Annotated in this window: 48 protein-coding genes and 1 pseudogene (1 of these 49 running past the window's edge); 29 read left to right on the top strand and 20 right to left on the bottom strand. The window is 69.0% G+C overall.

Features of this window, described 5'->3' with window-relative positions; translation table 11 throughout:
- The 3 genes from ACFXN1_RS23200 to ACFXN1_RS23210 form a co-directional block, all read right to left on the bottom strand.
- A partial coding sequence (locus ACFXN1_RS23200; RefSeq protein ID WP_379463667.1) for an amino acid adenylation domain-containing protein occupies positions 1 to 10839 on the bottom strand: 10839 nt, incomplete at its 3' end.
- Between the two features lie 37 nt (positions 10840 to 10876).
- Entirely contained in the window at positions 10877 to 11284 is a 408-nt protein-coding gene (locus ACFXN1_RS23205) for an AMP-binding protein (protein ID WP_379402451.1), read from the bottom strand.
- Between the two features lie 147 nt (positions 11285 to 11431).
- Positions 11432 to 12295 carry a helix-turn-helix transcriptional regulator gene (locus ACFXN1_RS23210; protein ID WP_364623926.1) on the bottom strand — a complete coding sequence of 288 codons (864 nt, stop codon included), beginning with the start codon at positions 12293 to 12295 and terminating at the stop codon, positions 11432 to 11434.
- Positions 12296 to 12557: 262 nt separating this feature from the next.
- Between ACFXN1_RS23210 and ACFXN1_RS23215 the strand changes: the two genes are divergently transcribed.
- Both ACFXN1_RS23215 and ACFXN1_RS23220 read left to right on the top strand, forming a co-directional pair.
- Positions 12558 to 12917, top strand: a complete 360-nt coding sequence (locus ACFXN1_RS23215) for a DUF4254 domain-containing protein (RefSeq protein WP_040859778.1) — start codon at positions 12558 to 12560, stop codon at positions 12915 to 12917.
- 321 nt (positions 12918 to 13238) lie between these two features.
- Entirely contained in the window at positions 13239 to 13601 is a 363-nt protein-coding gene (locus ACFXN1_RS23220; RefSeq protein ID WP_379441352.1) for a hypothetical protein, read from the top strand.
- A 132-nt stretch (positions 13602 to 13733) separates the two neighbouring features.
- Here ACFXN1_RS23220 and ACFXN1_RS23225 read toward each other — a convergent pair whose 3' ends face one another.
- On the bottom strand, positions 13734 to 14369 hold the full coding sequence (locus tag ACFXN1_RS23225; protein WP_379441351.1) for a LysE family translocator: 636 nt from the start codon (positions 14367 to 14369) through the stop codon (positions 13734 to 13736).
- A gap of 277 nt (positions 14370 to 14646) precedes the next feature.
- Here ACFXN1_RS23225 and ACFXN1_RS23230 point away from each other — a divergent pair, with 277 nt between their 5' ends.
- Positions 14647 to 15129: a hypothetical protein gene (locus tag ACFXN1_RS23230; RefSeq protein WP_379402454.1), complete on the top strand. Its 483-nt coding sequence runs from the start codon at positions 14647 to 14649 to the stop codon at positions 15127 to 15129.
- Positions 15126 to 15479, top strand: coding sequence for a hypothetical protein (locus tag ACFXN1_RS23235; RefSeq protein ID WP_379402455.1), 354 nt, complete (start codon positions 15126 to 15128; stop codon positions 15477 to 15479). The genes ACFXN1_RS23230 and ACFXN1_RS23235 overlap by 4 nt, the downstream gene beginning before the upstream one ends.
- 12 nt (positions 15480 to 15491) lie before the next feature.
- On the opposite strand, the gene ACFXN1_RS23240 is transcribed toward ACFXN1_RS23235, so the two are convergent.
- From ACFXN1_RS23240 to ACFXN1_RS23275, 8 genes are all read right to left on the bottom strand, one after another.
- Positions 15492 to 17189 carry a hypothetical protein gene (locus ACFXN1_RS23240; RefSeq protein WP_379441350.1) on the bottom strand — a complete coding sequence of 566 codons (1698 nt, stop codon included), beginning with the start codon at positions 17187 to 17189 and terminating at the stop codon, positions 15492 to 15494.
- 173 nt (positions 17190 to 17362) lie between these two features.
- Positions 17363 to 18160 (bottom strand): ABC transporter permease subunit, encoded by a 798-nt coding sequence (locus ACFXN1_RS23245; RefSeq protein ID WP_379441349.1) that lies wholly within the window; start codon positions 18158 to 18160, stop codon positions 17363 to 17365.
- 3 nt (positions 18161 to 18163) lie between these two features.
- Positions 18164 to 19057 (bottom strand): 2-aminoethylphosphonate ABC transporter permease subunit, encoded by an 894-nt coding sequence (locus ACFXN1_RS23250; RefSeq protein ID WP_379441348.1) that lies wholly within the window; start codon positions 19055 to 19057, stop codon positions 18164 to 18166.
- Positions 19054 to 19227: a hypothetical protein gene (locus ACFXN1_RS23255; protein WP_379441347.1), complete on the bottom strand. Its 174-nt coding sequence runs from the start codon at positions 19225 to 19227 to the stop codon at positions 19054 to 19056. Before ACFXN1_RS23255 ends, ACFXN1_RS23250 begins: the two co-directional genes overlap by 4 nt.
- Positions 19224 to 20405 (bottom strand): ABC transporter ATP-binding protein, encoded by a 1182-nt coding sequence (locus tag ACFXN1_RS23260; protein ID WP_379441346.1) that lies wholly within the window; start codon positions 20403 to 20405, stop codon positions 19224 to 19226. The genes ACFXN1_RS23255 and ACFXN1_RS23260 overlap by 4 nt, the downstream gene beginning before the upstream one ends.
- A gap of 41 nt (positions 20406 to 20446) precedes the next feature.
- Positions 20447 to 21511 (bottom strand): 2-aminoethylphosphonate ABC transporter substrate-binding protein, encoded by a 1065-nt coding sequence (locus tag ACFXN1_RS23265; RefSeq protein ID WP_379441345.1) that lies wholly within the window; start codon positions 21509 to 21511, stop codon positions 20447 to 20449.
- Positions 21512 to 21621: 110 nt separating this feature from the next.
- Positions 21622 to 22308 carry a phosphonatase-like hydrolase gene (locus ACFXN1_RS23270; protein ID WP_379441344.1) on the bottom strand — a complete coding sequence of 229 codons (687 nt, stop codon included), beginning with the start codon at positions 22306 to 22308 and terminating at the stop codon, positions 21622 to 21624.
- 25 nt (positions 22309 to 22333) lie between these two features.
- Positions 22334 to 23449 carry a TIGR03364 family FAD-dependent oxidoreductase gene (locus tag ACFXN1_RS23275; RefSeq protein ID WP_379441343.1) on the bottom strand — a complete coding sequence of 372 codons (1116 nt, stop codon included), beginning with the start codon at positions 23447 to 23449 and terminating at the stop codon, positions 22334 to 22336.
- Between the two features lie 160 nt (positions 23450 to 23609).
- On the opposite strand from ACFXN1_RS23275, the gene ACFXN1_RS23280 reads away from it, so the two are divergent.
- Positions 23610 to 24341 (top strand): GntR family transcriptional regulator, encoded by a 732-nt coding sequence (locus ACFXN1_RS23280; protein ID WP_379386890.1) that lies wholly within the window; start codon positions 23610 to 23612, stop codon positions 24339 to 24341.
- 6 nt (positions 24342 to 24347) lie between these two features.
- Here ACFXN1_RS23280 and ACFXN1_RS23285 read toward each other — a convergent pair whose 3' ends face one another.
- Entirely contained in the window at positions 24348 to 25361 is a 1014-nt protein-coding gene (locus tag ACFXN1_RS23285; RefSeq protein WP_379402467.1) for an LLM class flavin-dependent oxidoreductase, read from the bottom strand.
- Positions 25362 to 25489: 128 nt separating this feature from the next.
- Between ACFXN1_RS23285 and map the strand changes: the two genes are divergently transcribed.
- From map to ACFXN1_RS23305, 4 genes are all read left to right on the top strand, one after another.
- The gene (gene map / locus ACFXN1_RS23290) at positions 25490 to 26353 is read left to right on the top strand and encodes a type I methionyl aminopeptidase (RefSeq protein WP_379441342.1); all 864 of its coding nucleotides are present in this window, start codon (positions 25490 to 25492) and stop codon (positions 26351 to 26353) included.
- Positions 26354 to 26361: 8 nt separating this feature from the next.
- Positions 26362 to 26703 carry a hypothetical protein gene (locus tag ACFXN1_RS23295; protein WP_379441341.1) on the top strand — a complete coding sequence of 114 codons (342 nt, stop codon included), beginning with the start codon at positions 26362 to 26364 and terminating at the stop codon, positions 26701 to 26703.
- Positions 26700 to 28241 carry a cobyric acid synthase gene (locus ACFXN1_RS23300; RefSeq protein ID WP_379441340.1) on the top strand — a complete coding sequence of 514 codons (1542 nt, stop codon included), beginning with the start codon at positions 26700 to 26702 and terminating at the stop codon, positions 28239 to 28241. Before ACFXN1_RS23295 ends, ACFXN1_RS23300 begins: the two co-directional genes overlap by 4 nt.
- Before the next feature lie 66 nt (positions 28242 to 28307).
- Positions 28308 to 28871: an alpha/beta fold hydrolase gene (locus ACFXN1_RS23305; protein ID WP_379441339.1), complete on the top strand. Its 564-nt coding sequence runs from the start codon at positions 28308 to 28310 to the stop codon at positions 28869 to 28871.
- Here ACFXN1_RS23305 and ACFXN1_RS23310 read toward each other — a convergent pair.
- Entirely contained in the window at positions 28851 to 29789 is a 939-nt protein-coding gene (locus tag ACFXN1_RS23310; RefSeq protein ID WP_379402521.1) for an alpha/beta hydrolase, read from the bottom strand. The two genes, ACFXN1_RS23305 and ACFXN1_RS23310, sit on opposite strands and share 21 nt — an antisense overlap.
- 263 nt (positions 29790 to 30052) lie before the next feature.
- On the opposite strand from ACFXN1_RS23310, the gene mqo reads away from it, so the two are divergent.
- The 7 genes from mqo to ACFXN1_RS23345 all read left to right on the top strand — a co-directional run bounded on the left by mqo (position 30053) and on the right by ACFXN1_RS23345 (position 38423).
- Entirely contained in the window at positions 30053 to 31585 is a 1533-nt protein-coding gene (gene mqo, locus ACFXN1_RS23315) for a malate dehydrogenase (quinone) (protein WP_379441337.1), read from the top strand.
- An 18-nt stretch (positions 31586 to 31603) separates the two neighbouring features.
- Positions 31604 to 32053: a GNAT family N-acetyltransferase gene (locus tag ACFXN1_RS23320; protein WP_354837578.1), complete on the top strand. Its 450-nt coding sequence runs from the start codon at positions 31604 to 31606 to the stop codon at positions 32051 to 32053.
- A 140-nt stretch (positions 32054 to 32193) separates the two neighbouring features.
- Positions 32194 to 34350, top strand: a complete 2157-nt coding sequence (locus ACFXN1_RS23325) for a magnesium chelatase subunit D family protein (RefSeq protein ID WP_379441336.1) — start codon at positions 32194 to 32196, stop codon at positions 34348 to 34350.
- 191 nt (positions 34351 to 34541) lie between these two features.
- On the top strand, positions 34542 to 35162 hold the full coding sequence (gene cobO / locus ACFXN1_RS23330) for a cob(I)yrinic acid a,c-diamide adenosyltransferase (protein ID WP_379441334.1): 621 nt from the start codon (positions 34542 to 34544) through the stop codon (positions 35160 to 35162).
- Positions 35156 to 36541: a cobyrinate a,c-diamide synthase gene (locus ACFXN1_RS23335; RefSeq protein ID WP_379441333.1), complete on the top strand. Its 1386-nt coding sequence runs from the start codon at positions 35156 to 35158 to the stop codon at positions 36539 to 36541. Before cobO ends, ACFXN1_RS23335 begins: the two co-directional genes overlap by 7 nt.
- On the top strand, positions 36528 to 36896 hold the full coding sequence (locus tag ACFXN1_RS23340; protein ID WP_379441332.1) for a cobalamin biosynthesis protein: 369 nt from the start codon (positions 36528 to 36530) through the stop codon (positions 36894 to 36896). The genes ACFXN1_RS23335 and ACFXN1_RS23340 overlap by 14 nt, the downstream gene beginning before the upstream one ends.
- Positions 36897 to 36971: 75 nt before the next feature.
- Positions 36972 to 38423 (top strand): DUF222 domain-containing protein, encoded by a 1452-nt coding sequence (locus ACFXN1_RS23345; protein ID WP_379463668.1) that lies wholly within the window; start codon positions 36972 to 36974, stop codon positions 38421 to 38423.
- A gap of 65 nt (positions 38424 to 38488) precedes the next feature.
- On the opposite strand, the pseudogene ACFXN1_RS23350 reads toward ACFXN1_RS23345, so the two are convergent.
- From ACFXN1_RS23350 to ACFXN1_RS23360, 3 genes and pseudogenes are all read right to left on the bottom strand, one after another.
- Positions 38489 to 38846 (bottom strand): annotated as a pseudogene (locus ACFXN1_RS23350) (transposase); the annotation flags it as partial.
- A gap of 332 nt (positions 38847 to 39178) precedes the next feature.
- Positions 39179 to 40072, bottom strand: a complete 894-nt coding sequence (locus ACFXN1_RS23355; RefSeq protein WP_379463669.1) for an amidohydrolase family protein — start codon at positions 40070 to 40072, stop codon at positions 39179 to 39181.
- An 81-nt stretch (positions 40073 to 40153) separates the two neighbouring features.
- Complete coding sequence (locus ACFXN1_RS23360; protein WP_379446605.1) at positions 40154 to 40864, bottom strand: GntR family transcriptional regulator; 711 nt, start codon at positions 40862 to 40864, stop codon at positions 40154 to 40156.
- 923 nt (positions 40865 to 41787) lie between these two features.
- On the opposite strand from ACFXN1_RS23360, the gene ACFXN1_RS23365 reads away from it, so the two are divergent.
- The 5 genes from ACFXN1_RS23365 to ACFXN1_RS23385 all read left to right on the top strand — a co-directional run bounded on the left by ACFXN1_RS23365 (position 41788) and on the right by ACFXN1_RS23385 (position 45017).
- Positions 41788 to 42009, top strand: coding sequence for an amidohydrolase family protein (locus tag ACFXN1_RS23365; protein ID WP_379446604.1), 222 nt, complete (start codon positions 41788 to 41790; stop codon positions 42007 to 42009).
- Positions 42010 to 42078: 69 nt separating this feature from the next.
- Positions 42079 to 42924: an ABC transporter ATP-binding protein gene (locus tag ACFXN1_RS23370; protein WP_379463670.1), complete on the top strand. Its 846-nt coding sequence runs from the start codon at positions 42079 to 42081 to the stop codon at positions 42922 to 42924.
- Positions 42921 to 43838, top strand: a complete 918-nt coding sequence (locus tag ACFXN1_RS23375; protein ID WP_379446262.1) for an ABC transporter permease — start codon at positions 42921 to 42923, stop codon at positions 43836 to 43838. The genes ACFXN1_RS23370 and ACFXN1_RS23375 overlap by 4 nt, the downstream gene beginning before the upstream one ends.
- A 46-nt stretch (positions 43839 to 43884) precedes the next feature.
- Entirely contained in the window at positions 43885 to 44139 is a 255-nt protein-coding gene (locus tag ACFXN1_RS23380) for a hypothetical protein (RefSeq protein ID WP_379446261.1), read from the top strand.
- Positions 44136 to 45017, top strand: coding sequence for an ABC transporter substrate-binding protein (locus ACFXN1_RS23385; protein ID WP_379446260.1), 882 nt, complete (start codon positions 44136 to 44138; stop codon positions 45015 to 45017). The genes ACFXN1_RS23380 and ACFXN1_RS23385 overlap by 4 nt, the downstream gene beginning before the upstream one ends.
- Before the next feature lie 46 nt (positions 45018 to 45063).
- Here the strand turns inward: ACFXN1_RS23385 and ACFXN1_RS23390 are convergent, their stop codons facing one another.
- Positions 45064 to 45633 (bottom strand): DivIVA domain-containing protein, encoded by a 570-nt coding sequence (locus ACFXN1_RS23390; protein ID WP_379463671.1) that lies wholly within the window; start codon positions 45631 to 45633, stop codon positions 45064 to 45066.
- An 86-nt stretch (positions 45634 to 45719) separates the two neighbouring features.
- Positions 45720 to 46385, bottom strand: coding sequence for a TetR/AcrR family transcriptional regulator (locus ACFXN1_RS23395; RefSeq protein ID WP_379446258.1), 666 nt, complete (start codon positions 46383 to 46385; stop codon positions 45720 to 45722).
- A 57-nt stretch (positions 46386 to 46442) separates the two neighbouring features.
- Between ACFXN1_RS23395 and ACFXN1_RS23400 the strand changes: the two genes are divergently transcribed.
- The 7 genes from ACFXN1_RS23400 to ACFXN1_RS23430 all read left to right on the top strand — a co-directional run bounded on the left by ACFXN1_RS23400 (position 46443) and on the right by ACFXN1_RS23430 (position 55523).
- Positions 46443 to 47936, top strand: a complete 1494-nt coding sequence (locus ACFXN1_RS23400) for a flavin-containing monooxygenase (RefSeq protein WP_379446257.1) — start codon at positions 46443 to 46445, stop codon at positions 47934 to 47936.
- Positions 47937 to 48118: 182 nt separating this feature from the next.
- Entirely contained in the window at positions 48119 to 48493 is a 375-nt protein-coding gene (gene yajC / locus ACFXN1_RS23405) for a preprotein translocase subunit YajC (protein ID WP_379446256.1), read from the top strand.
- A gap of 102 nt (positions 48494 to 48595) precedes the next feature.
- The gene (gene secD / locus ACFXN1_RS23410) at positions 48596 to 50296 is read left to right on the top strand and encodes a protein translocase subunit SecD (RefSeq protein WP_379395099.1); all 1701 of its coding nucleotides are present in this window, start codon (positions 48596 to 48598) and stop codon (positions 50294 to 50296) included.
- Positions 50297 to 50298: 2 nt separating this feature from the next.
- Positions 50299 to 51528, top strand: a complete 1230-nt coding sequence (gene secF, locus ACFXN1_RS23415) for a protein translocase subunit SecF (RefSeq protein ID WP_379395097.1) — start codon at positions 50299 to 50301, stop codon at positions 51526 to 51528.
- A gap of 17 nt (positions 51529 to 51545) precedes the next feature.
- The gene (locus ACFXN1_RS23420; protein ID WP_379443111.1) at positions 51546 to 53264 is read left to right on the top strand and encodes an ABC transporter substrate-binding protein; all 1719 of its coding nucleotides are present in this window, start codon (positions 51546 to 51548) and stop codon (positions 53262 to 53264) included.
- Between the two features lie 37 nt (positions 53265 to 53301).
- The gene (locus tag ACFXN1_RS23425) at positions 53302 to 53874 is read left to right on the top strand and encodes an adenine phosphoribosyltransferase (protein ID WP_379395093.1); all 573 of its coding nucleotides are present in this window, start codon (positions 53302 to 53304) and stop codon (positions 53872 to 53874) included.
- 434 nt (positions 53875 to 54308) lie between these two features.
- Positions 54309 to 55523 (top strand): PucR family transcriptional regulator, encoded by a 1215-nt coding sequence (locus ACFXN1_RS23430; protein WP_379443109.1) that lies wholly within the window; start codon positions 54309 to 54311, stop codon positions 55521 to 55523.
- Here ACFXN1_RS23430 and ACFXN1_RS23435 read toward each other — a convergent pair.
- Complete coding sequence (locus ACFXN1_RS23435) at positions 55520 to 55807, bottom strand: hypothetical protein (protein WP_379395089.1); 288 nt, start codon at positions 55805 to 55807, stop codon at positions 55520 to 55522. The two genes, ACFXN1_RS23430 and ACFXN1_RS23435, sit on opposite strands and share 4 nt — an antisense overlap.
- A gap of 138 nt (positions 55808 to 55945) precedes the next feature.
- Here ACFXN1_RS23435 and ACFXN1_RS23440 point away from each other — a divergent pair, with 138 nt between their 5' ends.
- Positions 55946 to 57671, top strand: partial view of a peptidoglycan DD-metalloendopeptidase family protein gene (locus tag ACFXN1_RS23440; RefSeq protein ID WP_379443108.1) — the 5' portion only. 254 nt of this gene lie beyond the right edge of the window; the window shows 1726 of its 1980 coding nt (coding positions 1–1726); its start codon is at positions 55946 to 55948; its stop codon lies off the right edge, out of view.

Below are 57671 nucleotides of genomic sequence, written 5' to 3' on the forward strand. Positions count from 1 at the left end.
GGAGACCAGCTGGATGGCGAGAATGCTGTCGCCGCCGAGGGCGAAGAACGAGTCGTGCACGCCGACCCGGTCGCGGCCGAGCAGTTCGGCGACGAGCTCGGCGAGCACGGTTTCCAGCTCGGTGCTCGGTGCCCGGTATTCGGTCGCGGCCTCGAACACCGGCGCCGGCAGCGCCTTGCGGTCGAGCTTGCCGACGGCATTGAGCGGGATGGCGTCGAGCACGACGAACGCGGTCGGCACCATATAGCCGGGCAGCCGGTCGGCGGCGTGGGCGCGCACGGCGGCCAGGTCGACCTCGCGCCCCGGCTCCGGCAGCAGATACGCCGCGAGCGCGGTGGCGCCGCCGGGTCCGGGAACGCCCAGGGTGACGGCGAATTCGACGCCCTCGGCGGCGGACAGCGCGGCATCGATCTCGCCGAGTTCGATGCGCTGGCCGCGCACCTTGACCTGGAAGTCGGTGCGGCCCAGGTATTCCAGGCGCGGTTCGTCGAGGTAGCCGGTCCAGCGCACCAGATCGCCGGTGCGGTAGAGCCGTTCACCGGGCCGCCCGTACGGGTCGGCGACGAAGCGGGCCGCGGTGAGACCCGGGCGCGCGTGATAGCCGCGCGCCAGGGCCGGTCCGGCCAGGTACAGCTCCCCGGCCACACCCATCGGCACCGGGCGCAGGCGGTCGTCGAGGACGAGGGTGCCCGCACCGCGGATCGGAGTGCCGATGGTGACCGGTTGCCCGGCGGTCAGGGGTTCGGAAGCCGTTGCCCAGATGGTGAATTCGGTGGGCCCGTAGAGGTTGATCAGCGTGCGCCCGCTCGACCACCGGGCCACCAGGTCCGGGCCGATGGCCTCGCCCGCCACGGCCAGCACCCGCACGCTGGACACCGCCTCCGGGTCCAGGGTCGCCAGCGCCGAGGGCGTGATCACCAGGTGTGTGACACCCTGCGCTGCAATGAGATCCGACAGCGCCTCGCCGCCGAACACCTCGGGCGGGGCGACCACGGCGGTGCCGCCGGACCCGAAGGCCATGAGCGCCTCGAAAGCCGAGGCGTCGAAACTCGGTGAGGCGACCTGGAGTACGCGGCAGTGCTCACCGAGGCCCAGCAGTTCCCGCTGGGCCCGCACGAGGTCGGCGATGCCGCGATGCGAGACGGAGACACCCTTGGGTGTGCCGGTGGACCCGGAGGTGTAGATGAGCCATGCGGGCTGATCCGGGTACGTGGCCATGGCGCGGATCCGGCTCTGCCCCACTGCGATCCGCACGCTGGAGGCGGCGGGATCGTCGAGTACCAGCCAGCCGACGGTGTCGGGCAGCAGCGGCCGGTGTGCGCTCGTGGTGAGCCCGAGCAACGCACGCGAGTCGGCCAGCATGTGATCGATGCGGTCCAGGGGGTGACGCGGGTCGATGGGCAGGAAGGCCGCCCCGGCCTTGGCGCAGGCCCAGATCGCGGTGATCAGCTCGACGCCACGCGAGAGAGCCAGCGCCACAATCGTTTCCGATCCGGCTCCGGCGGCCGAGAGCTGCATGGCCAGCCGCTGGGAGGCGGTGTCCAGCTCGCGATAGGACACCGCGCGCCCGTCGGCGATGATGGCCGGGCACAGGCGGTGGGCGGTGGCGGCGGCCCGGAAAACCTGGGCGAGTGTGGTGATCCGCTGGTGCCGCGGGCCGCGCAGCGGCACCAGCGCGGTCCGTTCGGCGGCGTCGAGCAGGTCGATATCCGACAGCCGGACCCCGGGGTCGGCGGTGACGGCGGTGAGGATCCGCTGCCACCGGGTCACCAGCCGCGCGGCGCTGGCCTCGTCGAACAGGTCGGTGGCGAAAGTGAGTGTGCCGTCGAGTCCGGCTGCCTCGGTGCCGGGCAGCGGGGTGCGCAGATCGAAGGTCAGGTCGAACTGCGAGGCGTCCCGCTCGATGGGCTCGACCGCCACCCGCAGCCCGGGGAATTCGACCGTCGGCGGCTGGAAGTTCTGCAGCGACAACGACACCTGGAACAGCGGATGCTGGGCCGTCGACCGCGGCGGGTCCAGGACCTGCACCAGCCGCTCGAACGGCACCTCCGCGTGCGCGAAAGCGTCCAGATCGGTGGCCCGCACCTGTGCCAGGAACTCCCGGAACCCGGTGGCGGGATCCACGGGTGTGCGCAGGGCGAGCGTATTCACGAACATGCCGACCAGGTCGTCGAGGGCCGCCTCCCCGCGCCCGGCCACCGCGGTCCCGATCAGAATGTCGGGCGTGCCGGACAGCCGCGACAGCAGCACCGCCAGCGTCGCATGCAACACCATGAACAGGCTGGTGTCGGTCACGGCCGCCAATTCGGTGAGCGCAGTGTGCAATCCGGCGTCGAGCCGGAACTCCAGATCCGTGCTCCGCAGGCTCTGCACCGCCGGTCGCGGCCGGTCGGTCGGCAGCTCCAGCACGTCGGGCGTCGCCGCCAGCCGTTCCTTCCAGTACCGAATCTGCTGCGCGGCACGCGATTCCGGATCCGCGTCGTCGCCCAGTAGTTCCCGCTGCCAGATCGAATAGTCGGCGTACTGCACCCGCAACGGCGGCCGCTCGGCCTCCGCGCCGCCACTGCGCGCGAGATACGCCGTCACCAGGTCGGTGGCCAGCGGTGCCATGGAGGCCCCGTCCGCACTGATGTGGTGCACCACCAGCACCACCACGTGCACCTCGGCCGGGCCGATCAGCCGGAGCACGCGGACCCGCAGCGGGGCTTCGCGGGTGAGATCGAAGCCCGCCCCGGTGCTTTCGGCAATGGCCACGCGCAGATCCGGGCCGTCGTTCGTCTCGGCGAAGCTGATCTGCGGCGCGGCCGCTTCGGCGCTGAGCACCACTTGGCGGGGGCCGTCGGCGTCGGCGGGGTAGATGGTGCGCAGCGATTCGTGACGGGCGACCACGTCGGCGACCGCCGCGCGCAAGGCCGCCATATCCAGCTCGCCGGTCAGGCGCAGGGCCGCGGTGATGTTGTAGGCGGCGGAGCCGGGGTCCAGGCGGTTGAGGACCCACATCCGTTGTTGTGCCGGGGACAACGGGATTCGGTCCGGGCGGATGCGCGGGGCCAGTGCCGGCAGCCCGGGAGTCTCGGTGCCGGGGACGATGCGGGACGACAGTTGCGCGACGGTGGGCGCGTCGAAGAGGTCGCGCAGGGCGATGGTCGCGCCGAGGGCGGCGTTCACCCGGGCCACCACGCGGGTGGCGGTGAGCGAGTTGCCGCCGAGGTCGAAGAAGGAGCGGTCGATGCTGACGCGCTCGGCGTCGAGGACGTCGGCGAAGACCTGGGCGACGGCCGTTTCGACGGCCGTGCGCGGGGCCAGGTAGCGCTGGTCGAGGGTCGCGAAATCCGGTGCGGGCAGCGCATTCCGGTCGAGCTTGCCGACCGGGGTGAGCGGCACATCGTCGAGTGCGATCAGGTAGCTCGGCACCATGTAGCCCGGCAGCGCGGCGGCGACGCGGGTGCGCAGCAGTTCGGTGTCGAGGGCGTGCCCGGCCGCGGCGACCACGTAGGAGACCAGCACCGTCTGCCCGCCCGGGCCGGGGCAGCCCAGGGTGGCGGCGTAGTCGACCTGCTCGTCGGCGGCCAGCACCGCGTCGATCTCGCCGAGTTCGATGCGCAGGCCGCGGATCTTGACCTGGAAGTCGCTGCGGCCCAGGTACTCCAGCTCCAGCTGTGCGCCGTCGGGTGTCTTGACCTCCACCCAGCGCACCATGTCGCCGGTGCGGTACATGCGCGCGCCGGGCGCGGTGTACGGGTTGGCGACGAAACGGGCGGCGGTGAGCCCGAATCGGTTGAAGTAGCCGCGCGCCAGTGCGGGCCCGGCCAGATACAGCTCCCCGGTCACCCCGATGGGCACCGGCCGCAGCCAGCCGTCGAGCACCAGGGCGGCCGCGCCGCGAATGGGCGCGCCGATGGTGATCGGTTCGCCCGCCAGCAACTCACCCGGCCCGGTGGCCCACACGCTGAATTCGGTGGGGCCGTACAGGTTCACCAGGCGCCGCCCGGCGGACCAGGCGGCCACCAGTTCGGGTCCGGCCGCCTCACCGGCCACCGAGAGGCAGCCGAGTTCGTCGAGTCCCGCCGGATTCATGGTGGCCAGTACCGACGGCGTGATGACCGCGTGTGTCACCCCTTCGGTGCGCAGCAGTTCCTCGAGTGCGCTGCCGCCGTACACATCCGGCGGCGAGATGACCAGCCGCCCGCCCGCGCCGTGCGCCATGAGCAGTTCGTGCACCGAGGCGTCGAAGCTGGGGGAGGCCACCTGCAGGGTGCTGGAGGTCTCGTCCAGGTCCAGCAGACTCTGTTGCGAGGCAACGAGGTTGGCGAGTCCGCGATGGCTCAGCAGCACCGCCTTGGGCTTGCCGGTCGAGCCGGAGGTGTAGATGAGGTAGGCGGTCTGGGCCAGGTTGATCGGCCCGCCGCGCTCGGCGTCGGTGATGTGCGCGTCGGACACCGTCATGACCCGGCGGATGGTGTTGAGGTCGTCGAGCAGCAGCCAGTCGATGCTGCCGGGCAGGGTCTCGCCGACCGCGCACACCGTCACCCCGATGGGCGCGCGGGAGTCGCTCAGGATGTGCTCGATGCGCTCGACCGGATAGCTGGGGTCCAGCGGCAGGAACGCCGCCCCGGTCTTGGCCAGCGCCCACACCGCCACCACGGATTCCACCGACCGGGTCAGGGCCAGCACCACGAAGCTCTCGCGGCCGACCCCGCGCCGCAACAGGACTCGCGCGAAGCGGTTGGACCAGGCGTCGAGGTCGCGGTAGGTCATGCTGAGGGCGCCGGAGCTGAGGGCGATGCCGTCCGGATTGACACGCGCGCCCGCGGCCAGGATGTCGGGCAGGGTGCGCAGGGGGGTGGGCGGGCCGCCGCGGACGGGCAGCAGCTGGGTGCGTTCGATCGGATCGCAGTGCTGCAGTTGCGCGGTGCGGCGCTCGGGATGGTCGGCGATCTGGTCGAGCAGCAGTACGAACCGGTCGAGCAGCCGGCGCGCGGCGGCCTCGGGCAGTTCGTCCGCCATGAATTTGACGGTGATGGTGAGGCTTTCGCTGCCGTCGGCGGCGCGCTGCGGGATCACCATGAGGTTCAGCGGGTACGGGGTGGCGTCGGTGCCGGACACGTCGAGGATTCGCATGCCCGCGATATCCAGTGCGCGCGAGAGGGTTTCGCGGTCGATGGGATAGGACTCGAAGACGGTGAGGGTGTCGAACAGCTCCGGCAGCCCGACCGCCCGGTGGATGGCGGCCAGCCCGACGTGCTGGTGGTCCAGCAGCCGCGCCTGCTCGGCCTGCACCCGGGCCAGCAGATCACCCACGCGCTCACCGGGATCCAGCCGCACCCGCACCGGCAGGGTGTTGATGAACAGCCCCACCATCTCCTCGACCCCGGCCAGCTGCGGCGGCCGCCCGGAGACGGTGCCGCCGAACACCACGTCGGTGCGGCCGGTGAGCATGGTCAGCAGCAGCGCCCACGCGGCCTGCACGGCGGTGTTCACCGTGGCCCCGGCGGTGCGCACGGTGTCGGTGAGGCGTTCCAGTCGCGCCGCGGTGAATTCGGCCGAGACCATGCCGGATTCGGTCGAGGTGATGCCCGCGAGGGTGGGCACCGCGCGGGTCGGGGCGTCGACCCCGGCCAGCGCCTCGGTCCAGGCCGCCAGGGACGCGGCGTCGTCCTGCTGATCGAGCCAGGCCAGGAATTCGCGATACGAGTGCGCGGGAGCCTGCGCGATCTCGTGCCCGGTGACCGCGGCCAGGTATCCGGCCAGCAGCTCGCGCACCACCAGCGGCGTGGACCAGCCGTCCAGGGCCAGATGGTGATTGGTCATGAGCAGCGTGTACGCCTCGGGTTCGGTGCGTACCAGGCTGAAGCGCAGCAGCGGCGGCCGGGCGAGGTCGAAGCGGGTGCCCGCGTCCACGGCGATCAGCCGGGCCAGTTCCCGCTGCCGTTCGGCCGGTTCCTCGATGGTGGTGAGATCGATGTCCTGCCAGGGGATCTCGGCCTCGCCGAGCACCAGCTGCCGGGGGCCGTCGGCGGTCTCGGCATAGGCCACCCGCAGCACCTCGTGCCGGGCCGTCAGCGCCGCCGCGGCCGTACGCAGCCGCCCGGCATCGACCCGGCCGGCCAGCGACAGCCGGGTCTGGACGGTGTACCCGTCGGCGGTGTCGGTGTCGTAGCGGGCGTGGAAGAGCAGGCCGTACTGCAGCGGCGACAGCGGCCAGACCTCGGTGAGGTCCGGGTACTCCCGCTCCCAGGCGTCGATCTGCGCCTGTTCCACCGTGACCAGCGGGAAGTCCGAGGGCGTGTGCCCGCCGGCTCCGGCGTGCCGGGCATGGGTCACCAGCGCGGTGACCGCCCGTCCCCACAGCCGTGCGAACTCCCGCACCTGCCCGGACGTGAGCAGCCGTGAGGCGTAGGCCCAGGTCACCTCGAGGCCGGCGGCGGTGTGGAAGGCATTGATGTCGACGACCGCCGCCAGCGGTGCGCGATCGTCCTGGGTGGCGGCGAATCTGACCGGCACCCACGGGGTTTCCGCGCCGCCCGGATGCTCCACCCCCGCGCCCGTGCGGCCGAGATAGTTGAAACTGATCTGCGGCGTGGGCGAATCGTCGAGTCGGTTGGGTCCCGAACCGAGGTAGCGCAGCATGCCGAAGCCCACGCCCTTGTCGGGAATCGCCCGCAGCTGCTCCTTCACCGCCTTCAGTGCCGCGCCCGCCGCGGGCCCGCCCCGGAAGGCGTCGTCGAGGTCGAGGTCGCCGAGGTCGAGCGCCACCGGGAACACGCTGGTGAACCAGCCGATGGTGCGTGAGATGTCCGCACCCGGCAGCACCGATTCCTCGCGCCCGTGGCCCTCCACGGTGAGCAGCGTCCGGTGGGTGCGCCGCCAGCGGCTCGCCGCCAGCGCCAGCGCGGTGAGCAGGGCGTCGTCGAGTCCGCAGTGGAAGCGCGCCGGAATGAGTTCCTGTGCGGCCGTGGCGGTATCGCTGTCGATGACGGTCCGCAGCTGCCCCATGGTGGCCACGGTGTCGAGTTCCGGATCGAGGGCCCGGGTGCCCAGCCGCGGGTCCGGTGTGGTGAGGATCCGCCGCCATTGCGGGATCTCGGCCGCGCGTGCCGGGGTCTGCTCGACCTGCCCGTGCGCCCAGCGCCGGAACGAGGTCCCCACCGGCGCGAGCGGTCCGCCCGCCCAGGCGGTGGCCAGATCCGGCAGCAGGATGCGCCAGGACACACCGTCGGTGACCAGGTGGTGCAGCACCACCCACAGCAGTGGCGGGGCGTCCTCACGGTCGATGAGCACGAAGCGGGCCACGATCCCGGCGGCGGGATCCAGCAGGTCGGCCGCGCGCTGCAGTTCGTCCTCGCCGTCGCTGTCGGGTGCGGCGGTCACGGTTTCGATGAGGGCCCCGGCCTCGATCGTGCCGGGCGCGCCGACCCGCCACTCCCACGGGCCGCTGCCGTTCGCGGGCCGGTGGGTGAGGGTGCTGCGCAGCAGGTCGTGCCGGTCGAGCAGGGCCTGCACCGCGACCGTGAGACGGGATCGGTCGGCTTCGCCGGAGGCGAAAGTGTCTTCAGCGCCGGAGGCGGAAATGTCTTCAGCGCGGGGGAGCGGAATCAGCACGGCCTGAGCGAATCTGGGCCAGGTCTCGCCCTGCTCGAGCATGGCGTGCACGATCGGAGTGAGCGGCACCGGGCCCACCGCGCCGCCGGGCAGTTCCTGGACCACCGGGGCGGTCACCTCGGTGGCGACGACGGCCAGCGCCGCGACGGTCTTGTGCTCGAACACGTCCCGGGCCCGCAGCCCGAGTCCGGCCGCCTTGGCGCGCGCCACCAGCTGGATGGCCACGATGCTGTCGCCGCCGAGGGCGAAGAAATTGTCGTCCGCCGCAACCGATTCCACCCCGAGCACCGCGGCGAAGACCTCCGCGAGCGCACGTTCCCGCTCGGTGGCGGGCGCGCGACCGGCGCGGGGGCCGGATCCGAAATCGGGTCTGGGCAGCGCGCGGCGGTCCACCTTGCCCGCCGGGGTGAGCGGCAGCGAGTGCAGCACCATCACGACCGACGGCACCATGTGCGCCGGAAGCGACTGGGCCACCGTGGCTTTCACCTCCTCCGGCGCCACCACCGAATCGGCCGCCAGCACGTACGACACCAGCGCGGTCGCACCGCCGGGCGTGGCCGCGCCCACCGTGACCGCCATCTCGACCCCCGGATACCGCGCCACCGCGGCGTCCACCTCGCCGAGTTCGATACGGAAGCCGCGCACTTTCACCTGGGTGTCGCCGCGGCCCAGGTACTCCAGTTCCCAGCGACCGCCGCGCCGGCGCCACCGCACCAGGTCGCCGGTGCGGTACATGCGCGTGCCCGAGGCGAACGGGCTGGCCACGAAACGCTCGGCGCTCAGGCCGATGCGCTGATGGTAGCCGCGGGCCAGACCAGGCCCGCACAAATACAGTTCACCCGTCACGCCCGGCGGCACCGGACGCAGCCACGGATCGAGGACGACCGCCCCCATGCCCCGCGAGGGCGCGCCGATCGTAATGGGATCGCCGGGGGCCAGCGGGGCGCTCAGGGTGGCGGTGACGGTGGCCTCGGTCGGGCCGTAGCCATTGATGACACACCGCCCGGCCCAGCGGACCGGCAGCTCGGGCGGGCAGGAGTCGCCGCCCACCACCACGGTGCGCAGCCGCGGCAGCGTGTCCGGTTCCAGCGAACCCGCCACGGCCGGTGTCACATTCAGGTGGGTGACCTCCAGGTGCCGCAGCACCCGCGCCAGCTCTTCGCCCGCGTAGGCGGCCGGCGGCACCACCGCCACCGTCGCGCCGACCGCGAGGGCGACCAGCAGCTCCTCCACCGAGATGTCGAAACTCGGCGAGACCGCGTGCGCCACCACGGCATCCGATCCGACGCCGAACGCGGCTCCGGAACCGGTGACCAGATTCGTCAGGCCGCGATGGGTGACCGCGACGCCCTTGGGCAGCCCGGTCGAGCCGGAGGTGTAGATGAGGTAGGCGACCTGGTCCAGGTGCAGGGGCGCACGCCGGTCGGCGTCGGTGATCGGACCGGAATCGCTTGCGGCGACGACCTTCTCGGTGGCCGGGTCGTCCAGCACCAGCCACTCGACCCGATCGGGCAGGGCCGCCCGGGAACCCGCCACCGTCACGCCCGCGACCACGCCGCTGTCGGTGAGCATGTGCTCGATGCGGTCGATCGGATAGCCGGGGTCGACGGGCACGAACGCCGCGCCGGTCTGGGCGACCGCGCACATGGCCAGCACCGACTCCGCGGAACGCGGGATCGAGATCGCCACCGTGCGTTCCGGTCCGGCCCCCGCCGCGATCAGCACCCGGGCCAGCCGATCGGTGTACTCGGTGAGCTCACGGTAGGTGAACGCGGTCCCGTCCACCCGCAGGGCGATGGCCGACGGGTCCCGGCCCGCCCCCGCCGCGAGGATCTCGGGCAGCGTGCGCGGATCGGTGCCGTCGCGGCCCTGTGCGGGGGCCAGTTCGGCGCGTTCCGTTTCGGAGAGCGCGGTCACCGCCGCCAGCGGTTGTTCGGCGCCACCGGCCAGGAAGCGGTGCAGGAACTCCAGGAAGCGCGCGTGCAGCACCGCGAGTTCGGGCTCGTCGTAGCGGTTCGGATTGGCCTGGAAGTCGATGTGCGTGCGTTCCGCGCCGCCGCCCGGATAGACGTTCACGAACAGGTCGTCGATGAGGCCCGAGGTCAGCACGTGCAGCTGCCCGGTGATCCCGCCCAGGCGGATGCGGGTGTCGGCGAGCATGAGATTGACCGTCGGGCCGAAGCCCGCCACCTCGTCCATGGCCCAGCCGAGGTCGCGGATGATGTCCTCCTGCCGGTACCGCTGGCGGCGCAGCGCGGCGGTGAGCTCACCCTGGGTGGCGCGGATGAGATCACCGACCGTGGCGGTGGGGGAGGGACGCAGCCGCAGCGGCACCACATTGGCGACCATGCCGCCGGAGCGGCGCAGGACGGCGGTGGTGCGGCCGGACACCGGCAGGCTCAGCACGATCTCGCCCGCCCCGGTCATGGCGCCGACATAGGCGGCGAAGGCGGCCACCACGACCGGCGCCGGACTGGTGGACAGAGCGGTGGTGAGCGAATCCAGCAGGGCCGCCGTGGATTCCGGCAGTGTGCCGCTGAGCAGGCGGGGGTGGGCGTCGACCGCGCCGGTGCGCTTGCCCAGCTGCGCCGGTTCGGGCAGGCCCGCCAGATGCGCGCGCCAGTACTCCCGGTCGGCCTGGAGCTTGTCCGAATCCCGGTATGCCGCATCGGCTTCCACGATGCGCTGCAGCGGCTCGGCCCGGCCGGGCGGAATCTCGTGTCCGGCGGCGGCCTCGTTGTAGATCTCGGAGGTGCGCTGCAGCATGGTGAGCGCGCCGACGCCGTCGATCAGGATGTGGTGGAACCGCGAGTACCAGTACCAGTGGTCCGGGCCCAGGCGCAGCATGGCGATCAGGCACAGCCGGTCGCGGGTCAGGTCCAGGGGCGCGGTGTATTCGGCGTGCATCCACGCCCGCGCGGCGGCCACCGGATCGGGCGCCCCGCTCAGGTCGACGGTGTCGATCGCGTCGTCGAGCGTGGTGTCCACGAGCTGCCAGGGCAGCTCGTCGATTTCTGTCAGACGCAGGTATCCGGTACCGAACTCGCGCCCGGCGCGGCGGATCGCGTCGGCGAGCAGTTGCACGTCGACGGGGCCGGTGAGCTCCACGTACTGGGCGATCGAGACGGGCGTGTCACCCGCCAGCTGCTGGGCGAACCAGATGCCGCGCTGGGCCGCCGAGAGAGCGAAGGCCGCGGACGAATCAGGGGTGGATGTGGACAGGGTGCTGAAAACCATTCTGAAACATCCTGCGGGCGATGATGATTCGGTACGGTCAGGCTGCAGCCTCCCGTGCCGGCGGCAGTTCCGCCGCGGTGAGCGGGGCGTCCGAGCCGGTGAGGTACTGCACCAGCGTGGAGCGGTCATCGAGCACCAGCCAGCGGCTCGGATCGGTGATCCGCTCCCGGCCGTCCTTGGTGGTGACGCCGAAGTCGGCACGGGCCACCGTGGTTTCGGTGGTGAGCGGCACCGGAATCGCGCCGATCTTGGTGATGGCCAGACGGGCCACCGCGGCCTCCAGCTGCGGGGTCTCCGCGATCGCGATGCGGGCCCCCGGGTGGGCTCCGAGCCGCAGCAGCATGCGCGCGAGGCGGTTGCTCCAGCGATCCAGTTCGGCGTAGCTGAGTTCGCAGTCGGCGGCGGTCATCGCGATGGCGGCGGGCGATTCGACCGGCTTGCACATCGAACATCATCCTCTCGGAGGGGCGCTTGCGGTGGCGTTCGGTATGTATCTACTGTCGCCGCCGCACGCCGTGGCCGATAGCGACCACAGTGCTGCCGGAACCCGCTCCGAGGGTGCGGGTGAACCCACCCTGGGGTGGGTGGAAGATCAGCCGCCCAGGCCCTCCATGGTCTGGGAGATCATGGTGATCGAGTCGCGCGGGCTCAGCGCCATGGCCCGGAGCTGGTCGAACATCACGCCGTAGCGGCGCACCTCCGGGTGGCCCTCGATCAACTCGTCACTGGCGATGCCCTCCACGTAGACCAGCTCCGGGTCCGCGGGGTCCGGGAAGTCCAGCAGCGTGAAGGAGCCGAGCATGCCCGGGTGCGCGCCGGCGTCGAAGGGCAGGATCTGCAGGATCACATTGCGCTTCTCGGTGTGCTCCAGCAGCAGGGTGAACTGCTGGAACATCACCTCCGGGCCGCCCACCAGCCGGCGGATGACGGCCTCGTCCAGCACCACCCACAGCTCCAGCGGATCGTCCTTGGTGAGCACCTTGGCCCGCTCCTGGCGCGCCCGGATGCGTTGCTCGATAACCTGATCCGAGATCTTGGGCATGGTGGTCTGGTAGACCGCGTTCGCGTACGCCTCGGTCTGTAGCAGGCCGGGGATATAGGTGGACTGGAAGAACCGAGCCGAGAGCGCCTCGGCTTCGAAGTTGATGTAGGCGCCGTAGACCTCCGACACCGCATCCTCGAAAGACCGTGCCATGCCTGGGCGGAGCGCATCCACCAGCAACTGCAAGGCATCTGAACGTTGCGGCTCGCCGATGCCGTAGAGGTCCAGCATGGCCGTCAGGGTGCGGCGCTGGGGCCTGGCCTGAGCGGTTTCGATGCGGTAGAGGGTGGTCACGTTGATGCCGGTCTTGGCGCTGACCACTTCTTTGCTGAGCTGCGCGTTCTCGCGCATCTCGTGCAGCATCGCGGCGAGCCGCCGCAAACGGACGGTGAGCACGGTGCGCTTGCCTGCCATGACAACCCTTTCCCTTGTCGCACTTGCTAGAACGCAGTATTGCGTTCTTGCATTTGTAAGAGCATGATCCAGCTAGCCTATTCGTGAACAACCGATCCGATGACCGGTATAGCTGAATCCGGAGACCAATCATGTTGGTGCGATTAGTGATGCTGTCGGGTGCGTATAGGGAGTCTCGATGACCATGTCGATAGCCGGCGTCCTGCCGACCGCTCCGCAATTGCTCTGTGCCTTCCAGGGGAGGCGATTTCAAGATCGAGTGTTGCTACGGTCGGCGCACGCTCTCGCCGAACTGCACGAACGTCGCGGCCAGGTACGGGATCCCATGATGGTCAGCGAGATCGATTGTCGCCGCAGCGAACTCGTTGACGATATCAATGATTGGGTGGAACAGGAACTGCCGCAACACCGCAACGGCGCCACGCTGCACACCGAGAGCCTGGGCGCGGTCGTCGACCGCATGGCCCGGAGCTGGGTGGAGGCCAATCAGGTGATCGATCACGAGGGCGCGGCCAGTGATAACACCCATAAACACTGGTACCACCTGGCCGAACTGGTGGACGGCTACACTGATCTCGTAATCGACGTGGCCGGTGGCCGCCGCCGTTTACCAGAACAATGATTCCAAATGCATTGACACAATTGATGTATTGCCACCGAATCGTTGATCGTCAGCGGTGACGTCAGCCGAGTCGTGCTATCGGACCAATAGGTCGCTCGAACCGTAGGACGTCGCCCGCCCGATACGGCGGGCGCAACGGGGCGCCCCGCCCGGCGTGCCGCGTGGTCGACTGGCGCGGCACGCCCGCCCTGGATAAATCGCGGAGCGCCCCAAAACCATCCGCGCGGTTTTTGTTCACGCCATGTTTCATTCACATGGCGGTGGATTAACAAAATCGCGGGTGTAATACGGCGTTTCATATTTCGAGGGAGGGAGTTCGTCATGAACACGGGCGAGGGCACGGCCACCGAGCTCTACCGGCGGGCCCAGGACGGCACATTCCGCCTGGAGGTGGGGGCGGCGCGTAACTGCGCCGCACACTTCCTGCGGTTCGCAGACGCACTGGACCCGCAAATCGAGCACAGCCACGATACTCACACCCTCACCGGCTTCGGGGATTTCGACTCCGCCCACCAACTCCGGCGCGGCTTCGAACACAAGGGCCGCCAGCTCACCGAGGCCCTGACTGCCCTGCAGCACTCCGCCCTCGACATGGCCGCCGCCTACCTGCTGGCCGCCGGCCTGATCGAGGCCACCGACGCCACCTGTTCGCGCACCCTGCTGGCCGCCACCGCCGGCCTCTGAGACTTCGGGTCTTGTTGATCCCTCACCCGGAGAAGGTTGGGCCGGTATCCGTCGAACGGGTACCGGCCCAATTCTTGTCGTCCGGATCCGGCGCCGTCGGTGGACCGCCAACCCGTTCCGCCGCAGCCGATCTCATCCGTTCCCGGAGAACGCCACCGTCGTCCCCACCCCGATGATCATCGCGCCGCCGGTGGCCCCCACCGCCTCCAGCCGCCGCGGTGAGCGCGCGAACCACTCGCGCGCCGACGCCGCACCGAGCGCCCACACCACATCCGAAAGCACCTGCAGCACCGGGAAGATCGCCCCCAGCACCAGGAACTGCACCGGCAGCCACCCGTTGGCGGGCACCGCGAACTGCGGCAGCACCGCCGCGAAGAACACCACCGTCTTCGGATTCGTCGCCCCCACCACGAACCCCTGCCACACCACCCGCCGCTCCGCCCCCTCCGGCACTCCCGCCCGCAAACTCTCCCCGAGCTTCCGCCGCCCCCGAATAGCCATGCCCCCCAACCAGATCAGATACACCGCCCCCGCGATCTTCACCACCAGAAACAACATCGCCCAGGCCATCAACAATGCCCCCAACCCCACCGCCGCCCCCACCAAACACACCACAGTCCCCGCCCCTGTCCCCACCACCGACAACACCGCCGCCCGCCGCCCCAACACCAGCGCCCGCCCCACCGCGAACATCACATTGGGCCCCGGAATCACAATCAGGATCACCGCCGCCACCCCGAATGCCACCACATGCGACACAGGCACCATCACCCCAGGGTAACGGCCCGCAACGGCCATGAGTGCCGAAAACCGTTGCCCCGCTGATGATCTATCCGTCGAGCTCCTCCGGTAGTAGCCACGCTCGACCGCCGCTCGGCAGCCCACCGCTCTCCACTCCGAGGCCTGCGCGTGCACGCGAATGAACTGGTCCCGCCGGCGCCCCGCCGCAGAGACTTGCGGACATCCCGTGGTGGCGTCGCCGATCCAGGTCGCATTTCACCTGATCAACAGCCGATTGTCAGACATCCGAGGTAGTGTGGATGTTATGAGCGCTGCCTATGACGTGGTTCCCTTCAGTGATTTGCTACACAAGCCGGCGGTGACCGCCGGCCGGTTGGAGCGGGTCCGCGCGCTGCGGTTGCGGCGGCGCGATGCCGGTGATCTGGCGCTGATGCGGGTGGAGCAGTTGGATGCCGAGGGAGCGGTCGTCGATTTCACGTCCCGGTTGCTGGCCGGGCTGGTCCGGCGTCTGGGTGCGGACGCGGTCCGGGAGGTGCTGCCCGACGCGTTGCCGTGGGTGACATTCCTGCCGGATTCGGACGTCGATCGGTTTGTGACCGAGCTGGTAGCGGTGGCGCAGGGTGCCGCGTCGCTGGAGAACCTGGCCCCCCTCGCCACCCTGCTGAATCAATGGCGGCACACCGCGGAAATCCATGCGGACCCCGCCCTGCTGGCGCTCCTGACTCGCGAGCCCGAAGGCGATCTGGGTGCGGTCGAACCGCCGGACCTTCCCGGGGGTGACGAGTGAGTCCCAAGCGAGGTGATCGCGCCGCCCCGCCTGCCATCGACCCGGAATATGAAATCCGTTTCGCCACAACGGAAGCCGTTGCCGGATGGGAGGACCTTACTCGACAGGCCGCGGCCAACCTGCGCCGTGCATTCGACACGATTCGCGACGATCCGCGGTCCACTGCGAATCCGGACCGGCACCACCGTCTCAAGGGCGCACTGGGATCAGCACTGTGGAAGGGGGCTACCTTGGAGCGCTGGCAGTACGAGGTGACGGGCGGTGGCCGCATCTGGTACCTGATCGACGATGACAAGCGGACCGTTTGGATCATGCACGCCGGCACGGGGCATCCCAAGCTCACCGATTGAGATGGGTTGGGGTTAGCGGTCTTTCCAGTAGTTGTCGGGGCCTACCAGGTTGAGGATGGTGCGGGAGGGGGCCTCGAGGTTGGGTTCGAGGGAGGAGTCGACTGCGAGGTTGATGTAGAGGGAGTAGGACTCGTAGAGGTAGCGGTATTCCTGGCTGCCCCAGCTGGAGTAGGTGGCCTTGAAGAGGGTGTCGGTGTTGGCTTGGCAGACGCTGGAGCCGACGCCCTGGGTGGGGCACCAGACGTCCCAGATCTGGTCCTGGCCCTTGAGGCCGTTGTAGAGGGTTTCGGCCTCGGTGTTGGAGGGGAAGGCGAAGACCTCGATGGAGGTCAGGATCTTCTCGGAGGCGTCGAGGTAGACGCCGGTCATCATCTGCTGGCACTTGTTGTTCTGCAGCGCCGTCTTCACGTTCTGCGACATATTGCTGGAGACGCAGTCCTTGGGGCCGAAGGAGTGACGGGTGAACACCACGCCCTTGCTGTCGGTGAAGCTCTGTGGCAGTAGGGCGTCCGCGGTGAACGGCGTCTTGTCGGTGGACTGCTTGTTGAGGGTGTTCTTGTCGAAGCCCGCGGTGGTGCTGGTCGGCGGTGCCGTCGTGGTGGTGGTCGTGGAGGTGCCGGCGGCCGAGTTCTTGTTGGAGTCCTTGCCGGTGAGCACCACCGCGCCCACCGCGATGGCGATGACCAGTACCACCAGCAGGACGCCGAGGATCACCTTGAGTGCCGTGTTCGCCGAATTGGACTGCGGTGCAGTCGAATACGCCACCGGCTGCGGTGGCGTGGACCAACCGGTCGGTGGGCTCGCCGTGGTCGGCGAGCCGAACGCCACCGTCGGCATGGCGGGCGCACTGGCCGGCTGCCCGGCGTGCCGTTCCAGCACCGCCAGCGCCTCGGGCACATAGTTCGCGCCGTCGGGCGTCAGATACACCGCCCGCAGCGTGTCACTCCACTCCGTCGCGGAGGGCCGGGCGTCCGGCCCGAATCCGCCATTGCCGAAGGCTCGGTCGAACAGCGCCCGCACCCGCGGATCGAGATCGGCGGGCACTCCGGACGGCTGCCACGGCGCACCGGGCGCCCCCGCCCCGGCATCCGGCAGCAACGTCCGATACACCAGCACCGCCAGGTCGTACCGATCCTTGAACCGGTCGTGGGCCGCGTCGAGCGTCGCCGGCCCGGCCGTGTCGATGACGTACGCCAGCGGCGCGGCCGGCTGCCACAGCACGTTCTTGGCGGACAGGTCCCCGTGCACGAATTGCCGTTCCTCGAGCACCCGCGCGATGTCGCTCAGCCGGATCGCCAGTCCGGCCCGGAAATACGACGCCACCTGCCCGGGCGCGGCCCACAGCTGATCCAGCGTGCGCGGCCGCCCGTCCGGCTGCAGGAAGTCCATGGGAATCAACGGCAGCACGGTCCCGGCCAGCATCCCCTCGTGCAGCACCAGATCGATCGGCCAGTTCACCGCCTCGGCGGCGTCCCCGGTGGATCCGCCCGCGGCCTCGGCGGCGAGGATTGTCTGCCGCCCGAAGAGCATGGCCTGCCGGGCCGATTCGATGGCGTCGGGACCGGTGACCGGAGTCCGGTACAGCTTGTAGAGCCGCTGCTGCCCACGCGGATCCCGGCACAGGTACTGCACCGATCGGCTGCCCGCTGTATAGAACGGTTCGTTGTCCACGTCATAGGACTCACCGGACAACCCTGCTACGACCACCATCGAACTACCCCCGCCCGAGCAGTAACTCCGACAACGCGAACGAACCCGACAACCCGGCGAGCCTAACCGTTCAACTGTCCGCCACGCCCGGCAATAAACGCAAGACACCGCTGACCGTCCCCTCATTCGCGGTCAGCGGTGTGGTGCGGTCGACCCGAAAGCTGACCCGGCAGTCAGCGCAGCGCCGCACGACCTTTCAAGCGGCCCAGGATCATCAGGGCGAGGAGGGTGACAAGAACCAGCAGCGTGGTACTGGCCGCGGCATCGAAGACTTCGCCGCGGTCGGTGGCCGCGAAAATGGCCACCGGCAGGGTTTTCCAGGTCGCGGGGTAGACCATGATGGTCGCCCCCAGCTCACCCATGGACAGTGCGATGGCCAGCCCCGCCGCCGCGCCGAGCGCGGGCAGCAGCAGCGGGAGCGTGATCCGGAACAGGACCCGCGCCGGGCCGGCGCCGAGCGATTCGGCGGCCTGCCGGTAGCCGGGGTCGAGCCGGTCCAGCGCCGCGGAGACCCCGCTGAAGGCGTAGGCCAGCACGAGCACCGTATGCGCCAGGATCACGATCCATTTGGTCCCGCCCAGCAGCAGCGGCCGCTCGTTGAAGGTGATGAGCACGCCCAGGCCGATCGCCACCGACGGCACCGCGACCGGTACGTGGAACACCGCGTCGGTGAGCCGCCGCAGCCAGCCGGGCGCCTCCATCGACGCCAGCGCCGCCCAGGTGCCCAGCGCCAGCGAGAGCAGTCCCGCCAGCAGCGCGGTTTGCAGGCTCACCGACAGGCTCGCGGACTCCTCGCCCGACAGCGCCCGGGAGAGGTTCGCGAACCCCAGCTGCGAGGGCAGCGGCCCGTTCCAGCGTCCGGCCAGTGCCGCCGCCACCACGGTCGCGATGGGCGCCACGAACACCACGGCCACCACGACCCCGAACACGGCGAGCACGGCGGCCCGCCCGCGCCTGGTCCACACCAGCATGGTTCAGCTCTCCTTCCGCGCACCTGTGAGGCGCGCGAACAGCAGTCGGTATCCGAGATACAGGCCGAGCGACAGCAATACCTGTACCGAGGCCAGCACCGCGGCCCCCGGCAGATCGAAGGTGACGATGCCGCGCGTGTAGATCAGCGCGGGCAGCGTGATGACGCCCTTGGCCCCGGTGAACAGCACGATGCCGAATTCGTTGAGGGTCAACAGCAGCGTGAGGCTGCCACCCGCCGCCAGCGCGGGCCATGCCTCCGGCATCACCACCTGCGCCAGCACCCGCCACGGCGAGGCGCCCAGACTGGAGGCCACATCCAGCTGTTCGCGCGGCAGCTGCGCGAACGCGGCCAGCAGCGGCCGCACCACGAACGGCGTGAAGAAGGTGACCTCGGCGAGGATCACGCCCCAGGGCGTGCTGAGGAAGTTCACCACCGGCCGGGTACCACCCGTGATCTGGTTGATGAGCGCGTTCACCGCCCCCGCTGTCCCGTACAGGAACGTGAAGGCCAGTGTCACGAGGAAGGACGGCAGTGTCAGCACCGAATCGATGAGCCGACCCACCAGCTGCGAACCCGGAAACGGCACGAATGCCAGCACGATCGCCAGGAATGTCCCCAGCAGCAGGCAGCCGATGGTGGAGCTGACCGCGATGGTCACGGTGCGCAGCAGCGCATTCCGGAACGACTCTTCGGCCAGCACCGCCGACCAGGTCCCGACCCCTCGCCCGGACTTGGTCTCGGTCGACTCCAGCAGCACCCGCACGATCGGATACACCGCGATCAGCAGCACCGTCAGCACCGGCGGCAGTGTCCACAGCACCGGCCGCCACGACCGTCCCGGCTCGCGAGTCCCGGGAGCCTCTGCCGCGGAAGGAGATTCGAGCAGCGCGGTCACGACGGCCTCCCGTCCTGTGCTGCGGCCGACCCGGCGAACAGCTCGGACCCCTCGTCTGCGGTCACCGCGCGCCGTCGCGACACCGTCCCCCGTTCTTCCCGCAGCGGGCTCGATGTCACTGCGGCATAGTCGAATTCACCCGTAGCTCGACGGGTCAGCGGGGCGGTCATGCGCGGACCTCGCTGTCGGCGGCGGAGTCGGTGCCGATGCCCGGCGGGATGAGCACCCCGGCCGGGTCGGGGAAACGCACGCCGATGTGGTCGCCGGGCACGATCTCGGTGTGGCCCAGGACATCCGCGGTGAGCTCGGCGGGGATGCCCGCCACCTCGAGGTGCAACCGGGTCGAGGCGCCCTTCCAGACGCTGGTGATCACGGTGGCGCGCAGCGCATCTCGTTCGGTGAGCGGCACGATGCGCACGGTGTGCGGCCGGACGCACAACTGGGCGTCGGCATTCGGTGCCCAGTCCGGGCGTCCCACGCCGGGCGGCGGCGCGTCCGCGCGCAGCGTGTGCTCGCCGACGGTCACCAGCGCGGCGGTGCCGGAGACGTGTTCGACCGCGCAGGCCAGCAGATTCGCGCCGCCCAGGAAGGACGCGGTGAATTCGGTGGCGGGCTGCTGCCACAGTTTGTGCGCGGTATCGATGTCGACCAGCCGCGCGTCGCGCATGACCGCGATCCGGTCGGCCAGGGCGAGCGCCTCGGCCTGGTCGTGGGTCACGTACAGCATCGCCGTGTCCGGCAAGGCCTTTCGCAACTGCTGCAGCTCGCCGAGCATGTTCTGGCGCAATTGCGCGTCCAGCGCCGCGAGGGGCTCGTCGAGCAGCAGTACCCGGGGCCGGATGGCGAGCGCCCGCGCGATGGCGACGCGCTGCTGCTGCCCACCGGACAGCTCGCGCGGCAGCCGCTCGGCGTAGGCGCCCATGCCGACCATGTCCAGGGCCTCGGTCACCCGGGCCCCGATCTCGTTGCGCGGCACGCGATGTGCCTTCAGCCCGAAGGCCACATTGTCGTGCACCCGCATGTGCGGGAACAGCGCGTAGGACTGCACCACCACCCCGATGCCGCGCTTGGCGGGGGAGAGGTCGGTGACGTCGCGGCCGGCCAGCCGCACCGCGCCCGAGGTGGGCCGGACGAACCCGGCCAGCGCCTTGAGCGCGGTGGACTTGCCGGAACCGCTGGGTCCCAGGAGCGCGACCGTTTCGCCCGCGGCCACCCGCAGGTTGAAATCGGCCAGTGCCACAGTGGATTTACGGCCGCGGCCGTAGGTGACTCCGACCCGGTCGAACACGATGGCCGGTTCGTCGGTGGTCTCGCCGGCCACCGTGGATGTCGTCAACGCGGAGGACATGGTTGCTGCTCCTGGGGCTGGTATCGGACTGACGCCGTGCGCTAGCTACCGGTGGCCTTGGTGTAGGCGGCCACGTCGGCGTCGAGGTTGTCGAGCACGGAGGTCCAGTCGGGGTGCAGGACGGTCACGTCCTTGATGGTCGAGGCCGGGGACGGACCGTTGCCGGTGGCCGGGGCGCTCGCCAGATCCGTCCGGGACGGGATGGCGAAGGTGTCGGGCAGCGACTTCTGCACGTCGGCCGAGAGCAGGAACTCCATCAGCTTCTTGGCCGCGTCCGAATGCGGCGCGCCCTTGGCCATGCCCATCAGGTAGGGCAGCGAGACGGTCGACTTCTTGCCGTCGGCGGACGCCGGGAAGAAGACGTTGAACTTGGAGCCGCTCTTGACGCTCTGCAGGTTCATCTGCACATCGCCGTTGGCGATGAGGATCTCGCCCTTGTCCACCTTGGCCTGCAGCTTGCCGGTGGAGGAGGACGGGCCGACATTGTTGGCCTGCAGCTTGGCCAGGTAGTCGAGCGCGCCCTGCTTGCCCATGAGCTGCTGCAAGAGCACCAGCACCGCGGTGCCGTCACCGGCCTGGCCGGGGGTGGAGTACTGCAGCTTGCCCTTGTAGTCGGGCCCGAGCAGGCCGTCCCAGGTCAGCTTGGTGGCGTCGACCGACGGGTTGGCGATGAAGCACAGGTAGTTGCCCGCCAGGGAAACCCACTTGCCGTTGGCGTCCTTGTCGGCGGCGGCGACCGCGCCGGTGTCCACGCCGCTGGCCTGCAGCAGCCCGGACTTGTCGGCCTTCTGCATGAACGGCGGCAGGGTGACGACCAGGTCGGCCTGCGGGTTGGACTGTTCCTTCTCCACCCGGCTGACGACCTCGCCGGAGCCGGCCTCCACCTCGTTGACCGTGATGCCGGTCTGCGCCTTGAACTTCTCGAAGACGGGCTTGTACCAGTCGCCGAGGCCATCGACGGAGTAGACGGTGACCGTCTTGCCGTCCTTCGAGTCGCTGCCGGTGCCGCCGCAGGCGGTCAGGCTGAAGGCGACCGCGGTGGCGGAGGTCAGGATGAGAGCGGTGCGGGCGATGTTGCGTGCGAGGCGGTTGTTCGAAATACGCACGGTGACTGCACTTTCGGTTCAGGGGACGGTCGAGTCGAAGACTGGGTGGAATTGAAGGGACGGGGGGTACTCCGCCGCCCGGGCGAGGCGCGCCCGGGCGGCGGAATTCTCTAGCTGCGCTCGGCCAGCAGCAGCTGCGCGAATTCGGTGACCGACGGCACCACGTGGGTCGCTCCCGCGGCCCGCAGCTGCTCCTCGGTGTGCGCGCCGGTCAGCGTGCCCGCGACGATGCGCGCGCCCGCGGCCAGGCCGGTGGCGATATCGCTGGACGTATCACCCAGCACCGCAACGCGATCCACGGCATCGGCTTCCAGCCGCAACACGGCGGTGAGCACCATGTCGGGGTAGGGGCGGCCGCGCCCGGCGTCGGCGGGGACCAGGGCCAGATCGGCGATGTCGTTCCAGCCCAGCGCGTTCAGCAGCCTGTCCTGGGTCTCGCGGCTGAACCCGGTGGTCAGCGCCACCTTGATGCCCGCCGCCCGCAGCGCCGAAATGGCCTCTGCGGCACCGGGAATCGGGTTCACGCCCGCCTCGGCGAATTCCGCGTAGGCGGCCTCGAAGGCGCGGTTGGCCAGCTGGGCGCGGTCCTCGTCGCCGAGCAGGGTGCGGAAGCACCAGATCTTGGACTGGCCCATGGTGTCCTGCACGAAGGTGCGGGCCGCCTCGCGCTCCGGGCCCGCGGCGGGCACGCCCGCGGCGGTGATGGCCGCCTCGAACGCCCGCTCGACCAGCCCGTCGTCGGCGACGGTGGTGCCCGCCATATCGAGGACAGCGAGTTCGATCTGCTTGTCGGACACGGTGATTCCTTTGGTCGAGGAGGTCTCAGAGCGAGAGGAGGTCGGCGGTCTCTTCGCCGAGGGCGGGGCCGAGGGTCATGCCGCGGCCACCCGGACCGGTGACGACCCAGACGCCGTCGGCCGCCTGTGCGCGGGTGACGATGGTGCCCGGATCGATGGACTGGCTGTACACGCCCGCCCAGCGCCGCACGATCGGCGGCAGCTTGCGGCCCAGTAGTTCCTCCATCACGCCGGTGAGGTGCTCGTAGGGGGCCTCGTCCACGTCGAAGGTGAACGGTTCGTCGTACTCGTGGGTGTCGCCGATGGTGAGCCCGCCGTGCAGGCGCTGCACGGCCAGCAGCTGCATCTTGTGCTGGGCGGCCGTGAACGGCTGCGCCTGTTCACGATTGAGCCGGTCCAGCTCCGGGCCGGCGAAGGCCGGGTAGTAGCGGAAGCTGTCGCCGTCGGCGATGGCGGTGGTGAGCGCTTCGCCCAGGGGAGCGGTCTGCATCATCTGCAGCCGCACCCGGCGCACCGGAATGTCGCCCACCAGTTCGCGGGTCAGGCCGGTGTGCGCGGCGCCCGGGCAGACCAGCACCAGATCGCCCTCGTGGCGGCGGCCGCGGTCGTCGATCACGGTGGTGCCGGTGACGGCGCGGGCCTCGGTGCCGGCGAAGAAGGCGTAGCGTTCGCTGGCCTCCATGTAGCGCCGCAGGGCGGGTAGCGCCTGCCGGGACTCCACGGCGGCATCGGTCGAACAGTGCAGGCCTGCAACGAATTTGCCGCGCAGCGCGGGGTTCAGTGCGCGCACCCGGTCGACGTCGAGCAGTTCGAAGCCGCGTTCGGCGGCCGAGGGGTGGGCCGCGGCGGCCTCGGCCACCGCGAGCTCGTTCTCCGAGCGCACCAGCGTGAGGGAACCGGCCGGGCGGAAGCCGACGCCGGGGACCTGGCCGCCGATCTCCTCCCACAGCTGCCGCGACCGCAGCGTGAGCTCCAATTCGTGTGCGCTGCGCCCCGATACCCACACCAGACCGAAGTTGCGCACGGTCGCGCCGCGGGCTTCGACCTCGCGTTCGAGCTGGATGACGTGGTGGCCGCGCCGGATGGCGGCCAGAGCGTGGGCGGTACCGAGGATCCCTCCGCCGATGATGACCAATCGCATGGGAATCATCCTGAGCAATGGTCTAGACCTACGAGTGTTTCGTGTGGAAACGGTAGGTTAATAATTGGTATAGACCAATCGTGTGTAGGCTGGGGTCATGGACACGAGGGAGGCTGCCGGGGTGGAAGACCAGGTGGAGCCAGGCCGTCCGTTGGGCGAAATGCCCGGCGCCGGAACCGATTCCGCGCCGAACGCGCGCCTGCCGAAGTCGTACCGTGTGCGCGCGGAACTCGAGGCGCTGCTCACCGAGCTCTCCGAGGGTGACCCGCTGCCCTCGGAACGCGAACTGGCCCTGCGCTGCGGCGTCGCTCGCGAAACCGTGCGTCAGGCCGTGCGAGAGCTCTTGGTGGAAGGCCGTATTCGCCGTCAGGGCCGCGGCACGGTGGTCTCGCGCCCGAAGATGGTGCAGCCCCTGTCGCTGCGCTCCTACACCGAGGGCGCGATCAAGTTCGGCCGCAAACCCGGCCGTCTGCTCGTCGAATGGACCGATATCCCGGCGGACAAGGACACCGCCCAGGACCTCGCGCTCGAACCCGGCACGCCGGTCATGCATCTGGAGCGCATCCTGCTCGCCGACGGCGAGCGCATCGGCCTGGAGAGCACCTGGATGCCGTTGGACCGCTTCGCCGTGCTGCGCGAGTTCTACAACCCGGAGACCTCGCTGTACGCCGCCACGCGCGGCATGGGCGTGGTCTACGCGGTCGCCACCGAGCGCATCGAAACCGTGCTCGCCTCACCGCGCGAGGCCGCCCTGCTGGAATGCACGACAGCCCTGCCGATGCTGCTGCTGCACCGCCGCAGTGTGGACGGTGAAGGCGTGCCCATCGAACGCGTGCGCTCGCTCTACCGCGGCGACCGCATCGCGTTCCAGGCCAGACTCACCGATTACTGACGCCGATCAGCGGAGCTGCGGGGCAACCTTTCCGCCCAGCAGTTCGATGGTGTGCAGCACCTTCTCGTGCGGCAGCGTGCCCACGCTGGCGTGCAGCATGAACCGGTCCAGCCCGAGCGTGTCGCGGACATCGGCGATCTTCTCCGCGACATGGTCCGGCGTGCCCACGAACAGCGAACCGCTCTGCGAGCGCAGCGCATCGAACTGCTGCCGGGTCATCGGACCCCAGCCGCGCTCGCGCCCGATTCCGGACATGGCCCGCGCGTACGGCGCGTAGAAGTCCTCGACGGCTTCCTTGTCGGTGTCGGCGACATACCCGTGTGCGTGCACCGCCACCGGCTGCGGCTCGTGCCCGCCTTCCTCCAGCGCCCGGTGATACAGATCCACCAGCGGCTTGAACCGCGCCGGCTGCCCGCCGATGATGGCGATGGCCAGCGGCAGGCCCAGCAGCCCTGCGCGCACGACGGATTCGGGGCTGCCGCCCACCGCGATCCATACCGGCAGCGGCCGATTCTCGGTGCGCGGGTAGACGATCGCGTCGGTCAGCGGTGCGCGGAACCTGCCGGACCAGGTGACCGGCTCCTCCTCGCGGATCTTCAGCAGCAGCGCGAGTTTCTCCTCGAAGAGCTCGTCGTAGTCGCTGAGGTCGTACCCGAACAGCGGGAACGATTCGATGAACGACCCACGCCCGGCCATCAATTCGGCCCGCCCGTTCGAAATCCCGTCCAGCGTCGAGAAGTCCTGGAAGGCCCGCACCGGGTCGGCGGAACTCAGCACGGTCACCGCGCTGGTGAGCTGGATCCGTTCGGTGCGTGACGCGATGGCCGCCAGTACGACGGCCGGCGAGGACGCGGCGAAGTCCTTGCGGTGATGCTCACCGACGCCGTAGACGTCCAGCCCGGCCTGCTCGGTGGCCACTGCTTCCTCGACCACCTGCCGCAACCGCTCGCCCGCGGTCGGCACCGGCCCGTCTCCGCCGACGGGATGAGTTTCAGCGAATGTCGTCAGCCCAAGTTCCACGGCCGGAACCCCTCTCGAGTCTTGTTTCCAAGTCAACCGAAAGGATAAACGGACCACGGTCCGGAAGAATTCCCCCGTACCTGGACCTGGGAATCTCGCGATCCGGACCGGCAGATAGTCTGGTACCCATGTCTGTGCGCACCCGCAAGCCCCTCGTTCCCGGCACGCAGTCGCCCATTCGCGAGGTCCCGAAAAACATCGAGCGACCCGAGTACGTCTGGAAGAAGACCGCCAAGGAGGGGCACGAGCCCTGGGTACAGACCCCGGAGACCATCGAGAAGATGCGGATCGCGGGCAAGATCGCGGCCCAGGCCCTGGAAGAGGCCGGCAAGGCCGTCGCGCCCGGCGTCACCACCGACGAGCTGGACCGGATCGCGCACGAGTACATGCTCGACCACGGCGCATACCCGTCGACCCTGGGCTACAAGGGATTTCCCAAGTCCTGCTGCACCTCGCTGAACGAGGTCATCTGCCACGGCATCCCGGACTCGACCGTGATCGAGGACGGCGACATCGTCAATATCGACGTCACCGCCTACATGGACGGCGTGCACGGCGACACCAACAAGACCTTCCTCGCCGGTGATGTGGACGAGGAGGTGCGCCTGCTGGTCGAACGCACCGAGGAGGCCACCATGCGGGCCATCAAGGCGGTCAAGCCGGGCCGCGCGCTCAATGTCATCGGCCGCGTCATCGAGGCCTACGCCAACCGCTTCGGCTACGGCGTGGTGCGCGACTTCACCGGCCACGGCGTCGGCCCGACCTTCCACTCCGGCCTGGTCATCCTGCACTACGACCAGCCCGCCGTGGAGTCGGTCATCGAGCCGGGCATGACCTTCACCATCGAGCCCATGATCAACCTGGGCGGCATCGACTACGAGATCTGGGACGACGGCTGGACCGTGGTCACCAAGGACCGCAAGTGGACCGCCCAGTTCGAGCACACCCTCGTCGTCACCGACGACGGCGCAGAGATCCTGACGCTCCCGTGAGAGTCGCGATGCCCCAGCGGGGTACCAGAACTCGGGCGATCGGCTCCCGCGGCCCGCGGCGGAAGAATTCGCGGGTCCTCCCGCCCAACCCCCGCGACGAGGGCCTGGGCGCGCTGCGCGCCACCATGCGACGCCACGTCGAACTCGCCGCGGGACGGCAGGTGCCGGAAGCGGACGACACCCCCGGCGAGCAGCCCGACGTCGAAGTGACCAGCGGCGCGGATGCCGAAGCGGACGACGGCCGCGACATCTACCCGAGCCGGGACGCCTACACGAGTAGCGGCCGAGACCCCTACCTCGGCCGGGACGCCTACACCAGCGGTGCACGAGCGGGGAACAGCCCGCGGTGAAGGGTGCTCTGCTGGTCGCGGGGACCACCTCCGATGCGGGGAAGAGTGTGGTGGTGGCGGGGCTCTGCCGCATGCTGGCGCGGCGCGGGGTGCGGGTCGCACCGTTCAAGGCGCAGAACATGTCGAACAACTCGGTCGTCACCCTGGACGGCGGGGAGATCGGCCGGGCGCAGGCATTGCAGGCTCGCGCCTGCGGGCTGGAACCCAGCGTGCGATTCAACCCGGTGTTGCTCAAGCCCGGGAGTGATCGGCGCTCGCAGCTGGTGGTGCGCGGCAAGGCCGTCGACACCGTGGGGGCGAAGGATTACTTCCGGCATCGGCAGCAATTGCGTGCCGTTGTCGCCGAGGAATTGGCCTCGCTGCGAGCCGAATTCGATGTGGTGATCTGCGAGGGCGCGGGGTCGCCCGCCGAGATCAATCTGCGGGCAACGGATCTGGCGAACATGGGTTTGGCGCGAGCGGCGGAGCTGCCGGTCGTGGTGGTCGGCGACATTGATCGTGGGGGAGTGCTCGCCCATTTGTTCGGGACCGTGGCGATTCTGGAACCCGAAGACCAGCAACTGATTTCCGGGTTCATCATCAACAAGTTCCGGGGCGATGTGGACTTGTTGCGACCGGGGCTGGACCAGCTCGCCGAGCTGACCGCGCGGCCTACGCTCGGTGTCATCCCGTTTGCCGAGGACCTCTGGATCGACGCCGAGGACTCGCTCGGCACCGTCGCGGACGCCCCCGTCGGCCGTTCCCGCCCGCCGCTGGGCGGAGAGTGGCTGACGGTCGCCGCGATCCGGCTGCCGCGCATCTCCAATTCCACCGATGTGGAGGCCCTGGCCTGTGAACCCGGGGTGTCCGTGCGCTGGGTGAGCGACCCGTCCCGCCTGGCCGGAGCGGACCTGGTCGTCATTCCCGGCAGCAAATCCACCGTCGGAGACCTGGAGTGGTTGCGGCGCACCGGGATTGCCGACGCCCTGACGGCGCGTGCTGCGGCCGGTGGCCCCATCCTCGGCATCTGCGGCGGCTACCAGATGCTGGCCCGCACCATCGTCGATCCGGTCGAATCCGCCGCGGGCACCGTCCCCGGCCTGGGCCTGCTGGACCTGGAGATCGAATTCGCCGACCCCAAGGTGCTGCGCCGTTCCAGCGGCCGTGTCCTGAACAACGGTGTGCCGGGCCGTGACAGCGATCTCCCGGTGCACGGCTATGAGATCCACCACGGCCGCGTCACCCGGCAGGGCGACGACCCGTGGTTCGAACTCGACGGCGCTCCCGAAGGCAGTGTGCGCGAGGCGATCTGGGGCACCCATCTGCACGGGGCCCTGGAGTCGGACGAGTTTCGCCGCGCCTGGCTGCGGGTGGTCGCCGCGCGGGCGGGCCGCGCCGATTTCGTTGTCTCCGACACTGTTTCGGTCGCCGAGGTGCGCTCCGCCCAGCTGGATCTGCTGGCCGACCTCATGGAGAAACACCTCGACCAGGACGCGCTCGAACAGCTCATCACCGCTGGTGCGCCCGCGGATCTCCCCGTTCTGACCGTAAAAAAGTGACCGCCGTCACAATAATCCGCCCGACTCGCGTTCGGCCCCTCCGGCGCTCCTGTAGCGTGTTCGACCATGGAATCTCGGCGGATCACGGTCGGTGACCGCGAGTGGGCGGTGCGAATCGGCGGACCAGAAACCCGGCACCACGTCCTGCTGCTACCCGATGCGGGCGATCCGGCCGACATTTACGACCAGGTCTGTGCACGGTTGCAGACCTCGGACCTGCACACCATCGCGATCGAATCGATCGACGGTCTCGACGCCACCACCGTTTTCGCCATCCTCGACCAGCTGAAGGTCCCGTGGGCCAACCTGGTCGGCAGCGGCGCGGGCGCGGACCTGGCCTGGCAGCTGGCCGCCCGCGGCTTCGGCCGCTTCATGAGCCTCATCGTGGCCGGCGGCGGTCACCCGGCCGCGCCGGGCGCGGACGGCACCGTTAAGGACTCTTCCTGCCCGCCGGTGGAGATCCCGACCACCCTGCTGGCCACCAAGCGCCTGCCGCGCCCGGTGGCCGAGGCTTCCAGCCGGTTCGTCTACGGCGAATTCCGGCTGGTCCCCATGGATGTCACCGATGTGGCCGCCGAAGCGGGCCACGAGCTGGCCACCGAAGTGGTGCTACGCACCAGCTTCTGGTGAGTCGGCCAGCCACTTCAGCCAGGAATCCAGCTCCCTGAACGCCTGGGTGCGCGGCGTCTCCGACGACAGGAACACATCGTGCCGCGCGCCCTCGATGGGCACGATATTGGTGCGCTCGCCCAGGCAGCCGGACCAGCGCTGGATCTGCTGGACGTCCAGCACCACATCCGATACGTCGGCGGCGGGCCCGTACTCGGCCATGAACTTGGTGACCTTCGAGCGCAGGATCAGCGCGGGCACCCCGATCTCGAGGCCCTTGTGCAGCCGCAGGTGCCCGCGCCGGATGGCGCGCAGCCAGCCGGCGTGAACGGGGTAGCCGCTCAACGGTTTCCAGTCCAGGTTGTAGTCCCACTCACCGGCCTGGGTGTGGTGCAGGCTGTCGCCGTAGGTGGTGGCCACGCCCAGCGGCAGCTTGGCGAAGGCGCGCAACCGGCCCAGGCCCTCGAGCAGCGGCGTGCCCACCGAGCGGTAGTAGCCGGGACCCTGCAGGTCGAACCACGGGCTGTTGAGCACCAGCCCGGTAATGCCCTGCGCGCGAACGCCTCCGGCTGCCTCCAGCCGGTTTAGCCACAGCGAGGTCACCAGGCCACCGGTGGAGTGCGCCATGATCAGCACCGGCAGCTCGGTCTCCTCACGGATGACCTGCAGCGACCGGTTCAGCTCCCCGTCGTAGAGCGCCAGGTCGCTCACGTAGTGCGGGGTCTGCCCGGCCCGCTGCGAGCGCCCGCATTTGCGCAGATCCAGCGCGTAGAAGGCGTAGCCCTGGGCGGCCAGGTGCTGGGCCAGGTGCTCCTGGAAGAAGTAGTCGGTGAACCCGTGCACGTACAGCACGGCCCGGGTGGCGACCGGGGCGTCGGCCGGGGCATAACGGACCAGGGTGGCGACCACGTCGCCCTCACCGTCCGGATCCGGACCCATCGGAATGGTCAGCTGCTGGTAGTCGGCACCCAGTACATCGGGCTGCCAGGTGGTGGTCAACGACGTGGTGGATGACGTTTCGGAGGTCACACGCCCAACATAGACCGCGACTCAGCGATGTCCATTTGGGAGGGATCTCTCACATTCAGGGATTTCGAAGCGGGATTCGGGAATGGTCAGGGGCAGAATTGAGTCCAAGTGAACGACGGGTAACCTAACCCCCACCTGGTGACCCAAAAAAGACAAGGAAGTCGATCCCCGCCGTGTCGAACGCTGCCACGATTGAAAAGACCGATGTAGTACTCATCGGTGCCGGCATCATGAGTGCCACCCTCGGCGCCTTGCTCCGACAGGTGCAGCCGGACTGGTCGATCACCATCTTCGAGCGCCTGGAGGCCGCGGCCGCCGAGAGCAGCGACCCGTGGAACAACGCCGGTACGGGCCACTCCGCCCTGTGCGAGCTGAACTACACGCCGCAGAACGCCGACGGCTCGGTGGAGATCACCAAGGCCATCGACATCAACGAGCGCTTCCAGGTCTCGCGCCAGTTCTGGTCCTACTCGGTCGAGAACGGCGTGCTGGCCAACCCGTCGAACTTCATCAACCCCATCCCGCACGTGAGCTTCACCCACGGCCCGGACGGCGTGGAGTACCTGCGCAAGCGCCACGAGGCGCTGTCCAAGCACCCGCTGTTCGAGGGCATGGAATTCATCGACGACGCAGCCGAATTCAACCGTCGCCTGCCCCTGATGGCCAAGGGCCGCGACTTCTCCGACCCGGTCGCCCTGAACTGGACCGAGGCGGGCACCGATATCGACTTCGGTGAGCTGACCAAGGAACTGCTGGCCTACCTGGGCGCGTCGGGTGCCGACATCGCGTTCGGCCACGAGGTGCTGAACCTGACCAAGCAGTCCGACGGCTCCTGGCTGGTCAAGGTCCGCAACCTGCGCAGCCACAAGGTGCGGGTCATCAACGCGAAGTTCGTGTTCGTCGGCGCGGGCGGCGGCGCGCTGCCGCTGCTGCAGAAGTCGGGCATCAAGGAGATCCGCGGCTTCGGCGGCTTCCCGGTGTCGGGCCTGTTCCTGCGCTGCACCAATCCGGGCCTGGTGGCTCAGCACGAGGCCAAGGTATACGGCCAGGCGTCGGTCGGTGCGCCTCCGATGTCGGTGCCGCACTTGGACACTCGCGTCATCAATGGCGAGAAGGGCCTGCTGTTCGGCCCGTACGCCGGCTGGACGCCGAAGTTCCTCAAGGACGGCAAGATGACCGACCTGATCAAGTCGGTGAAGCCGAACAACCTGTTCTCCATGCTCGGTGTCGGCGTCACCGAGATGGGCCTGGTCAACTACCTGGTCGGTGAGCTGCTCACGTCGCAGGCCGGTCGCATCGGCGCCATGGAGGAGTTCATTCCGCGTGCCGACGGCGACGATTGGGAGCTGATCATCGCCGGTCAGCGCGTTCAGGTCATCCGCCGCAAGGGCGCGGGCGGCGTGCTGGAGCTGGGCACCGCGGTCGTCGCGGCCGAGGACGGCACCATCGCCGGTCTGCTCGGCGCGTCCCCCGGCGCGTCCACCTGTGTGAGCGCCATGCTGGATGTCATGAAGAAGTGCTTCCCGCGCGAATTCTCCACGTGGGAGCCGAAACTCAAGGAAATGGTGCCGTCGCTGGGCGTCAAGCTCTCCGAGAACCAGGCCCTGTACCGCGAGGTCTGGGACTGGTCCACCAAGGCGCTGCAGCTGGATTCGGTGGATTCGGACAACACGCCCAAGCCCGTCGGTATCGCTTCTCACGCCTAGATGTGATAGCAAGACGCGATGATGTCAACGGTTGCTCTCAAACGGTCGTGGTCCCAAGACCTGGACACCGCGACGCTGTACAAGCTGTTGAAACTTCGCGTCGAGGTGTTCGTCGTCGAGCAGAAGTGCGCGTACCCGGAACTGGACGGGTTCGACCTGCTGCCGGAAACCCGGCACTTCTGGCTCGACGATGAGGGCGAGGTCATCTGCACCCTGCGCCTCATGGAGGAGCACGACGAGGGCGTGAAGTCCTTCCGCATCGGCCGCCTCTGCACCACCCCCGAGGCCCGCGGCCACGGCTACACCACCCGCCTGCTGCAGGCCGCCCTGGCCGAAGCCGGCTCGGCGACCGTCCGCCTGAACGCGCAGACCTACCTGCTCGACATGTACACCAAGCACGGCTTCAAGCCCGACGGCGAGGAGTACATCGAAGACGGCATCCCGCACATCCCGATGCGCCGCGGCTGACCCCGCACCCACCGAACAACCCCGCGCCCGCTGTGAAACCCACAGCGGGCGCGGCTGTTTCGTCCAGTGGTCCAGGTCGGCAGCGCGACCGGGAAGGGGTGCTCGGGGTGGGGCACGGGGGCGCCCTTAGAGTTGGGGTCGTGTCCGTTTCTCCTGTGGCTTACTCCGAGAGTGTTCGTGCGGCCCGTGATGAGGCCGGGTTTCCGTTCTCCGCGGTGGTTGGGCAGGAGCGGTTGCAGCTGGCGCTGATCCTGTGCGCGGTGCATCCGGGGATCGGCGGGGTGCTGGTGCGCGGGGAGAAGGGGACCGCGAAATCGACCGTGGTGCGGGCGCTGGCGCAGTTGCTGCCGCCGGTGGTGGACGAGTCCGGGGCGCGACCCGCGCGGCTGGTGGAGTTGCCGGTGGGCGCCACCGAGGACAGGGTGGTCGGGTCGCTGGATCTGGAGCGGGTGCTGCGGGACGGGGAGCAGGCGTTCAAGCCGGGGCTGCTGGCCGCCGCGCATCACGGCGTGCTCTACGTCGACGAGGTGAACCTGCTGCACGACCATCTGGTGGATGTGCTGCTCGACGCGGCCGCCATGGGGCGGGTGCACATCGAGCGCGACGGCGTCTCGCACACGCATCCGGCGCGATTCGTCCTGGTGGGCACCATGAATCCGGAGGAAGGCGAGCTGCGGCCGCAGCTGCTGGACCGGTTCGGGCTCACCGTGGACGTGGTCGCCTCCCGCGATGTGGACGTGCGGATGGCCGTCGTTCGCCGCCGCCTGGACTACGAGGCGGATCCCGGCGCCTTCGCCGGCCGCTACGCCGCCGCGGATCGTGAAGTGGCCGAACGCATTCTGACCGCCCGCGACCAGCTCGCCGACGTCGGTCTCGACAATGTCGAGCTGCGCCGCATCGCCGCCCTGTGCGCGAGCTTCGATGTCGACGGCATGCGCGCCGACCTGGTGGTGGCGCGCACCGCGACCGCCCACGCGGCCTGGCGCGGAGCGACCGCGGTCACCGAGGCCGACGTCCGCGTGGCCGCCGAACTGGCGCTGCCGCACCGCCGTCGCCGTGATCCCTTCGACGAGCCCGGCATCAGCGAGGAGCAACTCGACGACGCCATGCGGAACGCGGCCGAGGAAGCGGCCCGCGCCGAGGAGGACGACAGCCTGGGAAAAGGTGAAGCGGTCCCGCCGAACAACGGTGCGGGACCGCAGGATCCGGCGGACGGGGCCGAGGATTCCGGCCTGAACCCCGAACACGCCAATTCACCTGGCGCCGAACCGGACTCGCGCGATGGCGGCCCCGGGTCGTTCGATGGCGCGGACCCCTTGCCGAGTGACTCCGATACCCCGGGTGACGGCCCGGATTCGGACCATGGCCTCGAGCCGGACGGCGGCCCGGATTTCTCTGGGGGAGGCCAGAATCCACCGGGTGACCTGCGCCCGGACGACGACGATCGGCGTGGCCGGAACGACTCGGCCGGCCGTGAGGGCCGCGTCGCCGCCCCCACCGCAACCCTGCCCAAGCCCCCGCGCTGGGAGGTCCCCGGGGTCGGTGAGGGCGCGCCGGGCCGCCGCTCCCGTGCCCGCACCCGCCAGGGCCGCGTCGTGCGCATCACGGACGACACCTCCACCGGCCTGCATCTGCTGGGCACCATCTTCGCCGCGGCCCCGCGCCAGTTCGAGCGCGGCCGCCTGTCGGGCCCGCTCGCCTTTGCTGCCGACGACCTGCGGGGCGCGTATCGCGAAGGCCGCGAAGGCAACCTGGTCGTCTTCGTCGTCGACACCTCCGGCTCCATGGCCGCCCGCGACCGCCTCGCCGCCGTCACCAACGCGGTGGTGGCGCTGCTCCGCGACGCCTACCAGCGCCGCGACAAGGTCGCCGTCGTCACCATGCGTGGCCAGGACGCGGAACTGGTCCTCCCGCCCACCACGTCGGTCGACATCGCCGTCCGCCGCCTCGCCGACCTCCGCACCGGCGGCAAAACCCCACTCGCCCAAGGCCTCCTGAAGGCCCGCGACCTCATCCGCCGCGAACGCACCCGGGACCCCCACCGCCGCCCCCTCCTGGTCCTCCTCACCGACGGCCGGGCCACCGGCGGCACCGACCCGCTCCCGCGCGCCCGAACCGCCGCCCGCATGCTCGCCGCCGACGCCGTCACCGCCATGGTCATCGACTGCGAACGCGGCATGATCCGCCTGAACCTCGCCCGCGACATAGCCACCGCACTCCGCGCCGGCTATCTCCAATTGACCGCCCTCACCGGCGATTCCGTCGCCGGCATCGTCCGCGCCACCCGAGCCGCCTGACCTTCGTTGGCGAAGCCGCACCGTCGCGGTCGGCCGATCCGGATCAGGGCGGGCACCGGGGTTCCGGAGCGGCCCGGCCATGACCACAAGCGGTGACCGGTCGTCGTGCTGGACCGGGGCGCGGATCGGCGCGCCGGGTGCGTATGGCACCGTGATTCACCGACGAGTCGGTGTGGAAGGAGCTGGGGACGATGCCGAAGGGTGTGCCGCTGCCGGACAGCATTCCGGATGACGGGCTGACGACGCGGCAGCGTCGGAATCTGCCTGTGCTCGCGGTGCACACCGGGCCCGGGAAGGGGAAGTCGACGGCGGCGTTCGGGATGGCGCTGCGGGCCTGGAATCAGGGGTTCGATGTCGCGGTGTTCCAGTTCGTGAAGAGCGCGAAGTGGAAGGTGGGCGAGGAGGCCGCGTTCCGGACGCTCGGGAAGCTGCACGACGAGACCGGGGTCGGCGGGGCCGTGGAGTGGCACAAGATGGGGGAGGGCTGGTCGTGGACGCGGAAGCAGGGGTCCGATGAGGATCATGCGGCCGCGGCGCTGGCGGGATGGCAGGAGATTCGCCGCCGCCTGGAGAACGAGCAGCATCGGTTCTATGTGCTGGACGAGTTCACCTACCCGCTCAAGTGGGGCTGGGTCGACGTGGACGAGGTCGTCGAGACACTGCGCAACCGGCCGGGCAACCAGCACGTGGTGATCACCGGCCGCGACGCACCGCAGGCGCTGATCGAGGCCGCGGACCTGGTCACCGAGATGACCAAGGTGAAGCACCCGATGGACGCCGGCCGTAAGGGCCAGCGCGGCATCGAATGGTGAACACGCCCGCGGTCGTCATCGCCGCGCCCGCCTCGGGGAGCGGGAAGACAACCGTCGCCACCGGTTTGATCGGGGCACTGCGCCGGGCCGGGCACCGGGTCGCGCCGTTCAAGGTGGGCCCGGACTACATCGACCCGGGATATCACGGGCTGGCGGCCGGACGGCCCGGGCGGAACCTGGATCCGGTGCTGGTCGGGGCCGACCGCGTGGTGCCGCTGTACCGGCACGGGAGCCAGGGCTGCGATCTGGCGGTCGTCGAGGGCGTCATGGGCCTGTTCGACGGGCGCATCGACGAACACCACACCGAACCCGTCGCCGAGGGCTCGACCGCCCAGATCGCCGCCATGCTGGGCGCGCCGGTCATCCTGGTGGTCGACGCGCGCGGGCACAGCCAGAGCCTGGCGGCCCTGCTGCACGGATTCGCGACCTACGACAGCGGAATCCGGCTCGGCGGAGTGATTCTCAACCGGGTCGGCAGCGAACGCCACGAGCAGGTGCTGCGTGCGGCCTGCGCGCGCGTCGGGCTGCCGGTACTGGGCGCACTGCCGCGACTGGCCGAATTGGCGGTGCCGTCACGGCATCTCGGCCTGATTCCGGCGGTGGAGCACGGCTCGGCGGCCCAGGCCGCTGTGGACGCCATGACGGATCTCGTTGCGGCACATATCGATCTCGCGGCGGTGGCCGCCCTGGCCGCGTCGAGCGCACAGGGACAGGACTGGGATCCCGGCGCCGAGGTGACGGCGGCGGAATCCGGGCCGGTGGTGGCGATGGCGGGCGGACCGGCCTTCACCTTCGGGTACGCCGAACATCGCGAGCTGCTGGCGGCGGCGGGCGCGCAGGTGCGAGTCTTCGACCCGCTGCGCGACGAATTGCCCTCCGGTGCAGCCGGACTGGTCCTTCCCGGTGGTTTCCCCGAAGAGCACGCCGCCGAACTCGCGGCCAACACGGGCCTGCTCGACGCCATCGCCGAACAGGCCGGCCGCGGTCTCCCGATCCACGCCGAATGCGCGGGCCTGCTCTACCTGACCCGCACCCTCGACGGTCACCGCATGGCCGGGGTGATCGACGCCGAAGCCGAGTTCGGCCCGCGCCTCACCCTCGGTTACCGGGATGCGGTGGCGCTCACCGATACTCCGCTCTGGCGCGCGGGCGAACGCGTGCGCGGCCACGAATTCCACCGCACCCGCCTGGTCACCCCCGGATCCGCCGCTGCGGCCTGGGCCTGGCGCGCTCCCTCCGGCGAGACCGTCCGCGAGGGTGCGGCAGTGCATCGCGTCCACGCGTCCTACCTGCACACCCACCCCGCCGGCAATCCAGCGGCCGTCAGCCGATTCGTCACCACCGCCGCTGATTTCGCCCGCACCCATGCCCCGGCCTGAATTGGCTGTCGGGATCGGACTTCGTCCCGGGACAACCGCCGACGCGATCCTCGCTGCCATTCGAAACGCGGTCGGTGACAGGGTGATTCGCTGCTTGGCGACCGTCGAGCGGCGGGTCGGAGAGCCCGGGATCAGAGCGGCCGCCGACCGGTTGGGTGTCGAGCTGGTGGGATTCACGCTCACGGAGCTGGAGGCCGTTTCCGTCCCCAATCCGTCGGAGCGGGTTGCGCTTGCCGTGGGGAGCGCGAGCATTGCTGAGGCGGCTGCTGTCCTGGCCGGCGGTGGCGGGAATTTGGTCATCGCCAAAACTGTTTTCGCTGGGGTTGTTATCGCTGCGGCAGAATTCAATTCGTAGTCGCAAATGTGAAAAGCCAAGTAATACAGGACATTTCGGATTCGTAGGTGATCGCTGTAGCGGTAAAATCAATGCATGAGCTCGATGGAGGTGACACTCGACGCATGCGGAATCGCCGACCTGGCGACCGCCGTCGAAACCCTGTCGAACACCATCCAGCACGGCAACTTGAACCCGTTCTCCGACGGTGATGTCGTGGAGTTGATGCAGCGCCTGGAAATCTGCAAACGCCAACTGTCGGCGCTGGATTCACGTCTGATCATCGAAGCCTGCAACCGTTCGTTGCCCGAAGGCAGTGGGGTGAAGGATGTGGTGCCGTTCCTGCGGCAGACGTTGGGGTTGTCGAGGTACGACGCGTCGGTGCGGGTGAAGATCACCCGCCAGTGCGGGGAATTCTTCGAACCCACCGGACACCTGCGCCCGCCCACCTTGGCCGAGGCTGCCGAAGCCTATGAGGCAGGCGATATCTCACGTGATCACGTCCGCAACATCATCGACGTGATGAACCACCTGCCTGCCGACATCCCCGCCGAGACGCGTGCGGAGGCCGAGCACATCCTGGTCGGTCATTCCCGCACGGGGTGGCCCGACGATCTGCCGAAGATCGGTCGCGACATCCTCGCCCGCGTCGACCCCGACGGCAAGGTCGTCTCCGACGCCGACCGCCGCCGTCGCCGAGGTTTGATCCTGGGTCGTCCCGGGGTGGACGGGATGAGCTGGATCGAGGGCTGGATCACCCCCGAACTGCGGGCCCTGCTCGATGCCGTCTTCGCCAACCTCGCGCGCCCGGGCATGTGCAACATCGACGACGCCGACAGCGTCGCCGCCACGGTCAAGGTCGTCGATTCGAAGGTGTTGGAGGCGGCTGCGCGTCGTGACCGTCGTGATGCCGGTCAGCGCACTCACGACGCGTTGTTCGCGTTGTTGCAGCCAGGTGTCGACGCGGCCAAGCTGGGTTCACATCGTGGTTTGCCGGTGCAGGCCATCCTGACCATGTCCGTCGCGGATCTGGAGCGTGGTTCCGGGGTCGCGACCACTGCTTCCGGCGGCCACGTGAGCATCGACGAGGCGTTGAAGATGGCCGAGGGCACCCGTCCGGTGCTGGCGGTCCTCGATACCGACGGGCTGCCGCTGTACCTGGGCCGTTGCGAGCGCTTGGCCACCCCGGCGCAGCGCCTGGCGTTGATCGCCCGCGACAAGGGCTGTACCCGCCCGGGATGTGATGCGCCCGCGTCGATGTGCGCGGTGCACCACATCACCGACTGGGCCAAGGGCGGACCCACCGATCTGACCAACCTGACCCTGGCCTGCGATCACTGCCACGCGCTGGTCAATGACAGTGCCGACGGCTGGAAAACCGTTGTCATGGGCAAAGATTCCCCTTATCGGGGGCGTACTGGTTGGATTGCCCCGAAACGTCTTGATCCCACGGGCACGGCTCGGGTGAACGATAGACATCACGTTGGGCAATGGGTCGCCGCTGCCATCGAATCGAGTTGCCAGAGGTGGGGTTCACGCGCCGCATGAATCCCGGCGGCGCATGTCCTGCTGGCGTGCGCAGGGACTGGGGAGTGTGGACGCTCCGATAGATGTCAAGCGGCTGTTGGGAGTTCGTCGGCGGTGTTGGTGGGTGGGCTTGTGAGGACGTGGTAGATCTCTCGGGCGATGAATCGTTTGAGGCAGCGGATGATGTCCTTTTAGATAGTCCTTGCTGGGTGCGGCGGTCGACGTAGGTGCGGGTGCGGGAGCGAACCGCATGCGGACCAGGGCGATGGTGTGCAGGGCGCGGTTGGCGGCGCGGTCGCCACCGCGGTTGAGGCGGTGGGTTCGTCCGGAGGAGGCGGATATGGGGGCGACGCCGGTCAGGTGGGCGAAGGCGGCTTCGCTGCGTAGCCGGTGGGGGTTGTCGCCGGCGGTGGTCAGCAGGACACCGGCGGTGTCGGTGCCGACGCCGAACCCCGCCCATCGTCATCGCACCGCCGCCCTCCGGAAGGTCGACCCCCGGCGTCCCTGCTCATCCGCACTATCCCGAACAGTCGCAAGCCATCACGTGGCGACCCCAACTCCGTGATCTGAAGGAATACCTCCTGCAATAACCCCACATGCGGCTTCAAAGGTGAGGGGGCTGGTAGGTGTAGGCGCGGACGTGAGCCCGGCCCCCTCCCTTCTCCAGGCGTCCTTGTCTTTTAATCTTTTGGTTCTTTGTCTTTTGTTCTTTTAGGTTTTGTCTCTTGGGTTTTCGTTATTCCGGATTACCTCCTGCACGCGGGTGGTGCGGGCGGTCATGCGTCCGGACTTGAAGATCGGCCACCGAGATGCATGTCGGTGGCGGGCAAAGGGACGACGGAGATTCCGCTCGCCGCCAATTGCTCCAGGGTGCGGGCGCGGTCGGCGCGGGGACGACCGGCCAGGGAGGTCATGTGACCGAGGGCGACCCGCCCGTGCCGGCCGGTACGCTCGGTGACCTCGGCGATGTAATCGGCCATGGCATAGCGGGGGTCGGTGGCGTCGTCTGCGAAGTCGGCGTGAATGTCGAGCGGGACATCGAATTCGGCGGCCAGGTCGAAGATGAGGTCGATGTGGCGGCGGCAGTCTTCGACGGTGCGTTCGTTGTAGGCGCAGCCGCCGAGGACATCCACGCCCGCGTACAAACTTTCGCGGAGGAGGTCGATGGTGCCGGGAGCTTGGAGAATACCCTCCTGCGGGAATGCGACGATTTGAATCTCCAGGCGGTCGCGATACTCCTCGCGCAGATCAAGCAGCGCGGTCACCCCACGCAGGCCCACGATCGGGTCGACATCGGGGTGTGCGCGAATGGCGGTGGTGCCATTGCCGATCGCCATGTCGAGGACACGTCGGGCGCGGTCGCGGATGGCGGCGACGGTGAAGCCGCGCTTGAGTTCGGCGGTCACGCTGATGGCCCCGGCCAGGGTGCCGTCCGGATTGGACTTCTCGGCGTCGAGGAGCGCCTTGTCCAGGTGCACATGGGATTCGATCAGGCCGGGAATGACGACTCGTCCGGCGCAGTCGATTTCCTCGGCGCCCCGGTCGATGAGCGCGGGCCCGATCGCGGTGATGACACCGCCGTCGATCGCGATGTCGACCAGCTCCGCGTCGTCGGCGATACGCGCGGCGCGCAACATCAGATCCACGGTGTGCGGCAACGGATCCGCCATGGTGACCTCCCCGGACGAAGTGACTCCGTTTTGTATACGAGAGCCGTGTTTCGTCCCGGGGTGGCAATTGCTGCGCCGATGTTACGAAGTGTGCGACCTCGAAGCACGCTGTCGCGCAGTGTTTTCGGTGCGCGGCAACGCGGTGTCTCCGGCGTGTTTCCGGAACCGGTAGGCGTTCGCTGCGTGCGCGATGTGGGCGCTCACCACATCGGCCGCGCGGTCGGGGTCACCGGCCTCCAGTGCGGCACAGATCTCTTCGTGCTCGCTCCACGAATCACTGGCGCGGCGCGGCAGTTCGACCGAGTACACCCAGGCGATCTTCCAGCTCAGCTGCATGATCAGCTGCGCGAGCAGGGTACTGCCCGACGCTTCGGCGAGCACCTCGTGGAAGCGGCTGTTGAGCCGGGCCAACTCGTCCAGGCGGCCCGCCCGCACCGCGTCCTGGCCCAGCGCGGTGAGTTCCTTGAGGCGGCCGAGTTGTTCGGGCGTGCGCCGCACCGCCGCCCGTGATGCGCACAGCGGTTCCAGACGGGCCCGGATCTCCAGCAGGTCGGCGGCCTCGTCCTCGGTGAGTTCCGCCACGAACACCCCGGCGTAGGGACGTGACGAGGCGAAACCCTCGGCTTCCAGGGTGCGCAGCGCTTCCCGGACGGGCACGCGGGAGACGCCGTAGCTCTCGGCGAGCGCCTCCTCGGTGAGTCGTTGGCCGGGGGCGTACGCGCCGCGAATGATGTCGTCACGGATGGCGCGGCACAGCTGCTGCGGTGTCATGCGCCCGGCGGTGCTGGTCACTACGGCCTCATCTGACGATCGATGGAATGGGGATTTGCATACGATCCATCGTGGCCTCGCCCGACGGGATCCCGCAAATCTACTGCACCGGTCAGATATTCGCGGGTCCAGCTGTGTCGCAGGGGTTTCGGGTCGCTGAGCAGGCAGTATTTGTATACGATGCGGCTCATTCCGTCCGGAAGGATTCCCGAATTGCCGTTCTCTCTTCGATACAGGTGGTGCACTCGATGAACGATCTCCTGCTGCGCGGCGGCCGCCCCTGGACTCCCGGAGTCCCGCTCGCCGGCGCCGACATTCTCGTCTGGGACGGCCGGATCGCGGCGATCGCGCCCGATCTGAGTGCCGAGGGCGTCGACACCGTGGATCTGGCCGGGGCGCTGGTGCTTCCGGGCCTGGTCGAGTCGCACTGTCACCTCGACAAGACCATGTTCGGCGGTCCCTGGGTGCCCAATACCGGCGGGCCGACCCTGGCCGGGCGTATCGCCAACGGCGAGGGCCGCCGTGACGAGCTCGGGCTGCCCCAGCGCCGACTACGCGTCGAACCTGCTGGGGGCCATGGTGTCCGGCGGGACCGCGCACGTCCGCAGTCATATCGACATCGACCCGGAGGTGGGGCTGCGGGGCGTGGAGGCGGTCCGGGCGGCCGCGGCGCGGCACGCGGACCGGGTCGACGTGCAATTGGTCGCCTTTCCGCAGGGCGGTCTGCTGACCCGGCCGGGCACCGGCGAGCTGCTGGAAGCCGCGCTGGCCGAGGGCGTCGAGGTGATCGGGGGGCTGGATCCGGCCGGCTACGACGGGAATCCGACCGGCCAACTCGATGTGATCTTCGGTCTCGCCGAGAAATACGGCACGCGCATCGATATCCACCTGCGCGACCGGGGCGCGCTGGGCGCCTGGCAGTTCGACCTTTCCGGGATCGGCTGGTGTCCGATGCCGATATCGAACTCGCACTGGCGGCCGGAACCTATGGCGGCGCAGCGGTTCTCGGGATCGAGGATTACGGATTGCGGGTGGGCGCGCCCGCCGACCTGTTCACCGTCGACGCCGAAACACCCGCTGCGGCTGTGGTTTCCGTTCCGACCCGAAAGCTGGTGGTCAAGCGCGGTCGGGTGGTCGCGCGGGACGGCCGGCTCAGCGCGGGCTGATCGTATACGAAACAAAGGTGTAATCGCGTGGACCGCATCCGGCAATGATCCGCCGATAGAACTGTGGACATGCGCACCACCGCCTCAACCATCGTCAAAGGCCAAGGCCCGGACGGGAATACGGAGGCCGCCGAGGGCGGCAATGTATACACCGATCCGGCCTTGGCCTTTCAGCATGTCGGCCTGACCTTCGAGAACGGCACGCACGCGCTCGACGGCATCGATATCGCCATCCGGCCGGGAGAGTTCGTCTCCCTGGTCGGCCCGTCCGGCTGTGGCAAGTCCACCCTGCTGCGCCTCGCCGCCGGATTCGAGCACCCCACCGCCGGAACGGTTTCCGTCGCCACCGGCAAACTCGGCTACGTCTTCCAGGAGGCAACGCTGCTGCCCTGGCGCTCGGTGCTGCGCAATGTCGAGCTGCCCGCGGAGCTCGCCGGCGCGGACAAGGCCACCCGGCGGGCGGCCGCGCGCGAAGCGCTGGAGCTGGTCGGGCTGTCCGGCTTCGAGAACCACAAGCCCGCACAGCTTTCCGGCGGCATGCGCATGCGGGCGTCGATCGCGCGGGCCCTGACAGGTGCACCCGAACTGTTCCTGTTCGACGAGCCGTTCGGGGCGCTCGACGAGATCACCCGGCAGCGCTTGAACGAGGAGGTGAGCGGGCTGTACCGGCGATCGGGCTTCACCGGGGTGTTCGTGACGCACTCGGTGGCCGAGGCGGTGTTCATGTCGAGCCGGGTCGTCGTGCTGACCGACCGCCCGGGTCGCGTGGCAGCGGATATCCCGGTGCCGCTGGATTTCCCGCGATCACCGGAGTCGCGATACACGCCCGAGTTCGGTGCCATCGCGGCGGAGGTGTCGGCGGCGTTGCACGACGCGGAGCGGGGAACTGTGCGGATCGGGGGGAGGGCCGCATGACCGCCGCCACCGCCGACAGCGGAATCGTCGTGCCCGAGGCAACCAAGGCAACCAAGGCAACCAAGGCAACCAAGACGACCGAGGCGACGGCGCGGCCGCCGCGCACGCCCCGGAAACGCCTCTGGCCCTTCGCCGTCGCCCCGGTGCGCGTGCTCACGCCCGCGCTGGTGTTCGCACTGGTCATGGCCGCCTGGACGATCGCGAGCTACCTCCTGATCCCGCAGGAATCCCGATTCCTGCTGCCGCCACCGGAATCGGTGGTGTCCAAGGGCCTGCTCAATGCCGCCACCCGCGCCGAGATCCTCACCGCCCTCGCCTCGACCGTGCAGATCGCGCTGGTCGGTCTGGTGATCGCCATCGCGCTCGGGGTCGCGTTCGCGGTGATCATGAGCCAGGCGCGCTGGGCCGAGTATTCGCTCTACCCGTATGCCGTGATCCTGCAGACGATTCCGGTGCTGGCCGTGGTGCCGCTGTTCGGCTTCTGGTTCGGCTACGAGTTCGGCAGCCGGGTCATCGTGTGCGTGATGGTGTCGCTGTTCCCGGTCATCACCAATACCCTGTTCGGCTTGAAGTCGGTGCAGGCGTCCGAGCACGACCTGTTCACGCTGCACGGCGCCAACCGGTGGCAGCGGCTGCTGAAGCTGCAGCTCCCGGCGGCGCTGCCCGCCATGATCTCGGGATTCAAGATCTCGGCGGGCATGGCCGTGATCGGCTCGATCGTCGCCGATTTCTTCTTCCGCCAGGGCAATCCGGGCATCGGCCGGATGATCGACGTCTATCGGCAGCGGCTGGCCATCGAGGAACTGCTGACCGCGCTGCTGCTGTCCTCTCTGGTGGGCCTGGTCCTCTTCTGGATCTTCGATTTCCTGGCCGGGCGTGTGGACCGCGCCCACGGCAAGCGCGCCGGCGAATAACCGAACCAATTCTCTCGCAATCGGTTTCAACCCTCTAGGAATGCTCGTGAAGAAACGTGTCCTCGCCGCTGCCGCGATCACCGGCAGCGTCCTGCTCACCGCCGCCTGCGGTGGCGGCGCCTCCACTCCGAAACCCTCCGGGCAGGGCGTGCTGGCCGGAGTCTGTCCGTCCACCATCGTGATCCAGACGGACTGGTACGCCACACCCGAACGCGCGGCGGCCTATCAGCTGGTCGGCCCGAACGGCAGCGTCGACCCCAAGAAGGCGCGTACACCGGCCCGCTGGGCGACACCGGCGTGAATGTCGAAGTGCGGCTGGGCGGTCCGTTCCTCGGTGGCCAACCGGTACCCGCGCAGATGTACCAGGACGACTCCATCACCCTCGGGCTGGTCCCGACCGACGAGCAGGTGCGAGCCAAGGCGAAATTCCCGCTGACCGGTGTTTTCGCCTCACTCGCGAAGAACCCGCAGATCATCATGTGGGATCCCGCCACCTACACCGTCAACTCGTGGAAGGACGTGGCCGCGACCAACGCCCCGATCCTGTACTCCGAGGGCAAGATCTACATGGACTACCTGATCGCCAACGGGTACGTGAAGAAGGAACAGGCCGACGCCTCCTATGACGGCACCCCCAGCCGCTTCGTCGCCGAGCACGGCCGGGTCATGCAGCAGGCCTACGTCTCCAACGAGCCGTACCGCTGGGAGCACGACGTCAAGGGCTGGCAGAAGCCCACCGGTCACCTGCTGGTCGCCGACGCCGGATACGAGAGCTACCCGCACGCCTGGTCGGTCCGCAGCGGCGAACTCGACAACCTGCGCCCCTGCCTGCAGCAGCTCGTCCCCATGCTGCAGCAGGCCCAGATCGACTACGTCACCAACCCCGACCCCACCAACCAGGCCCTGCTCCGCATCGCACAGACGATCCCGGACGGCCCGCCCATCTCCGCAGCCGGCAACACCGACTCCGTCCGGGTCCAGCTGGAGAACAAGATCGTCGCCAACGGCCCCGGCAATACCCTCGGCAATTTCGACACCGACCGCGTCACCCGCGCCATCGCCCAGGTCACTCCGCTGCTGCGCGCCAAGGGCCAGCAGGTACCCGACCACCTCACCGCCGCGGACCTGGTCACCAACGAATTCATCGACCCCGCAAAGGGTCTGAAGCAGCAGGGATAGGCGAGCGCGGCGCGCCCCGGGCGCATCGGCGACTGCTGCTGCCGGTCTAGTGCTGGGACGCTTCGGAATTCTCGAGCTGATGGACGACCAGGTCGAGGAAGGCGTCGACCTCCTCGCAGTGATAGGCGGGCACGCCTTCGGGGGCGAGGTGGAAGGTGATGTCCTGGACGTCCCTGGGGGTCAGCCCGTTGGGACCGTGGTGGGCGAGGGTGGCGGCCAGGCGGTCGAGGAACGCGCCCACCTCGTCGGCCAGATAGCCGGGGAAACCGTAGGGGGGTGCGGAGAATTGGATGCGCAGGACGTCGTCGTGGGTGAGGGTGTCGGGGGTGCGGCCGGCGGGGAGGCGTCCGCGGCCGCGGCGTAGGTATTCCAGTTCCGTGCAGACGTGGTCGAGGAAGTCGTCGACCTCATCGATGTCGTAGCCGCGATGTCCGGGTGGGGGACCGTCGAATTCGATGTGCCGGATGTCGGCGATGCTCAGATGGTCGCGGCCGAGCATGGTGTCGGCGATGCGTGCGCAGAAGGCGTCCACCTGGGCGGGGTGGTAACCGTGGGGCCCGGACGGCGCGTGGCCGAACCGGGTGCGGCGGACGTCGTCTGGGGTCACTCGGGTCATTGTGCCAATGGCTGCATGTCCGAATTACCTCCGCCCCAGCCGAATCCGGCCGCACCGGACAAACGGGTCCGTTTGTGCAAGGTGGTTCAGTGCTTGCGGACGCCGTCGATGAGCAGGTGCCGGATGGCGTGGCTGAGATTGTTGACCGCCTGCACCTCGGGCGTCCGGATGCCGTGCAGAATGGCGGCCAGTAGCATGCCGGTCACCGCCCGCGCGGTGTTCACGGTGTCGAGATCCGCACGCAGATAGCCGCGTTCGACCCCGTGCTCGAGGTACCCGGCGGTCAGCATGTCGGCGGTGTCGAGCAAACCGTAGAGCCGCGCGGTCAATTCGGTGTCGATGCCGGTGGCCTGGAACAGCAGCAGCTGCGCCACCCGCCGGTCCGCGAGGAAGATGTGGTTCAGCGCGTCGCCGATGCGATCCACCTGCGCGCGGTACTCCTCGAGGCTGTCGGCGGCGTCGGGGGCATTGTCGGTCCCCAGCGACTCGATGATCCGCGCGGACAGATCGTCGATGACGTGGTCGATGATGTCGCGCTTGTTCTCGAAGTACCGGTAGAACGTCCCGTGCCCGATACCCAGCTCGCCGGCGATGTCGGCGATGCCGGTGGCGTGGTAGCCCCGCTCGGCGAAACACGCGAACGCGGTGTCGATGATCTCCTGCCGGAGTTCGGCCTTGCGCCGTTCGATTCTCGAGGATGGCTTCGTCACGAGCCCGATGATACGGTGATCACAAACGGAATGAGATGTCATTCCGTGACATGTGCATCATTTTCTTTGTTCGAACACAGTTCTTGCAGGAGGTTCGGCGTGGCACCTCAGTACGACGCCATCGTGGTCGGCGCTGGATTCGGCGGTATGGGCGCGGGCATCGAGCTGGATCGGCTCGGCCTGAGCAATTTCGTCATCCTCGAGCGGGAGAACGATCTGGGCGGTACCTGGCACGTCAACCGCTACCCGGGCCTGGCCGTGGACATCGCCTCGGTCACCTACTCGTACTCCTTCGAGCCCAACCCGTACTGGTCGCGGCTGTTCGCCCCGGGGTCGGAGCTGAAGAAGTACGCCGAGCACGTCGCCGACAAGTACGACCTGCGCCGTCGTATGCGGTTCGACACCGTCGTCGGGGGTGCACTCTGGGACGAGCAGCAGCAGTACTGGGTGGTCTCCATCGAGAACGGTGAACCGCTCACCGCGCGCTACCTGATGGCCGCCACCGGATTCCTGTCCCAGCCCTACACCCCGCCGTTCCCGGGCATCGACACCTTCGCGGGCAGGATCATCCACACCACCGCGTGGGACGACGAGGTCGATCTCACCGGGACCAGGTCCGCCATCATCGGCACCGGCGCGACCGCCGTCCAGCTGATCCCGGAGGTCGCCAAGCAGGCGCAGGCACTGATAGTCTTCCAGCGCACCCCGATCTGGGTCGTCCCGAAGGTCGACGCCCCGATTCCGCCCGCGGTGCAGCATCTGTTCGCGCGAGTTCCGTTGACGCAGAAGGCCGCTCGCCTGGTCAACACCTCCATGCTGGAGGCGCTCATGGTGGTCGGCGTGCTGCACTTCAAGGAGGCCAAGCCGCTCAACAGGGCCGCCGGCATCCTGGCCAAGGCGCATCTGCGAACCCAGGTGCGCGACAGGGAGACTCGCAAGAAGCTGACGCCGGACTACGACTTCGGCTGCAAGCGCCCCACCTTCTCCAACCTCTACTTCAAGACCTTCAACGAGCCGCACGTGCGCCTGGAGACCAACTCCATCGACCACATCGAGCCCGACGGCATCGTCACCACCGACGGTCACAAGACCGAGATCGACACCCTCATCCTGGCCACCGGCTTCAACCTGTGGGACGTCAACTTCCCGGCCATCGAGATCATCGGCCGCGACGGCCGCAATCTCGGAAAGTTCTGGCGCGACAACCGCTTCCAGGCCTACGAGGGCATCACCGTGCCGAAGTTCCCCAACTTCGTCAGCCTCAACAGTCCCTACTCCTACAGCGGCCTGTCCTACTTCACCACCATCGAGGCGCAGATGAAGCACATGGCGCGCCTGTTCGGGGAGATGTTCCGCCGCGGCGAACGGGTCTTCGAGGTCACCGAGCGCGCCAATGCCGAATTCCTGGATCGCGTCACCGAGAAACTGGATTCGTCGGTCTTCTACGGCGGCCAGTGCGCCACGGCGCGCAGCTACTATTTCAACCAGCATGGTGAGGCGGCGCTGCTGCGCCCGACAAGCACTCTGAACGCCCACCGCGAGGCGACCACCTTCCCGCTCGACGACTACACCTACGGGCAGCAGCCGGCCTGAGTGGGACTGCGCGGTCGGCAGAGTCGGCGGTCGACCGCGCAGCTGGGGGAAACGGGATGAATCAGCCCTGCGCGAACGAGCGTGGACTCTAGAACAGGTCGCCGCGCATTCTCTCAGGGATTACTGGCAGACTGTGTGGGAAACGCACCCAACCGACCACTTACCAGGGGCTGACTTCGACGATGGAACTTCTGCTGCCGCTACTGCTGGTTGCCCTGCTCATCCCGATGTTCCTCGGCGTCCGCCGTCAGAAACGGGAGATGGCGAAGGTCACCGAGATGCAGGACAGCCTGAAGGTCGGCGACCGGGTCGTCACCACGTCGGGGCTCTTCGGCACCGTGGTCGAGCTCGATGACACCACCGTCGATCTGGAGATCGCCGAGGAAGTCGTCACCACCTGGCTGCGGCAATCGATCCGCGAGGTGCGCAGCGACGACGACGCCACCGAGGACACCACCGCCGAGACCACCGAAGCCGCGTCTTCGAACGGCGTCGCCGACGATCACGTCGCCGCCCCCGAAGTCGCCGACGACGCGCCGCGGCTGAGCAAGGACTGACATACTCCGCGCCATCGGCCGCACCGGATTCCCGGCGGCCGGTGGCGCTGCGGTGTGTGCCCCGCTCGTTCCACCTTCGAATCCGCCTAGGAGATAAGTACTGTGCCACCTTCTCAGGGAACGGCGCACCCGTTGCGTCTGCTCGGCATCTACGCCGCGCTGGTGGCTCTGATGTTCGGCCTGATCTTCTTCACCGGGGACAAGCACCACACCCCGAAGCTCGGCATCGACCTGCAGGGCGGTACCCGCGTCACCCTGACGCCTCGCACCCCGGATGGCGGTAAGCCGAGCCAGGACAGCCTCAAGCAGGCGCAGAACATTATCGAGCAGCGCGTGAACGGTCTGGGCGTGGCGGGCTCCGAGGTCGTCATCGAGGGCGACAATCTGGTGATCACCGTCCCCGGTGCCGATGGCGCACAGGCGAAATCACTGGCGACCACCGCCAAGATGTACTTCCGTCCGGTGGTGCAGAGCGCCCCCGCGCAGGCGGGTAAGCAGGCCCAGCAGCCGCAGCAGACCCAGCCGCAGCAGCCGCCGAGCACGAGCGCGACGCCTACCGAGACCACCCCGGCCACGGCCGAGGCTCCGGCCCCCACGACGACCGGCGAGGCCCCGCAGAACCGGGTGTTCCCGGCACAGGCCCCGACCACCCCGTCCGCGCCGCCGTCGACGCCCGCGCCGGCGGGCGGCCAGCAGCAGACCGCGCAGGAGATCGCGGCCGCCAAGGCGGCCCGCCAGAGCACCGACCAGAACGCCCAGCTGCAGGCCATGGCCACGCTGGACTGCTCCAAGCCGGATCCGTTGCAGGGCAACGACGATCCGAACCTGCCCCTGGTGACCTGTAGCACCGACGGCACCACCGTCTACCTGCTCGACAAGTCCGTGATGGACGGTACCGAGATCAAGGACGCCTCCGGCGTGCTGCAGCAGGCCCAGTGGGTGGTCAGCCTGCAGTTCAAGTCCAGCGGCACCGACCAGTGGGGCAACCTCACCAACAAGTACGTGGGCAAGCAGATCGCCTTCACCCTGGACTCCCGCGTGGTCTCCGCGCCGGTGATCAAGGAGGGCGGCCAGTTCAGCGGTAGCACCGCGATCTCGGGTCCGGGCATCAATGCCAAGACCTCCAAGGAGCTGGCGAACACCCTGAAGTACGGTTCACTGCCGCTGTCGTTCGGCACCTCCGAGGCCGAGACGGTCTCGGCGACCCTGGGCATCTCGTCGCTGCACGCCGGTCTGATCGCCGGTGCCATCGGCCTGCTGGCGGTGCTGCTGTACTGCCTGCTCTACTACCGCATGCTCGGCTTCCTGGCCGGTTTCTCGCTGCTCGCGGCGGGTGTGGCGGTGTACGCGCTGATCGTGTTGCTGGGCCGCTGGATCGGCTTCACCCTCGACCTGGCCGGTATCGCGGGTCTGATCATCGGTATCGGTTTGACGGCCGACTCGTTCGTCGTCTTCTTCGAACGCATCAAGGACCAGATGCGGGAGGGCCGCAGCTTCCGGTCCGCGGTCCCGCGTGGCTGGCAGCGCGCGCAGCGCACCAACCTGTCGGGCAAGACGGTCTCGCTCATCGCCTCCGCCGTGCTGTACGTGCTGGCCGCGGGCCAGGTGAAGGGCTTCGCCTTCACCCTCGGTGTCACCACCGTGCTCGACGTCATCGTCCTGTACCTGGTGACCTCGCCGCTGATGATGCTGGTCTCGCGCTCGCCGTTCTGGGCGAAGCCGTCGGTGAACGGCCTGGGCGCTATTGCAGAGCTTGCACAGGAACGCAAGGCCACCGCCGGCGTCCTGGTGAAGGAGGCGTGATCATGGCCAAGTCCTCTCCCGTCGTCGTGGATTCCGACTCCGAACTCGACTACGAGGCCGTGCCGACAGGCAAGCAGCACAGCCTGTTCGAGCGGCTCTACACCGGTACCGGTGGTTTCGAGATCGTCGGCAAGCGCAAGGTGTACTACGGCATCGCCGCGGCGCTGATCGCCATCGCGGTGGCCAGCATGGCGTTCAAGGGCTTCACCCTGGGCATCGACTTCGCGGGCGGCTCCCGGATCCAGCTGCCCGCCTCCGACAGCGTCACCACCTCGAAGGTGGAGGACGTCTACCGGTCCACGCTCGGCCACGACCCGGTCACCGTGCAGAAGGCGGGCTCGGGGTCCTCGGCGACCATCCAGATCCGTTCCGACACACTGAGTGTCGAGCAGGCCGACAAGCTGCAGACCGCGCTGTTCGACACCTTCCATCCGAAGGACTCCAACGGCCAGGCCAGCCGCAATGCCATCAGCGTCGCCGAGATCAGCGGGACCTGGGGTGGCCAGGTCACCAAGAAGGCGCTGCTGGCGCTGGTGGTGTTCGTCGGATTGACCACGCTGTACATCGCGATTCGCTTCGAACGCGACATGGCGTTCGCAGCGATCGGCTCGCTGTTCTTCAACCTGATCGTCACCGCGGGCATCTACTCGCTGGTCGGTTTCGAGGTGACACCGGCGGCGGTCATCGGTCTGCTCACCATCCTGGGCTATGTGCTCTACGACAACGTGGTCGTCTTCGACAAGGTCGAGGAGAACACCCGCGGTGTCCTGCACCTGACCAAGCACACGTACGCGGAGAAGGCGAACCTGGCGGCCAACCAGACGCTGATGCGCTCGATCAACACCACCGTCATCGGCATCCTGCCGATCATCGGCATGCTGGTGGTCGCGGTGTGGCTGCTCGGCGTCGGCACCCTCAAGGACCTGGCCCTGGTGCAGCTGGTCGGCATGATCGTGGGTGGCTACTCGTCCATCTTCTTCGCGGTGCCGGTGCTGGTGACTCTCAAGGAGACCTGGGGTCCGGTGGCCGCGCACACCAAGAAGGTGCTCAACCGCCGCTCCGGTGGCGCGAAGGCGCGGGTGGGCGCGGCAGCCGCCGAGCGGGCCGGCGCCGCGGGCCGCGGCGCCGAAGCCAATGGTTTCGGACGCGACCACGCGCCGCGCAGTCAGAGCGCCGGGGCGCCGCGTCCCGGGGCCCGGCCGACTGGGAAACGACAGCAGCGACGGCACTGAGCGCAGGGGGTGCGACCGTGAAGCAAGACCACAGGGTTGTGCGCCGGACCGCTGTCGCGCTGGTGGCGGGTGCCCTCGCCGCCGGTGCGCTGGCCGGGTGCTCCAGCAAGAATCAGGTGCCCTCGATCGGGTACGGCGTGGACGCGGTCGTCGCCAGCTACAACGGCGGCAGCACGCTGGGCGCGAACAGCGGTGCGGCCGCGGTGTTCTCGCGGGTGCTGACCGGGTTCTTCTATACCGGCCCGGACGGGCAGCCGGTGGCCGACACCGACACCGGCACCGCCAAGGAGGTCCCGGGCGACGCGCAGACCATCCAGTACCGCCTCGCCCCGGAGGGCGTCTACTCCGATGGCGTGGCGACCTCCTGCGATGACCTGGTGCTGACCTGGGCCGCGCGCAGCGGACGATTCACCAAGGCCGGTCCGGGCGGGCCGGCGCCGCTGTTCGACGCCGCGAGCACCGACGGCTACCGCGATATCGAGCGGGTGGACTGCCAGCCCGGATCCAAGGACGCCACCGTGGTGTTCCGGCCGGGCAAGCACTATTCGGCGTGGAAGACGCTGTTCAATGCCACCGAGCTGCTGCCCGCGCACGTGATCGCCGCGCAGGTGAAGATCCCGAGTGTGGTGACGCCGGTGCAGACCGGGGATCAACCCACCCTCGAGCGCATCGCCGACTTCTGGAACAACGGCTGGAAGCTCGCCCCGGGCAAGGTGGACCTGACGCTGCTGCCGTCCTCGGGGCCGTACCGGATCGACTCGTTCGGTGACAAGGACGGTCTGGTGCTGGTCAAGAACGAGAAGTGGTGGGGCAATCAGCCCCGGACGCCGCGGATCGTGGTGTGGGACCGGCACTCCGACCTGAAGTCGAAGGTGTCGGACAAGTCGATCGGCGTGCTCGATGTGGGCGCCGGGTCGCTGGGCGATGTGAACCTGGGCGGGTTCCACAAGCAGAATCTGCCGGGCCGCGGGGTCGAGCAGCTGGTGCTGAGCACCGGCGGGGTGTTCGGATCGGCGGATGCGCGCCGGGCGTTCGCGCTGTGTGTGCCGCGGCAGGCGCTGTTCGACAAGTTCGGGCACCCGGGCTACGACGTCAAGCTGGGGCTGGGCGCGGGCCTACTGAATTCCCGGACGGTGCAACAGGATTCGGTGTACTACTCGGCGATCTCGGGTGCGGGTGACAAGTACAGGGGCGGTGACGCCACCGCCACCCAGGCCGCCGCGACCTCGGGTGTCCAGAACCAGACCGTGCGTATCGGCTACGTCAAGCCGGACGAGCGGCGCGCGGCCACGGTGACCGCCATCGCCGACGCCTGCAAGGCCGCGGGCATCACCGTGGTCGACGCGGGCGCACCGGATTTCACCGCGTCGCAGCTCACCGACGGCAAGGTGGACGCCATCCTGGGCGGCACCGCCGGCATGCCGGGCCCGTCGGGTTCGCTGACCGGCACCGACGCCACCGCGTCGCTGCGCACCGGCGCGGGGCTGAATTTCGGCCGGTTCGGCAACGGCCGCTACGATGCCATCGCGGATCAGCTTGCGGCCGAGGACAACTCGGGCACCGTGCTGAACCTGCTGACCGAGCAGGAGAACCTGCTCTGGAGCGAGATGCCGTCGGTTCCACTGTTCGCCGCCCCCCGCACCATCGGGTTCGGTGACGGTATGGAGAACGGCATCGCCAGTCCCACCGAGGCGGGAGCGGGCTGGAACATGGATCGCTGGGTGCTGAAACGGTGAGAGCCGTGGTGGCGTGGTGAATGAGGAGTGGGTGCCGATGAGCAAACACGAGATGCTGGAGACGGCCGAGGTGGCAGGGGAGCGGGCGGCCCGCGCGGAGGCCGCGGTGCGGCAGTTGACCCGCTGGCGTGACGACTTCCCGACGCCGGGAGTGCGTTTCGCGGATCTGTCCCCGGTGTTCGCCGATTCCGAGGGCTTCCGCGCGGTGCTGGACTGCTTGGCGGCCTGCGCCCCCGACGCCGACCTGGTGGCGGGTGTAGACGCGCGCGGCTTCCTGCTGGGCGCGGGCGTGGCCGCCACGCTGGGCACCGGCGTGATCGCGGTCCGCAAGGCGGGCAAGCTGCCGCCGCCGGTCATCTCGCGTGAGTACACCCTCGAATACGGTTCGGCGGCACTGGAGATCCCGGCCGACGGCATCGATCTGAAGGGCCGCAAGGTCCTGCTGCTCGACGACGTGCTCGCCACCGGCGGCACCCTCGCCGCGGCGGCCGAGCTGTTCGCCGCCGCCGGGGCCGAGGTGGTGGCGGCGGCAGTCGTGCTGGAGCTCGGCTTCCTCAAAGGCCGTGAACGCCAGGGTGATTACCCGCTGACCTCCATCGTCGAGCTATGACCGGTCACCTCCCCGCCCCGATGGCCTGACCGATCAGGGCCTGTACGGCGGTGGGGAGGATCTCCCCGAGGGTCTGCCAGAACCGGGGTTCGGCCATGACGAGAACCGGATCGGTGATGGTGCAGCCCTCGGGGGCCGGAACGCCGTCGAGACGATCGCGCAGCCAGTGGAACGCGCCGGGCAGCTGTCCGGCGACACCCCCACAGCGCCGTCGGCGTCTCGGCGCCGGACAGCTGCGCGGGGTCGAAGCTCTCGGCGGCGCGGATACCGACCAGCAAAACCGTCCCAGGCAAATGGTCGCGGTCTCTGTGCACGGGCTCAGGGGTGATCGGCCGGATTTGGTGGAATGACAGGCCGGTCCGGCGGTGGCGGCTATTCGCCCTGCTGGATTCATTTGCCCCGCGAAGGGATTCGGTCGCGGCAACAATGTACCGGTGAGTAACCCACCCGAGGATCAGGCCGCGTTCGCGGAATTCCTGGCGACCCACCTGTCCGAGGCCGCGCGGGAGATCCTGGCGGCGGTGGTGCGCAGCGTCCCGGATTACGAGCAGTTGCCACGGGATCGGCTGGAGCGGGACGTGATCCATCGTGCCGAGGACAATCTGCGGCTGGTCGCGCGACTGCTGGGGGAGGGGCGCGAACCCCAGGCGGGCGATCTGGACGACATGATCGCGGTCGCGGTGCGGCGGGCGCGCGAAGGTATCCCCCTGGACGCGGTGCTGGCGGTGTATCACCAAGGGGCGCTGGCGGCCTGGAACTTCCTCAGCGCACAGGCGCGGACGGAACATGAGCGGGAGGAATTACTGCGGGCCGTGCCGCAGTTGCTGCGGTACCTGGGCGTCGTCATTCCGGGCGTGGCCGGGTCCTATCTGCGTGAGCGGCAGGACCTGCACTGGGAGCAGCGGGAAGCCAAACGCGCTCTGGCGCAGGCATTGTTGCAGGGCAAACCGGCCGAACTGCTGGCCGATCGATTCGGGATCGCGCTCGGCGGCTACCACGTGCTGGCGCTGCGCACCGCCGGCACGGCCGCCCCGGTGGGCGATGCGCGGCCCGCCGCAGGGGACGGCGCGCGGCCCGCCATGCGCGTGATCCACGGGGAGGTCGACGCGCTGTCACCGCTGGCGCTGACCGTGCTGGATCGGGCCGGGGGCTGGGTGCTGGTGCCGGTGAGCGAACCGGCCGCCCGCGTCGATGCCGCGGTCGCCCGGATCGCCGCCGCCGCGGGTGGCCGGGTGATAGCCGGGACAGCCACCGGGGCAACGGTTTCCGAGATCCCCGGGCGCGCCGAGGAGGCCGCGGAGATCGCCCGGCTCGCCCTCGGACTGGGACGGCCGACCGGTGTGTACCGGATGGCCGACCTCGCCCTGCAGTACCAGTTCGCCCGTCCCGGCCCCGCCCGCGCCTGGTTGCTCGGCCTGCTCGCGCCGCTGGCCGAGCATCAGCACCTGATGGCGGCCCTGCGTGCGTATCTGGCCTGCGACCACAATCGCGTCGCGGCCGCCGAGTCGCTGGTCGTGCACCGGAACACCCTGAACTACCGCCTGAACCGCATCGCCGCCCTTACCGGATACGATCCCGGCCGCTCCGAGCACACGCCTCTGTTCGCCGCGGCTCTCACCGCGTTCGATCTGTCGGTCGCCGGCCTCTAGCGGGCAATGACCCGGGCGACGAAACCGGTGACCACCAGCCAGAAGACCGCGGCCAGGCCGTAATTCAGGATGGTGTCGACGTTCGGGCTGCCGGTGTGGAACAGCCCCGGGAAGAACAATGCGAGAGGTTCGGCGAGCCCCTTGATGAAGACGAAGAACTTGTTGGCCTGATCCGCGTTGAGGATCAGCATCAGGATGTAGACGCCCTCGACGAGGGCGAACAACGCGCCGACGCCGCTGATGATGCGAGCGGCGTGGACTTCATTGCGGGCGACGTACGGCATATCAGGGGGATGCCCGCTGTATGCCTGTTGAAACAGACACGCAGCTCCGTTCGAAACAGACCCGCAGCTCCGTGAAACCGCGTGTCCGCCATGGCATGATGTCCGGGTGATCACCGCGGCGGCCGGGAGCGTTCGGGCGTGAAGCCCAAAGTCCTCGTAGGTGGGGCGGTCGCCCTGGTGCTGGGTCTGCTGACCCTCGTCCTCGTCATCATCCTGCCCGCCAGCGAGACCAGTTGCGGCCCGGGCACACCCAGCGTTCCGGCCGTCACCTCGGCCCGCACCGAACCCAACTGCCCCACCACCGGCTCCCCCGTCGAGGCCGGCCTGCAGGAGGGCGCGCTGCGCGTGCTGCGCTGCACGGTGGCCCACTTCGGCATGATGGACATGCGCGGCATCGTGAACGACGACTCCGTTCCGGACCTGAAGGCCGGGCGCTCGGTGGAATTCATCGTCGGCGCGGACTCGGGCAAGGGCGACGCCATCGTCTCGTTCCTGCAGCAGAACGCCGCCGCCTTCCGGGTCGACTACCTGATCTGGAAGCAGCGCAGCTGGACTCCGGGCGCGGCCGCCGGCACCGAGTGGAGCCCGCTCGGCGACCGCGGCGACGTCGCCCGCAATCACCTGGACCGGGTCCAGGTCACCATCAAGGACGCCGCCCCCACCTCCACCGAGCTCGCGCCGGCCAATGCCTCCATGGCGGCGGCGCCCGGCACGGTGAACGAGGCGGGCAGCCTCACCGGGGCCGGGCGGCACCAATATCCGCTCGCCGCAGGCACATTCACCGTCAGCGACGTGTTCGGCGCGCGCGGCGGCACCCATATGGGCGTCGACCTGGCGGCCCCCGCGGGCACGCCGATCTACGCAGCCGCCGACGGGCTGGTGGTGGCCGCGGGCGCGGCGTCCGGCTTCGGCGACTGGGTGGTCATCGACTCCCTCGACGGCAGCGGCCGCCGGTACTCCACCGTGTACGGGCACATGTACCAGAACGGCATCTTCGTGCACATCGGCGACGTCGTGCAGATGGGTCAGCACATCGCCGACGTCGGCAACAATGGCGAATCCTCCGGCCCGCACCTGCATTTCGAGCTGGTGCCGGGCGGGCGGCTGACCGGCGGGCACCAGGTCGACCCCATGCCGTGGCTGGCCGGCGGCACCATTCCCGCACCCAGTACGCCATACTGCGAGAACGGATTCGGCACGCCGGGCGGCAATCTCGCCTCCGGGAAGGTGCCGCCCGAACTCGAGATCTGGTACCGCCGCGCGGGCTCGCTGTGCCCGGAGATCGGTGCCTCGCTGCTGGCCGCCCAGGGCCAGGCCGAATCCGGGTTCCGCACCGACGCGGTGTCCCCGGACGGCGCGCAGGGCATCGCCCAGTTCATGCCCGGCACCGCCAAGGCCCTCGCACCCGACGGACAGCCGTACGTCATCGACGCCGACGGCAAAGGCTATGCCAGCGTGCTGGATCCGGCCGACGCCATCATCGGGCAGGGGCGCTACATGTGCGCCATCGCCAAGACCATCGAGGGCTGGATGTCGGAGGGCAAGGTCTCCGGCGACCTGACCGCGCTCACCATCGCCGCCTACAACGCCGGTGAGGGCGCGGTGCTCGCCTCCGGCGGCATGCCCAACCAGATCTCCCGGCACTACACCGAGACTCGGCCCTACGTGGCGCGGATCCTGGCCGCCGAGCCCGGATTCCGCAGCCTCGGCAGCGAGGGCCGGTTCCAGGCCGACCCGAACGCCGATCTGGGAGCGCAGATCGTGGCGGCGGGACAACAATGGGTCGGCACCCCTTACGTTTTCGGCGGTGGTGGCCCGGGCGGGCCCAGCGACGGCGGGTTCGATCAGGCGGGCTTCACCGCGG

The organism is Nocardia sp. NPDC059154 (assembly GCF_042755705.1).
Lineage (GTDB): Bacteria > Actinomycetota > Actinomycetes > Mycobacteriales > Mycobacteriaceae > Nocardia.

What these genes read in the sequence shown, in the direction of transcription:
- ACFXN1_RS23205 (WP_379402451.1), bottom strand. Translation starts at nt 11,284, where the DNA reads ATGTGCAAGCCGGTCGAATCGCCCGCCGCCATCGCGATGACCGCCGCC.
- ACFXN1_RS23210 (WP_364623926.1), bottom strand. Translation starts at nt 12,295, where the DNA reads ATGGCAGGCAAGCGCACCGTGCTCACCGTCCGTTTGCGGCGGCTCGCC.
- ACFXN1_RS23220 (WP_379441352.1), top strand. Translation starts at nt 13,239, where the DNA reads ATGAACACGGGCGAGGGCACGGCCACCGAGCTCTACCGGCGGGCCCAG.
- ACFXN1_RS23225 (WP_379441351.1), bottom strand. Translation starts at nt 14,369, where the DNA reads ATGGTGCCTGTGTCGCATGTGGTGGCATTCGGGGTGGCGGCGGTGATC.
- ACFXN1_RS23230 (WP_379402454.1), top strand. Translation starts at nt 14,647, where the DNA reads ATGAGCGCTGCCTATGACGTGGTTCCCTTCAGTGATTTGCTACACAAG.
- ACFXN1_RS23240 (WP_379441350.1), bottom strand. Translation starts at nt 17,189, where the DNA reads ATGGTGGTCGTAGCAGGGTTGTCCGGTGAGTCCTATGACGTGGACAAC.
- ACFXN1_RS23245 (WP_379441349.1), bottom strand. Translation starts at nt 18,160, where the DNA reads ATGCTGGTGTGGACCAGGCGCGGGCGGGCCGCCGTGCTCGCCGTGTTC.
- ACFXN1_RS23255 (WP_379441347.1), bottom strand. Translation starts at nt 19,227, where the DNA reads ATGACCGCCCCGCTGACCCGTCGAGCTACGGGTGAATTCGACTATGCC.
- ACFXN1_RS23260 (WP_379441346.1), bottom strand. Translation starts at nt 20,405, where the DNA reads ATGTCCTCCGCGTTGACGACATCCACGGTGGCCGGCGAGACCACCGAC.
- ACFXN1_RS23275 (WP_379441343.1), bottom strand. Translation starts at nt 23,449, where the DNA reads ATGCGATTGGTCATCATCGGCGGAGGGATCCTCGGTACCGCCCACGCT.
- ACFXN1_RS23280 (WP_379386890.1), top strand. Translation starts at nt 23,610, where the DNA reads ATGCCCGGCGCCGGAACCGATTCCGCGCCGAACGCGCGCCTGCCGAAG.
- map (WP_379441342.1), top strand. Translation starts at nt 25,490, where the DNA reads ATGTCTGTGCGCACCCGCAAGCCCCTCGTTCCCGGCACGCAGTCGCCC.
- ACFXN1_RS23295 (WP_379441341.1), top strand. Translation starts at nt 26,362, where the DNA reads ATGCCCCAGCGGGGTACCAGAACTCGGGCGATCGGCTCCCGCGGCCCG.
- ACFXN1_RS23305 (WP_379441339.1), top strand. Translation starts at nt 28,308, where the DNA reads ATGGAATCTCGGCGGATCACGGTCGGTGACCGCGAGTGGGCGGTGCGA.
- ACFXN1_RS23310 (WP_379402521.1), bottom strand. Translation starts at nt 29,789, where the DNA reads ATGGGTCCGGATCCGGACGGTGAGGGCGACGTGGTCGCCACCCTGGTC.
- ACFXN1_RS23320 (WP_354837578.1), top strand. Translation starts at nt 31,604, where the DNA reads ATGATGTCAACGGTTGCTCTCAAACGGTCGTGGTCCCAAGACCTGGAC.
- cobO (WP_379441334.1), top strand. Translation starts at nt 34,542, where the DNA reads ATGCCGAAGGGTGTGCCGCTGCCGGACAGCATTCCGGATGACGGGCTG.
- ACFXN1_RS23335 (WP_379441333.1), top strand. Translation starts at nt 35,156, where the DNA reads ATGGTGAACACGCCCGCGGTCGTCATCGCCGCGCCCGCCTCGGGGAGC.
- ACFXN1_RS23340 (WP_379441332.1), top strand. Translation starts at nt 36,528, where the DNA reads ATGCCCCGGCCTGAATTGGCTGTCGGGATCGGACTTCGTCCCGGGACA.
- ACFXN1_RS23345 (WP_379463668.1), top strand. Translation starts at nt 36,972, where the DNA reads ATGAGCTCGATGGAGGTGACACTCGACGCATGCGGAATCGCCGACCTG.
- ACFXN1_RS23355 (WP_379463669.1), bottom strand. Translation starts at nt 40,072, where the DNA reads ATGGCGGATCCGTTGCCGCACACCGTGGATCTGATGTTGCGCGCCGCG.
- ACFXN1_RS23370 (WP_379463670.1), top strand. Translation starts at nt 42,079, where the DNA reads ATGCGCACCACCGCCTCAACCATCGTCAAAGGCCAAGGCCCGGACGGG.
- ACFXN1_RS23375 (WP_379446262.1), top strand. Translation starts at nt 42,921, where the DNA reads ATGACCGCCGCCACCGCCGACAGCGGAATCGTCGTGCCCGAGGCAACC.
- ACFXN1_RS23390 (WP_379463671.1), bottom strand. Translation starts at nt 45,633, where the DNA reads ATGACCCGAGTGACCCCAGACGACGTCCGCCGCACCCGGTTCGGCCAC.
- ACFXN1_RS23395 (WP_379446258.1), bottom strand. Translation starts at nt 46,385, where the DNA reads ATGACATCTCATTCCGTTTGTGATCACCGTATCATCGGGCTCGTGACG.
- yajC (WP_379446256.1), top strand. Translation starts at nt 48,119, where the DNA reads ATGGAACTTCTGCTGCCGCTACTGCTGGTTGCCCTGCTCATCCCGATG.
- secF (WP_379395097.1), top strand. Translation starts at nt 50,299, where the DNA reads ATGGCCAAGTCCTCTCCCGTCGTCGTGGATTCCGACTCCGAACTCGAC.
- ACFXN1_RS23425 (WP_379395093.1), top strand. Translation starts at nt 53,302, where the DNA reads ATGAGCAAACACGAGATGCTGGAGACGGCCGAGGTGGCAGGGGAGCGG.
- ACFXN1_RS23435 (WP_379395089.1), bottom strand. Translation starts at nt 55,807, where the DNA reads ATGCCGTACGTCGCCCGCAATGAAGTCCACGCCGCTCGCATCATCAGC.